The sequence below is a fragment of the Cytobacillus sp. FSL W8-0315 genome (assembly GCF_038002905.1).
Taxonomy (GTDB): domain Bacteria; phylum Bacillota; class Bacilli; order Bacillales; family Cytobacillaceae; genus Cytobacillus; species Cytobacillus pseudoceanisediminis.
The window spans coordinates 3,341,561-3,397,722 of the sequence record NZ_JBBOOC010000001.1; the positions used below are offsets into that span (position 1 = coordinate 3,341,561).

General features: G+C 40.1%; 63 protein-coding genes and 2 riboswitches (1 of these 65 cut by a window edge). Of the genes, 43 read left to right on the forward strand and 20 right to left on the reverse strand.

All coding sequences use genetic code 11. The features are described from left to right. The 3 genes from MKY20_RS17035 to MKY20_RS17045 all read left to right on the forward strand — a co-directional run. On the forward strand, nt 1–36 hold the end of the coding sequence (locus MKY20_RS17035) for a methyl-accepting chemotaxis protein (RefSeq protein ID WP_251174544.1). Its footprint begins 1,218 nt before the window's first position; only the last 36 of its 1,254 coding nucleotides appear in the window; its start codon lies off the left edge, out of view; the stop codon is at nt 34–36. 58 nt (nt 37–94) lie between these two features. Beyond that, the gene (locus tag MKY20_RS17040) at nt 95–493 is read left to right on the forward strand and encodes a nuclease-related domain-containing protein (RefSeq protein ID WP_341002069.1); all 399 of its coding nucleotides are present in this window, start codon (nt 95–97) and stop codon (nt 491–493) included. 243 nt (nt 494–736) lie between these two features. Next, entirely contained in the window at nt 737–1,048 is a 312-nt protein-coding gene (locus MKY20_RS17045; protein ID WP_341002070.1) for a hypothetical protein, read from the forward strand. Between the two features lie 195 nt (nt 1,049–1,243). Here MKY20_RS17045 and MKY20_RS17050 read toward each other — a convergent pair whose 3' ends face one another. Together MKY20_RS17050 and MKY20_RS17055 are read right to left on the reverse strand one after the other, a co-directional pair. Next, nucleotides 1,244–2,128: a hydroxymethylglutaryl-CoA lyase gene (locus MKY20_RS17050; protein WP_019383161.1), complete on the reverse strand. Its 885-nt coding sequence runs from the start codon at nt 2,126–2,128 to the stop codon at nt 1,244–1,246. Next, a complete protein-coding gene (locus MKY20_RS17055) occupies nt 2,125–2,796 on the reverse strand; it encodes a GntR family transcriptional regulator (protein WP_009334426.1) in 672 nt (223 codons plus the stop codon). Before MKY20_RS17055 ends, MKY20_RS17050 begins: the two co-directional genes overlap by 4 nt. 220 nt (nt 2,797–3,016) lie before the next feature. Between MKY20_RS17055 and MKY20_RS17060 the strand changes: the two genes are divergently transcribed. The 8 genes from MKY20_RS17060 (at nt 3,017) to MKY20_RS17095 (ending at nt 11,436) form a co-directional block, all read left to right on the forward strand. Beyond that, entirely contained in the window at nt 3,017–4,219 is a 1,203-nt protein-coding gene (locus MKY20_RS17060; RefSeq protein WP_009334427.1) for a CaiB/BaiF CoA transferase family protein, read from the forward strand. 12 nt (nt 4,220–4,231) lie between these two features. Beyond that, complete coding sequence (gene leuC / locus MKY20_RS17065; protein WP_251267215.1) at nt 4,232–5,659, forward strand: 3-isopropylmalate dehydratase large subunit; 1,428 nt, start codon at nt 4,232–4,234, stop codon at nt 5,657–5,659. Further along, on the forward strand, nt 5,656–6,261 hold the full coding sequence (gene leuD, locus MKY20_RS17070) for a 3-isopropylmalate dehydratase small subunit (RefSeq protein ID WP_341002076.1): 606 nt from the start codon (nt 5,656–5,658) through the stop codon (nt 6,259–6,261). The genes leuC and leuD overlap by 4 nt, the downstream gene beginning before the upstream one ends. A 26-nt stretch (nt 6,262–6,287) precedes the next feature. Next, nucleotides 6,288–6,548 carry a hypothetical protein gene (locus MKY20_RS17075; RefSeq protein WP_019383158.1) on the forward strand — a complete coding sequence of 87 codons (261 nt, stop codon included), beginning with the start codon at nt 6,288–6,290 and terminating at the stop codon, nt 6,546–6,548. Then, entirely contained in the window at nt 6,545–8,053 is a 1,509-nt protein-coding gene (locus MKY20_RS17080; RefSeq protein WP_009334431.1) for a sodium:solute symporter family protein, read from the forward strand. The genes MKY20_RS17075 and MKY20_RS17080 overlap by 4 nt, the downstream gene beginning before the upstream one ends. 24 nt (nt 8,054–8,077) lie before the next feature. Next, nucleotides 8,078–9,325, forward strand: coding sequence for an MFS transporter (locus MKY20_RS17085; RefSeq protein WP_009334432.1), 1,248 nt, complete (start codon nt 8,078–8,080; stop codon nt 9,323–9,325). A gap of 20 nt (nt 9,326–9,345) precedes the next feature. Next, nucleotides 9,346–9,942: a flavin reductase family protein gene (locus MKY20_RS17090; protein WP_009334433.1), complete on the forward strand. Its 597-nt coding sequence runs from the start codon at nt 9,346–9,348 to the stop codon at nt 9,940–9,942. 123 nt (nt 9,943–10,065) lie between these two features. After that, a complete protein-coding gene (locus MKY20_RS17095; protein WP_009334434.1) occupies nt 10,066–11,436 on the forward strand; it encodes an aldehyde dehydrogenase in 1,371 nt (456 codons plus the stop codon). A 263-nt stretch (nt 11,437–11,699) separates the two neighbouring features. On the opposite strand, the gene MKY20_RS17100 is transcribed toward MKY20_RS17095, so the two are convergent. Next, on the reverse strand, nt 11,700–11,879 hold the full coding sequence (locus MKY20_RS17100) for a type II toxin-antitoxin system SpoIISB family antitoxin (protein ID WP_009334435.1): 180 nt from the start codon (nt 11,877–11,879) through the stop codon (nt 11,700–11,702). Next, complete coding sequence (locus tag MKY20_RS17105; protein ID WP_009334436.1) at nt 11,860–12,624, reverse strand: type II toxin-antitoxin system SpoIISA family toxin; 765 nt, start codon at nt 12,622–12,624, stop codon at nt 11,860–11,862. Before MKY20_RS17105 ends, MKY20_RS17100 begins: the two co-directional genes overlap by 20 nt. 393 nt (nt 12,625–13,017) lie before the next feature. On the opposite strand from MKY20_RS17105, the gene MKY20_RS17110 reads away from it, so the two are divergent. Beyond that, nucleotides 13,018–13,722, forward strand: coding sequence for a CsxC family protein (locus tag MKY20_RS17110; RefSeq protein ID WP_009334437.1), 705 nt, complete (start codon nt 13,018–13,020; stop codon nt 13,720–13,722). A gap of 377 nt (nt 13,723–14,099) precedes the next feature. Here the strand turns inward: MKY20_RS17110 and MKY20_RS17115 are convergent, their stop codons facing one another. After that, nucleotides 14,100–14,321 (reverse strand): hypothetical protein, encoded by a 222-nt coding sequence (locus tag MKY20_RS17115; protein WP_019381059.1) that lies wholly within the window; start codon nt 14,319–14,321, stop codon nt 14,100–14,102. A 114-nt stretch (nt 14,322–14,435) separates the two neighbouring features. On the opposite strand from MKY20_RS17115, the gene MKY20_RS17120 reads away from it, so the two are divergent. Continuing rightward, complete coding sequence (locus MKY20_RS17120) at nt 14,436–15,158, forward strand: CsxC family protein (RefSeq protein WP_009334438.1); 723 nt, start codon at nt 14,436–14,438, stop codon at nt 15,156–15,158. Between the two features lie 132 nt (nt 15,159–15,290). Here MKY20_RS17120 and MKY20_RS17125 read toward each other — a convergent pair whose 3' ends face one another. After that, nucleotides 15,291–17,357: a hypothetical protein gene (locus MKY20_RS17125; RefSeq protein WP_341002085.1), complete on the reverse strand. Its 2,067-nt coding sequence runs from the start codon at nt 17,355–17,357 to the stop codon at nt 15,291–15,293. A 192-nt stretch (nt 17,358–17,549) separates the two neighbouring features. Next, on the reverse strand, nt 17,550–18,326 hold the full coding sequence (locus MKY20_RS17130) for a CsxC family protein (protein ID WP_019381057.1): 777 nt from the start codon (nt 18,324–18,326) through the stop codon (nt 17,550–17,552). 333 nt (nt 18,327–18,659) lie between these two features. Between MKY20_RS17130 and MKY20_RS17135 the strand changes: the two genes are divergently transcribed. Then, entirely contained in the window at nt 18,660–19,847 is a 1,188-nt protein-coding gene (locus tag MKY20_RS17135) for a ParM/StbA family protein (RefSeq protein WP_019381056.1), read from the forward strand. An 11-nt stretch (nt 19,848–19,858) separates the two neighbouring features. Further along, a complete protein-coding gene (locus MKY20_RS17140; RefSeq protein ID WP_019381055.1) occupies nt 19,859–20,224 on the forward strand; it encodes a hypothetical protein in 366 nt (121 codons plus the stop codon). Between the two features lie 125 nt (nt 20,225–20,349). On the opposite strand, the gene MKY20_RS17145 is transcribed toward MKY20_RS17140, so the two are convergent. Then, nucleotides 20,350–20,955 carry a CotY/CotZ family spore coat protein gene (locus tag MKY20_RS17145; protein WP_009334444.1) on the reverse strand — a complete coding sequence of 202 codons (606 nt, stop codon included), beginning with the start codon at nt 20,953–20,955 and terminating at the stop codon, nt 20,350–20,352. Nucleotides 20,956–21,219: 264 nt separating this feature from the next. Between MKY20_RS17145 and MKY20_RS17150 the strand changes: the two genes are divergently transcribed. Further along, nucleotides 21,220–22,593 carry an N-acetylmuramoyl-L-alanine amidase gene (locus MKY20_RS17150; protein WP_284521977.1) on the forward strand — a complete coding sequence of 458 codons (1,374 nt, stop codon included), beginning with the start codon at nt 21,220–21,222 and terminating at the stop codon, nt 22,591–22,593. Between the two features lie 44 nt (nt 22,594–22,637). Here the strand turns inward: MKY20_RS17150 and trhA are convergent, their stop codons facing one another. Then, entirely contained in the window at nt 22,638–23,285 is a 648-nt protein-coding gene (gene trhA, locus MKY20_RS17155) for a PAQR family membrane homeostasis protein TrhA (protein WP_258753454.1), read from the reverse strand. 143 nt (nt 23,286–23,428) lie between these two features. On the opposite strand from trhA, the gene MKY20_RS17160 reads away from it, so the two are divergent. After that, nucleotides 23,429–23,995: a DUF1836 domain-containing protein gene (locus tag MKY20_RS17160; RefSeq protein WP_341002095.1), complete on the forward strand. Its 567-nt coding sequence runs from the start codon at nt 23,429–23,431 to the stop codon at nt 23,993–23,995. A 621-nt stretch (nt 23,996–24,616) separates the two neighbouring features. Here the strand turns inward: MKY20_RS17160 and MKY20_RS17165 are convergent. Next, nucleotides 24,617–25,447, reverse strand: a complete 831-nt coding sequence (locus tag MKY20_RS17165) for an undecaprenyl-diphosphate phosphatase (RefSeq protein WP_217024726.1) — start codon at nt 25,445–25,447, stop codon at nt 24,617–24,619. Nucleotides 25,448–25,783: 336 nt separating this feature from the next. Between MKY20_RS17165 and MKY20_RS17170 the strand changes: the two genes are divergently transcribed. The 5 genes from MKY20_RS17170 (at nt 25,784) to MKY20_RS17190 (ending at nt 30,478) form a co-directional block, all read left to right on the forward strand. Continuing rightward, nucleotides 25,784–26,845: a multicopper oxidase domain-containing protein gene (locus tag MKY20_RS17170; RefSeq protein WP_252246446.1), complete on the forward strand. Its 1,062-nt coding sequence runs from the start codon at nt 25,784–25,786 to the stop codon at nt 26,843–26,845. Nucleotides 26,846–26,976: 131 nt separating this feature from the next. Then, complete coding sequence (locus MKY20_RS17175; protein WP_341002104.1) at nt 26,977–28,329, forward strand: right-handed parallel beta-helix repeat-containing protein; 1,353 nt, start codon at nt 26,977–26,979, stop codon at nt 28,327–28,329. Beyond that, complete coding sequence (locus MKY20_RS17180; RefSeq protein WP_217024734.1) at nt 28,319–28,792, forward strand: nitrous oxide reductase accessory protein NosL; 474 nt, start codon at nt 28,319–28,321, stop codon at nt 28,790–28,792. The genes MKY20_RS17175 and MKY20_RS17180 overlap by 11 nt, the downstream gene beginning before the upstream one ends. A gap of 35 nt (nt 28,793–28,827) precedes the next feature. Next, complete coding sequence (locus tag MKY20_RS17185; protein ID WP_251264491.1) at nt 28,828–29,781, forward strand: ABC transporter permease; 954 nt, start codon at nt 28,828–28,830, stop codon at nt 29,779–29,781. Nucleotide 29,782: 1 nt separating this feature from the next. Beyond that, nucleotides 29,783–30,478, forward strand: coding sequence for an ABC transporter ATP-binding protein (locus tag MKY20_RS17190; protein WP_217024738.1), 696 nt, complete (start codon nt 29,783–29,785; stop codon nt 30,476–30,478). A gap of 48 nt (nt 30,479–30,526) precedes the next feature. On the opposite strand, the gene MKY20_RS17195 is transcribed toward MKY20_RS17190, so the two are convergent. After that, nucleotides 30,527–31,771, reverse strand: coding sequence for a TolB family protein (locus MKY20_RS17195; protein ID WP_217024740.1), 1,245 nt, complete (start codon nt 31,769–31,771; stop codon nt 30,527–30,529). A 232-nt stretch (nt 31,772–32,003) separates the two neighbouring features. Between MKY20_RS17195 and MKY20_RS17200 the strand changes: the two genes are divergently transcribed. The 4 genes from MKY20_RS17200 to MKY20_RS17215 all read left to right on the forward strand — a co-directional run bounded on the left by MKY20_RS17200 (nt 32,004) and on the right by MKY20_RS17215 (nt 35,118). Further along, on the forward strand, nt 32,004–33,233 hold the full coding sequence (locus tag MKY20_RS17200) for a CNNM domain-containing protein (protein ID WP_251174556.1): 1,230 nt from the start codon (nt 32,004–32,006) through the stop codon (nt 33,231–33,233). Between the two features lie 189 nt (nt 33,234–33,422). Continuing rightward, nucleotides 33,423–33,572, forward strand: a complete 150-nt coding sequence (locus MKY20_RS17205) for a hypothetical protein (protein ID WP_009334457.1) — start codon at nt 33,423–33,425, stop codon at nt 33,570–33,572. Between the two features lie 188 nt (nt 33,573–33,760). After that, entirely contained in the window at nt 33,761–34,396 is a 636-nt protein-coding gene (locus MKY20_RS17210) for an FMN-dependent NADH-azoreductase (protein ID WP_009334459.1), read from the forward strand. A 122-nt stretch (nt 34,397–34,518) separates the two neighbouring features. Further along, the gene (locus MKY20_RS17215; protein WP_217024747.1) at nt 34,519–35,118 is read left to right on the forward strand and encodes a YdcF family protein; all 600 of its coding nucleotides are present in this window, start codon (nt 34,519–34,521) and stop codon (nt 35,116–35,118) included. Nucleotides 35,119–35,299: 181 nt separating this feature from the next. On the opposite strand, the gene MKY20_RS17220 is transcribed toward MKY20_RS17215, so the two are convergent. After that, the gene (locus MKY20_RS17220; protein WP_019379782.1) at nt 35,300–35,728 is read right to left on the reverse strand and encodes a cell wall hydrolase; all 429 of its coding nucleotides are present in this window, start codon (nt 35,726–35,728) and stop codon (nt 35,300–35,302) included. 166 nt (nt 35,729–35,894) lie between these two features. After that, the gene (locus MKY20_RS17225) at nt 35,895–37,037 is read right to left on the reverse strand and encodes a CAP domain-containing protein (protein WP_284521985.1); all 1,143 of its coding nucleotides are present in this window, start codon (nt 37,035–37,037) and stop codon (nt 35,895–35,897) included. A 235-nt stretch (nt 37,038–37,272) separates the two neighbouring features. Between MKY20_RS17225 and speD the strand changes: the two genes are divergently transcribed. Then, nucleotides 37,273–38,097, forward strand: a complete 825-nt coding sequence (gene speD / locus MKY20_RS17230) for an adenosylmethionine decarboxylase (RefSeq protein WP_341003387.1) — start codon at nt 37,273–37,275, stop codon at nt 38,095–38,097. Between the two features lie 158 nt (nt 38,098–38,255). On the opposite strand, the gene MKY20_RS17235 is transcribed toward speD, so the two are convergent. Then, the gene (locus MKY20_RS17235) at nt 38,256–39,191 is read right to left on the reverse strand and encodes a MerR family transcriptional regulator (protein WP_251174559.1); all 936 of its coding nucleotides are present in this window, start codon (nt 39,189–39,191) and stop codon (nt 38,256–38,258) included. A 449-nt stretch (nt 39,192–39,640) separates the two neighbouring features. Between MKY20_RS17235 and MKY20_RS17240 the strand changes: the two genes are divergently transcribed. Then, the gene (locus MKY20_RS17240) at nt 39,641–40,240 is read left to right on the forward strand and encodes a C39 family peptidase (protein WP_341002123.1); all 600 of its coding nucleotides are present in this window, start codon (nt 39,641–39,643) and stop codon (nt 40,238–40,240) included. A gap of 43 nt (nt 40,241–40,283) precedes the next feature. Here MKY20_RS17240 and MKY20_RS17245 read toward each other — a convergent pair whose 3' ends face one another. Beyond that, a complete protein-coding gene (locus MKY20_RS17245; RefSeq protein ID WP_341002125.1) occupies nt 40,284–41,345 on the reverse strand; it encodes an AbrB family transcriptional regulator in 1,062 nt (353 codons plus the stop codon). A 141-nt stretch (nt 41,346–41,486) separates the two neighbouring features. Between MKY20_RS17245 and MKY20_RS17250 the strand changes: the two genes are divergently transcribed. Continuing rightward, entirely contained in the window at nt 41,487–41,777 is a 291-nt protein-coding gene (locus tag MKY20_RS17250; protein ID WP_009334472.1) for a hypothetical protein, read from the forward strand. Between the two features lie 42 nt (nt 41,778–41,819). Here the strand turns inward: MKY20_RS17250 and MKY20_RS17255 are convergent, their stop codons facing one another. Both MKY20_RS17255 and MKY20_RS17260 read right to left on the reverse strand, forming a co-directional pair. Further along, nucleotides 41,820–42,899, reverse strand: coding sequence for a hypothetical protein (locus MKY20_RS17255; protein ID WP_252246441.1), 1,080 nt, complete (start codon nt 42,897–42,899; stop codon nt 41,820–41,822). Beyond that, on the reverse strand, nt 42,892–43,458 hold the full coding sequence (locus MKY20_RS17260) for a sigma-70 family RNA polymerase sigma factor (RefSeq protein WP_009334474.1): 567 nt from the start codon (nt 43,456–43,458) through the stop codon (nt 42,892–42,894). The genes MKY20_RS17255 and MKY20_RS17260 overlap by 8 nt, the downstream gene beginning before the upstream one ends. A 378-nt stretch (nt 43,459–43,836) precedes the next feature. Here MKY20_RS17260 and MKY20_RS17265 point away from each other — a divergent pair, with 378 nt between their 5' ends. Further along, nucleotides 43,837–44,586, forward strand: coding sequence for a Cof-type HAD-IIB family hydrolase (locus tag MKY20_RS17265; RefSeq protein WP_217024763.1), 750 nt, complete (start codon nt 43,837–43,839; stop codon nt 44,584–44,586). A gap of 33 nt (nt 44,587–44,619) precedes the next feature. Here the strand turns inward: MKY20_RS17265 and MKY20_RS17270 are convergent, their stop codons facing one another. Continuing rightward, nucleotides 44,620–45,081 carry an OsmC family protein gene (locus MKY20_RS17270; RefSeq protein ID WP_009334476.1) on the reverse strand — a complete coding sequence of 154 codons (462 nt, stop codon included), beginning with the start codon at nt 45,079–45,081 and terminating at the stop codon, nt 44,620–44,622. A 116-nt stretch (nt 45,082–45,197) separates the two neighbouring features. Beyond that, nucleotides 45,198–45,308: riboswitch (TPP riboswitch) on the forward strand. A gap of 103 nt (nt 45,309–45,411) precedes the next feature. On the opposite strand from MKY20_RS17270, the gene MKY20_RS17275 reads away from it, so the two are divergent. The 12 genes from MKY20_RS17275 (at nt 45,412) to MKY20_RS17330 (ending at nt 53,790) form a co-directional block, all read left to right on the forward strand. After that, entirely contained in the window at nt 45,412–46,173 is a 762-nt protein-coding gene (locus MKY20_RS17275) for a 3-oxoacyl-ACP reductase (RefSeq protein WP_217024768.1), read from the forward strand. A 13-nt stretch (nt 46,174–46,186) separates the two neighbouring features. After that, a complete protein-coding gene (gene thiM / locus MKY20_RS17280; RefSeq protein WP_019379792.1) occupies nt 46,187–47,014 on the forward strand; it encodes a hydroxyethylthiazole kinase in 828 nt (275 codons plus the stop codon). After that, nucleotides 47,011–47,835: a bifunctional hydroxymethylpyrimidine kinase/phosphomethylpyrimidine kinase gene (thiD, locus tag MKY20_RS17285; RefSeq protein ID WP_019379793.1), complete on the forward strand. Its 825-nt coding sequence runs from the start codon at nt 47,011–47,013 to the stop codon at nt 47,833–47,835. Before thiM ends, thiD begins: the two co-directional genes overlap by 4 nt. Beyond that, the gene (gene thiE / locus MKY20_RS17290) at nt 47,825–48,493 is read left to right on the forward strand and encodes a thiamine phosphate synthase (RefSeq protein WP_251174565.1); all 669 of its coding nucleotides are present in this window, start codon (nt 47,825–47,827) and stop codon (nt 48,491–48,493) included. The genes thiD and thiE overlap by 11 nt, the downstream gene beginning before the upstream one ends. A 101-nt stretch (nt 48,494–48,594) precedes the next feature. Next, the gene (locus MKY20_RS17295; protein WP_019379795.1) at nt 48,595–48,909 is read left to right on the forward strand and encodes a hypothetical protein; all 315 of its coding nucleotides are present in this window, start codon (nt 48,595–48,597) and stop codon (nt 48,907–48,909) included. Between the two features lie 146 nt (nt 48,910–49,055). Further along, nucleotides 49,056–49,811, forward strand: a complete 756-nt coding sequence (gene xth / locus MKY20_RS17300) for an exodeoxyribonuclease III (RefSeq protein WP_217024781.1) — start codon at nt 49,056–49,058, stop codon at nt 49,809–49,811. Between the two features lie 85 nt (nt 49,812–49,896). After that, complete coding sequence (locus MKY20_RS17305; protein ID WP_217031096.1) at nt 49,897–50,175, forward strand: hypothetical protein; 279 nt, start codon at nt 49,897–49,899, stop codon at nt 50,173–50,175. A gap of 66 nt (nt 50,176–50,241) precedes the next feature. Beyond that, nucleotides 50,242–50,341: riboswitch (guanidine-I (ykkC/yxkD leader) on the forward strand. A 73-nt stretch (nt 50,342–50,414) separates the two neighbouring features. After that, nucleotides 50,415–50,747, forward strand: coding sequence for a DMT family transporter (locus MKY20_RS17310; protein WP_009334485.1), 333 nt, complete (start codon nt 50,415–50,417; stop codon nt 50,745–50,747). Further along, the gene (locus MKY20_RS17315; RefSeq protein WP_009334486.1) at nt 50,744–51,058 is read left to right on the forward strand and encodes a DMT family transporter; all 315 of its coding nucleotides are present in this window, start codon (nt 50,744–50,746) and stop codon (nt 51,056–51,058) included. Before MKY20_RS17310 ends, MKY20_RS17315 begins: the two co-directional genes overlap by 4 nt. A gap of 39 nt (nt 51,059–51,097) precedes the next feature. Then, complete coding sequence (locus MKY20_RS17320; protein ID WP_341002145.1) at nt 51,098–52,168, forward strand: undecaprenyldiphospho-muramoylpentapeptide beta-N-acetylglucosaminyltransferase; 1,071 nt, start codon at nt 51,098–51,100, stop codon at nt 52,166–52,168. 362 nt (nt 52,169–52,530) lie between these two features. Next, on the forward strand, nt 52,531–53,379 hold the full coding sequence (locus MKY20_RS17325) for a hypothetical protein (RefSeq protein WP_341002148.1): 849 nt from the start codon (nt 52,531–52,533) through the stop codon (nt 53,377–53,379). Continuing rightward, entirely contained in the window at nt 53,380–53,790 is a 411-nt protein-coding gene (locus tag MKY20_RS17330; protein ID WP_009334489.1) for an HIT family protein, read from the forward strand. 32 nt (nt 53,791–53,822) lie between these two features. Here the strand turns inward: MKY20_RS17330 and MKY20_RS17335 are convergent, their stop codons facing one another. Beyond that, nucleotides 53,823–54,836 carry an AI-2E family transporter gene (locus MKY20_RS17335; protein WP_009334490.1) on the reverse strand — a complete coding sequence of 338 codons (1,014 nt, stop codon included), beginning with the start codon at nt 54,834–54,836 and terminating at the stop codon, nt 53,823–53,825. 37 nt (nt 54,837–54,873) lie between these two features. After that, nucleotides 54,874–55,179, reverse strand: a complete 306-nt coding sequence (locus MKY20_RS17340) for a hypothetical protein (RefSeq protein WP_019379801.1) — start codon at nt 55,177–55,179, stop codon at nt 54,874–54,876. A 116-nt stretch (nt 55,180–55,295) separates the two neighbouring features. Here MKY20_RS17340 and MKY20_RS17345 point away from each other — a divergent pair, with 116 nt between their 5' ends. Continuing rightward, complete coding sequence (locus MKY20_RS17345; RefSeq protein ID WP_019379802.1) at nt 55,296–56,141, forward strand: SDR family oxidoreductase; 846 nt, start codon at nt 55,296–55,298, stop codon at nt 56,139–56,141. The last annotated feature ends 21 nt before the right edge of the window (nt 56,142–56,162 follow it).

Genomic DNA, 56,162 nt, shown 5'->3' on the forward strand with positions numbered 1-56,162 from the left:
GATTTGAAAGGGTTGATCAGCAGATTTAAGTTATAGAGTTTAGGTCAAAAACCTAAACTCTTTTTATTATTATTGTTTAAAGGAGAAGTTTTATTTGATCGAAAAAGAAAGGAGGGTACCAGAAATCATTATGCAGCTTCATGCACTTTTAAGGCGTATTCCAGAAATGGTACATGGGAGGGAGAAAGCTGCATCTGAATTAAACAAGCCCAAAGCAGGATTTATAGGTGAACAAAAGCTGGATTATTATTTAGATTTTCTGGATGAAAAGAAATATAGAATCTTTCATGGGCTGCGTCTTTCAAATAGAAAACAATTTTTTCATATGGATACTTTACTCCTTACAAAAAGATTTGCCATGATCCTTAAGGTAAAAAACTGGAACGGAACCTTCATCCTTGAACCCAATTTCCACCAGCTCATCCGAATCCATAACGAAAAGGAGGAAGCTTTCCACGACCCGATTTCCAAAGCTGAACACCAAAGCCGGTAATTAAAAAAGAGGCTGGCTGCAAATGGTTTCCCGGATATCCCGATAGAATTTGACGTCTTTATCAGCAGTCCTTCCACCATCAAAAAATCACCTTCTAAACAAACCTCCAGTAAAGTTCTTCATGCACACCGACTATTAAGTAAACTTACCTCTATTGAAAAATCATATTCTATTGAGAGATTAAATGAAAAACAAATAAAAAAATTAGCCATACACTATTGAAAAAACATGTCAGAGCATGAAATGGATGTAATGAAATTTATAAAAATAAATCCAGATACAATTCTTACTGGTGTGCACTGTCCTCAATGTGGCTCACTGCCAATGATTTATCATTGGGGATTGTGGAGATGTCCAGTATGTAAAACCACTGCGGATACGGCACATCATCAAGCTGTAGAGGATTATATTTATCTGATTAAACCGTCAATTACAAATGCTGAATTTCGCAAGTTTCCCCATTTAACATCCGTTTTTTCTGCCTCAAGATTACTTGACCAGATGAATCTTCAGCATGGCGGTGAAAAGAAGAATAGGTATTATATAAAACCTTGATTGGAGACCTCTAATTGTGAACTCTGCAAATAAAAGCTTTAAACTTGCAAATAAACTTAAAAATTTGCAAATAAAAACACCAAACTAACAAACAAACCTAAAATTCAGCAAACAAATCAGTAAAACTTGCAAACAAAACTTTCAGCCGCCATCTTAGACCAAAAAAACCACCCGCAAAGATGGCTTTTCCCGCAATTAAGCTATTCCCGCCTTCATCAACATCCCATCAAGCGGCCGTTCCATCACTGTTTCCATCCACTTTGCTGTTTCCAGTACTGAAGGAAGGTCTGTCCCTGTATTAACACCCATTCCGTGGAACATATTGATCATATCTTCTGTACAAACATTTCCGACTGCTTTTGGGGCAAATGGACATCCGCCAAGCCCGGCAATGGAGGAATCAAAGCGGCGGACACCTGCCTGATATCCCGCCAAAACATTTGCCAGTCCCAAACCGCGTGTATTATGGAAATGGAGGCCAAGCGAAAGGTCCTTTCCAAAGGCATCAAAAAATGACTCTGCTATTTTTTGGACCTGGATGGGATTAGCCATACCCGTTGTATCAGCGAGGGTGATTTCCGTACAGCCGGCTTCTATAAATCTCTCTGCCACTTTCAGCACGTTTTCCAAAGGTACATCACCTTCAAAAGGGCATCCGAATGCCGTTCCCAACACCCCTGCCACACCCTTTCCTGATGCAGTTCCTTCCTTAATCACTAAAGAGAGCTCCCCAACAGCCTGCTCTACAGTCCTTTTCACATTCCGTAAATTGAATGAATCACTTGTTGTTGTAACAACATGAAGAAAATCCACATCGGTCTTGAGTGCCCGTTCAAGCCCTGAGCGGCTTAACACCAGACCGCCGAACCGGACGCCATTTCTTTTAGGAAGCGATTTCAAAACTTCCTCTGCATCAGCCATGGGAGGAACAACCTTCGGATTGACAAAAGAAACAGCTTCTATATTGCGGATGCCGGAATCAATTAATCTTGTAATCAAATCAACTTTTGTTTCCGTTGGAACAATTTTGCACTCATTTTGCAATCCATCGCGCGGACCAACTTCACAAATTTCAATCATTTTACTTCCTCCTTTAGCAGATGAATGTTTTTAATTTGTTCCAGGTGCTTCAAAACATGATCACGGCCTTGATAAATATGCTCATGCATGGCAATGCGGGCACGCTCGGGTTCCCGATTTTTGATTGCTTCCAAAATGGTTTTATGTACCTCTAGGGATTGTTTAAGCTGAAAGCTGTTATACCAATAGAAGGATCTGAACACGATTGGAACCACGACAACCTTTGAAATATGGAAATGTATATGCTCATTTTTTGAAGCAGCCACTATCGTTTCATGAAACTTCTGGTTTACCTGAACAATATCTTTCAGGCTGTCCATATCAGATTCCACATATCGGCTAATGGCTTCTTCATATAAAATATTAGCTCTTTCCATTTCCAGCAGATCATTTTCTGTCCGGTGTATCGCCGCCTGACTGGCAGCGTACCCTTCCAGAAGAGTGCGCAGGTCATAGATTTGCCGGATATCATCTTTTGTAAAATGCCTTACGCTGACACCGCGCTTTAATGGAATGACGAGGCCTTCTGCTTCAAGCTGCTTAATAGCCTCTCTAATAGGAGTGCGGCTAAGATTCATTTCTTTAGCCAATGATTCCTCAGCAAGCCGCATGCCAGGGACAAATTTCCCTTCAATAATGGCATCTCTAATAAATTCGTATGCATCCATATCAACACCTCAATTGTATTGTATACAAACAGAAGTATTATTACAACAAATATTCTGAATATTTATTATAAAACATGATTATATAAGGCTTTTTAATGAAATTTCAGAAAAATAATAAAATTTACATTGACTTATTGTATACAAACAATTAAATTTGTATACAAGATTAAGAAAATTAAAACTTAACAGTGCATTCAAGAAATATCAGGGAGGGAAATCCATGTCAGAAAAACAGCTTCCACTGGAAGATATCAGAGTCATCGAGCTGGGCACGCTTTTAGCAGGACCATTCTCCGGACGGCTTCTAGGTGACTTCGGTGCTGAAATTATTAAAGTCGAGCCTCCGGGTAAATCAGATCCCATGAGAAATTGGGGAAAATCAAAAGATGGAATAGGGCTTTGGTGGCCTATTCAATCGCGGAATAAAAAATCGATTTCGTTAAATCTCAGGGAGGAAGAAGGACAGCAGGTTTTAAGGGAGCTTATTAAAGAAGCCGATGTTGTCATTGAGAATTTCCGCCCGGGGACAATGGAAAAATGGAATCTATCCTATGAAGCACTTTCCGAAATCAACCCTAAATTAATCATGGTACGGACTTCGGGCTATGGACAGACAGGACCCTATAAGCATCGAGCAGGATTTGGCAGCGTCGGTGAAGCAATGGGCGGGCTCAGAAATGTAACCGGTTTCCCTGACAGGCCGCCATCAAGAATTGGTGTATCAATGGGTGATACGCTGGCTGCACTTTTTGCTACAATTGGCTGTCTTGTTGCATTACACGAGAGGGAGCGCTCCGGAAAGGGACAGGTTGTCGATACGGCCCTCTATGAATCTGTATTCTCCGTAATGGAAAGCATTATTCCGGATTATCTTTTAGCAGGATACATAAGGGAAAGGATGGGCAATATCCTGCCAGGTGTAGCTCCCTCCAACATTTACTTCACGCAGGACAAAACTTACATCGTTATAGGAGCCAATGCAGATGGAGTGTTCCGCAGGTTATGCGAGGCCATGGAGCAGCCGGAATTGGCAGATGACACAAGATTCGCGACCCACCATGCAAGAGGAGAAAACATGAAGCTTCTTGATTCCATGATCGAGGAATGGACAAAGACTCTCCCTGCTAAAGAAGCGCTTAAAATTCTTGAAGATAAGGGCGTTCCATCAGGGCTCATTTATACAGCTAAAGATATTCTGGAAGATCCGCATTATAAGGAACGCGACATGATTATTAAAGTAGATCATCCGCAGCTGGGAGAATTCCCGATGCCTGGCATTGTGCCAAAATTAAGCAGGACACCAGGGGAAGTGAAGCATGCCGGCCCGGAAGAAATGGGCAAGCATAATCATGAAATATACACTGGCCTTCTTGGGTTCGATGAAGAGAGATTAGAAGAATTGAAGAAAAATAATATCATTTAGGAGGGCTTCAAAATGGGGCGGACCTTATATGGGAAAATCTGGGAAAAACATGTAGTCGTGGATGAACAGGATCAGCCTTCCCTTTTGTACATTGATCTTCATTTAGTGCATGAGGTCACATCACCACAGGCATTTGAAGGCTTAAGAATTAAGAATCGCAAAGTGAGAAGGCCGGATCTGACTGTGGCTACCATGGATCACAGCATCCCAACAACCGACCGTTCTCTTCCTTTTAAAGACCAAATCGCCAAAAAGCAAGTTGACGCTCTGGCAAACAACTGCAGGGAGTTTGGCATACAGCTTTTTGACCTGGATAGCCGAAATCAGGGTATTGTACACGTCATTGCCCCGGAGCTTGGCTTAACACAGCCCGGGATGACCATTGTCTGCGGTGACAGCCATACCTCTACACATGGAGCTTTCGGGGCACTTGCCTTTGGCATTGGCACAAGTGAAGTAGAACATGTCCTTGCCACTCAGACATTAAAGCAATTTAAATCCAAAACATTAGCCATAAATATACATGGTACTTTGCCGCAAGGAACTACTGCCAAAGATCTTATACTTTCAATCATTGGAAAGTATGGCCACGATTTTGCTACTGGCTATGTTGTGGAGTATCGCGGTGAAGCGATTCGTAATTTAACAATGGAAGAGCGAATGACCATTTGCAATATGAGCATTGAAATGGGAGCAAGGGCAGGACTGATTCAGCCTGACGAAAAAACCTTCAATTATTTGAAAGGGAAACAAGCAGTTCCTGATGGAATGGAGTGGGAAGAGGCTCTTGCAGAATGGAAGAAATATTATACTGACGAAGATGCCGAATTTGATCTGACTGCTGACTTTAATGCAGATGAAATAATCCCGCAGGTTACCTGGGGGACAAATCCAGGCCAGGTGGCAGGTATTACAGAAGTTATACCGCTAATGGAAGATCTGCCTGCAGATCAAATAGGACCAGCTAAAAAAGCATTAAAGTACATGGGCCTTCAGCCAGGAACACCCATTACAGAAATAGGAATCAATAAAGTCTTTATCGGCTCCTGTACAAACAGCCGAATAGAAGATCTTCGAAAAGCGGCAAAAATCGTAAACGGTTACAAAGTTGCTGAACAGGTGGAAGCGCTAGTTGTTCCTGGTTCACAGCTTGTAAAAATGCAGGCAGAAGCTGAAGGTCTAGATCAAATTTTTATCAGCGCCGGTTTTCAATGGAGAGAAGCAGGATGCAGCATGTGCCTCGGTATGAATGAGGATTTGGTTCTTCCGGAAGAACGCTGTGCATCGACCTCCAACCGGAATTTTGAAGGCAGGCAGGGAAGAAATGCGAGGACCCATTTGGTCAGTCCTGAAATGGCTGCTGCTGCAGCGATTGCCGGCCGGTTTATTGATGTAAGGGAGTGGCCTGTTAAATATAGCAAGGAGGTCAGTGTACAATGAAGTCTTTTACCAGATTTACAGGCATAGTTGCTCCGCTTGATACTGCAAATGTTGATACAGATGCCATCATTCCAAAACAGTTTTTAAAAAGAATCGAAAGAACTGGGTTTGGCGAATTCCTCTTCTACGAATGGCGATACGAAGATGGCAGGGAAAAACCGGATTTCATTCTAAATCGGGAACCTTACCGGAATGCACCGATTCTGCTGGCAAGGAAAAACTTTGGCTGCGGCTCATCCAGAGAGCACGCACCCTGGGCGATTGCAGAATATGGGATTAGAGTGATCCTGGCATCATCATTCGCAGATATTTTCTATAATAATTGTTTTAAAAATGGCATCCTGCCAATAGTCTTGCCTGAAAAGGATATTGAAGTTTTGTTTCAAAAAAGCAATGAATCACCTGGTTATCAGCTGAGCGTAGATTTAGAGAATCAAAGAATTGAGGACTCCTTCGGGTACATGGTCGAATTCGATATCGTTTCTTATCGAAAAGATCAGCTGTTAAAGGGGCTGGACGAAATCGGGGCAACGCTTCAATCAGCTGAATTAATTGACTCCTATGAATCGGCACATAATATTTTCTATAAGCTGGAGGTTTAAAATTTCAGCAAAAGGGAGGAAGCCATATGGAAAACAGAACGATAAAAGAACCTATTCGAAAAAAATGGATTTGGATAGTCCTCGCCATCATTACACTTGGAGTAGTACCCTGGTATTTTCCGGATGCAGCAGCTGAGCCCTATATTCTAGGGTTTCCGTTATGGGCATTTATTTCGACAGCTTTTTCCATTATCATGTGCGGATATTTAAGCTGGCTTTGTGTGAATGAGTGGAATATCGTAGAGGAACAGGAAGAAGCCGAAAAAGCAAAGGGGGATAAATCATGAATGATTTAGCTTTTGCAGGCACAGATGGGATCATTATTTTATCAGCCTTTGCCATAATCATGCTGTTAATTGGATACTTATCGGGCAGAGGTGAGAAGAACCTTCATCACAGTCTTTCAGGGTACTATCTTGCCGGAAGGAATCTCGGTTTTATCGCACTCTTTTTCACCTTATATGCGACGCAATATAGCGGGAATACCATTGTCGGATATGCCCCAACAGCATATAGGACAGGTTTCTCGTGGATTCAGTCCATTTCATTTATGACAATCATTATCGGAATCTATTTACTGTTTGCACCAAGATTATATGTCATTGCAAAGAAAAGAAACTTTGTTACACCTACTGACTGGATCGATCACCGCTTCAAATCGAAAGCAGTCACATTGCTTAGTATTTTTCTTATGCTTTGGGGGCTTGGAAACTATCTTTTAGAACAGCTTGTAGCAATCGGCCAGGCTGTATCAGGGATGACAGGCGGAACAATCCCATACCAAATAGCTGTTATCGTCTTTGTAGCTGTTATGCTTGCCTATGAGTGGATGGGCGGAATGAAGGCAGTTGCTTTTACGGATGTTATGCAAGGTATTGTTCTTATGATCGGAATCATTGTCTTCCTCATCGGCGGCTTGTATCTCGTCGGAGGCAATTTTTCTGATGTTACAAGGTATGTAGCAGATCTGGAGCCTGCAAAAACGGCAGTCCCTCCAATGGAAGTGAATATCAACTGGCTGAGTATGCTCCTGCTTGTTGGACTGGGAGCAAGTATTTATCCGCATGCTGTTCAAAGAATATATTCTGCGCAAAGCGAGAAAACCCTGAAGAAATCATTTGCCCGCATGGCATGGATGCCGCCAATTACAACTGGGCTTGTATTTATGGTAGGCATTATTGGAATTATGCTTTTTCCTGGACTGGATAAGACTGGGTCTGAACAGCTCGTAGGACTGATGGCCAATGAGATCGCTGCCATTAATCCATTTTATTACTGGATTATGATCATCTTCTTTGGCGGGATTGTTGCTGCCATTATTTCTACAGCCGACTCAGTTTTGCTCAGCTTTTCATCCATGCTCTCAAATGACGTATATGGAAAATTCATCAATCCTAAAGCAACTGAACATAAGAAGGTCATGGTCGGAAAAGTGTGCGGAATCATTGCCATCATCTTTCTTCTGTGGATTGCCTGGAATCCACCGGGAACGCTATATGAAATTTTCGTCCTAAAATTCGAATTGCTTGTTCAGGTTTTCCCGGCTTTTGTACTGGGCTTATATTGGCAGCGTTTATCAGGAAAGGCTGTCTTCTGGGGGATGCTGGCAGGCGCTATATTAGCAGGATTGCTTACTCTTACAGGCTATAAAACCATCTATGGAATTCACGGCGGCGTCATTGGATTAGGATTGAACTTCTTTATCTGTATTGCAGGTTCTCTATTAGGTCCTGCTGTTTCAAAGAGCAAAGTTCTGGAGGAAGATTTGTCTGCACTCAATTTAAAGGCATAAAAGCCAAAAAAGAGATGATAAATTATGAGTAATTCACTGGCAGAAAAGCAATTTGCCATCAATGAAAATCCATGGAAAATGCTATTATTTCTTCTGCTGGCACAGCTGATGGTAGCATTTGTTGGCAGAAGCATTGGACCCTTGGGAGTTTTAATCGGGGAGGATCTTTCCCTGACCAAGTCGCAAATCGGCATGCTCCCGGCGGCTCTCTTTTTGGGCCAGGCGATCATTTCAGTTCCAGCCGGCTTTCTGACTGACCTTGCAGGATCCCGTAAATTATTGGTCCTGGCGTCGGCCTTAATGGGGTTAGGCTTTCTGTTCATGACATTGCTTCATGATTTCTGGCTTGTCCTGTTATTAATTGTTATCGGCGGAATTGGGTATGGATCCATGCACCCGATCACAAATAGAGGCATCATTTATTGGTTCCCGCTCAAACAGCGGGGCACAGCAATGGGAATAAAACAAACTGGCATCACAGCAGGATCAGCTCTGGCCAGTTTGATACTGCTTCCGCTTAGTGTAACTTTTGGCTGGAGATTTGTACTTCTTACGGCTTGCCTTCTATTATTGGCGGGCGGCTTCGTCTCCTATCATTTTTACCGGGATCCGCCTGAATTGGAGCAAGCGAAAGGCAGCAGCATGAGTTTGCTCCAATTTTACAAATCAATGTTTAAAATGTTTAAAAATAAAGCTTTGATGCTGATAAGCTTTAGTGCTCTCGGTTTGAATGGCACACAAATGTGCTTAAATACGTATATTGTTTTATTTGCCTATGAACAGCTGAATATTTCCATCTTTTTATCAGGTATTCTCCTGGTTATATCTGAAATATCCGGAACTATTGGCAGGGTTGCCTGGGGAATCATTAGCGACAGGCTATTTGAAGGAAAGCGTGTTGTGATCCTAATGATCATTACCATAATGACCGCTTTGGCCAGTACGTCAGCTGCGGTCATTACTTCAGCCCCTTTTTGGGTAATGGCTCCCATTACAGCTCTCTTTGGATTTGCAGCTTCAGGCTTCAATGGAATCTGGATGAATCTTGCAAGTGAATTGGTGCCGAAAGAACAAGCTGGCATCTCAAGCGGGATCAGTATCACTCTAGGGTCAGCCGGGGCCATTATCATTCCGCCATTATTTGGTTTAATCGTGGATCAGACGGGGCAATTTTCTTCCGGGTGGTTTTTAATCACAGGTATGATGTTTATAGTTTTTACTTTACTGACAACATTAATGATTATGAATAAAAAGAATAACTTTGTTATTTAAAAATGGAAGGAGTGATCCGAATGGAATTTAATCCCTCGGAACTTGGAGAAAAAGAAGTGTACAAATTATTAACCGGATCTGTCGTCCCAAGGCCGATTGCCTGGGTTTCCACAGTATCTGAGGATGGCAGCCAGAATCTCGCACCTTTCAGTTTTTTCAGTGTTGCTTCAAGAAATCCTCCTATGCTCTGTTTTTCTATTGGTCCCGGGGTTGGCGAGAGGGAAGGTACAGAAAAAGATACATTGGTCAATATCCGGGCGACAAAAGAGTTTGTCATCAATGTAGTTCCCGCGCCATTAGGAAACCAAATGCAAAAAAGTGCAGAGAATCTCCCGAGTAATGCTGATGAGTTTGAAACAGCAGGGCTTTCCGCTGCTGAAAGTCATTTAGTCGCCCCTAAGAGGGTAAAAGAAGCACCAATCCATATGGAATGCAAACTCGAACAAATTATTAAGCTGGGAAGCGATCACCTTATTATTGGGAGAATGGTACATTATCATATTGACGATGATTACTACCTCGGTAATTATAAAGTGAATTTAGAAAAACTGCAGCCTCTTGGAAGGCTGGCAGGAAACTATAGTGAAAGCAGTGAATTCTTCAAGCTGCCGAGATAAATTTTCAAAAGCCGGACCTTATGGCCGGCATTTTTTTTGCAATGGGAGTATACCTATTTATGTATTTCCTCCAGCCAAGATGATAATATAACCTTAAAACATAGCCCCATCTGGAGGTATTCCATGGAAAACTACGCGGATCTCATTCAAAAACAAAGAAATTTCTTCACCCAGGGTAAAACAAAGGATGTCACATTCCGAATGGAAGCGCTCGGCAAGCTTCGTTCGGTCATTAAGCAGCATGAGCAGGAATTGATGGATGCGTTAAAGGCGGATCTCAATAAAAGTGAGTTCGATGCGTACTTGACTGAGATTGGAATCCTCCTGGAGGAAATCCGTTTTACCTTGAAACATTTAAAAAAATGGGCCAAACCCAGAAAAGTGAAGTCATCGATTGCACAATTCGGTTCGAAAAGCTGCATATATCCTGAACCATATGGAGTTGCGCTAATCATAGCTCCTTGGAATTATCCTTTCCAGCTGGCGATTGCACCCCTGATCGGAGCGATAGCCGCAGGGAATTGCGCCATCCTGAAGCCATCGGAATTGACCCCGCAGACTTCGGCATTGCTTTCAAAAATGATCAGCAATCATTTCCCTCAAGAATTTATTTCAGTTGTTGAAGGCGGCGCAGCAACAAGCACAGCCCTATTAAATGAAAAGGTCGATTATATTTTCTTCACAGGCAGTGTCCCTGTCGGAAAAATCATCATGGAAGCAGCATCCAGGCACCTTACTCCTGTTACCCTTGAATTGGGAGGGAAGAGCCCGTGCATCGTGCATGAAGATGCCAACTTGAAACTTGCTGCGAAGAGAATTGCCTGGGGAAAATATATTAATGCCGGCCAAACTTGTGTGGCTCCGGATTATATTTATGTTCACAGCAGAATTAAAGATGAATTCCTGAAAGAATTAAAACAATCTATTCAGGAGCTTTATGGAAAGAACCCGATTGCATCCGGCCAATTCACGAGAATCGTCAGTGAGAAGCACTTCAGCCGTCTCACCAAATTTTTAACCGATGGCACCACTGTTCACGGGGGAAGGCATGATTGGAGCTCTCTCACCATAGAACCAACTGTACTTGGGGATATTACATGGGCTGATGAGGTCATGCAGGATGAAATATTTGGACCAATTCTGCCGGTGCTGGAATATGATGACTTGTCCGGAATGATTTCAGAGGTTACAGCACGCCCGAAACCTTTAGCGCTATATATCTTCACTGAAAGTGAGGATGTCCAAAACCAGATTCTAAGCAGCATTTCCTTTGGAGGGGGATGCATTAATGATACCGTTTATCATCTTAGTTCACCGTATCTGCCTTTCGGGGGAGTAGGGGAGAGCGGGATTGGAGCTTATCATGGCAAGGGAAGCTTTGATGTGTTCTCACATGAAAAAAGCATACTGAAGCAAACCACCAAATTCGATTTGCCATTCCGATATCCGACTACAAAAGATGCATTGAAAAAAGTGAAGCTTTTTATAAAATAACCGTCTTATTTTGCAAGGCGGTTTTTTTATGCATTATTTTTCGGAGGTTTGAGCCCCTTGTTTAAATCCTGTATGGCGGCCTCTGTTTTTTTTGAGAGGTTTTTGGTATATGGTGAAACCGAGAATGTAGGGAAGTTAATATTTTTCACTTTCTTGGTCAGTTTTTTCATTGGAATCAGCCCTTTTTATCTTTATTATATGTCCCCTTCAATTGAACATGAATAGGGCGCGGAAGAAATTTCCTTCCACGCCATATAGTATGCTCAAGCCTTTGTTTTGGTATAAACGCTTATTAATCTTTTGTTCTTTTTTAATATCCGTTCGGTGTGGGGACTTACTTCAAATCCCGGAAGGCTGATCCGGGATTTTTTTTTGAGCGTTTTCATAGTGTTTTTAGAATGTATCTCATGATTCTCCGTTTTTTTATCCGCTGGATCCTTCATGGTCTTCGTCCTCCTGTTCGGCAGGGAGCATTAGATCGTATATTGAAATGAGTGAAGTGAAAAGCAAGTAGTCGAATTCTGTAACAAATTGATCGGAGGTAAGTTTAATTACATAGTCATCTTCAAGAATGGAAAAAGGAATCAGCGCCAGCTTTTCTTCAGCATCATAATACACTTCTCTGCGGTCCAGACGGCTATGAATCAAAGCTTTATCAGTGTAGTGCTCAAGCAGATAGTCCTTTTCTTCCTCTGTTGTGTATTTGCATAAGGATATCTTCATATCCACTTTTTCCGCAAAGTCCGCCAGAAGTTTTTCAATGCCGGCGAGATATGCTTCCTTGTTTCCATAATAAATCTCAATGGGCTCATTTTTCAATAAATACTGAAACGATTTTAGCTTATTCATGTGTGAATTCAGCAAATCACTGTTTTCTTCGAGCAATTCCCTTGTGTCAGTAGCCAACTCGTTATTTCCAACTCTTTTCAGATAGGAACCCAGAAAAACAAAGGCATCAACCAGAGCAAATATAACCGCGACAATGAGGTAGTTCTGCCAATCAGTAAAAATGGAATCTGGTTTGTTCGTCCAATAAACTACTGCACCAAGTACATAAATGATATACCAGGTTTTCCGAATGACGGGCATTCTTTCTTTTACTTTCTTTTCCCACAACCAGACAGAAATAACATAAAAACCGAGACAAGCGACAATAATCCAAACTGCAACCTTGAAGAATATCAGCAAAAAAATCGCCTCGTCCACTCAATATTTAGTTAGAATATTCGCATATTTATTCTTGAATCCATTATACCAGAAAATATGCCAATAATTTGAATTTAAAAAAAGGAATAAGAAAAAACATGATAAAATACCTAACTGGCGTCAGGCGAGATTGCATTAGTGCAGGTATAACTTCTTTTATTTGGAGAATATGATCTTTAATTACGAAAAGTAATCTTCTCCGCATTTGCTTATTTTTTTATAGAACGACAAATTGATTAATTATCCTACTATACTTGTCCATTCCAAGTCATCATTCATACATATATATATAGTAAGTCAAATGAAAGCAGACTTATGGAATCATTTAAAGCTTGTTTGTATTTGGCTGAATAATCTTTATAAGGAGTGTAAAATATGAGAAAAAACCATGGTTGTAGCAGTGGCAAAGGCCATTCTTCAAGAAAATGTCCACCAATGCCAGCATGCGATACAGCTAAATCACATGATCATTTTTGCGAAGTTTCAGGTGACGTAGTAGCAGGTACAGAAGTGGATGTTGTTATCGGACAAGTCCCTATTCAAGCTCTTACTGAATCCGAAATTCATCTTCCTGATTATGCCTCAGATATTAAAGTAATCAGAAAAAACATCTTTCTTACTCAATGCGAAGCGATTCCTTTTCGCCCTGCAGAGGGTACAACAACAACTGACGTAAAATTGTTTGTAGAAGGATATATTCATAAAAATATCCAATATGTTGAAGACTGTGACGGATATGTTAAAGACTATATGGTAAATGTTCCATTCAAGTGTTTCACTCGTGTAACTTTGCCTGTTGCTATTCCGATTCCTGCTTTAAGTTCAAAGAATAGTGATGCCAGAGAAATTAGAGAATTGGCCAAAGACGGTATGGGCGCTAACCGCTGTACTTTTGGTTCCAATACTTTTGAATTCTTGAATGAGCCTATTCGCTGTAAATTGGTAAGCTGGAATTTAACTGAAGCTAACTTTTTAAGTAACTTTGATAAATGGGGAAGATTCAACAAAATTACTGAAAAAGATGATATTAATCTTGTACTCAGATTATCGCAGACTCAATTTACTGCAAATGGGGCTTAATTGCAGAGGTTGGTCATAAACTTATAAAGAAAAAGGCACCGATTTCCGGTGTCTTTTTTCTTTGAAGGACTGCGGGATATATCTGGTAATTGCTAACTAATGATTAGCTAAAAAAAGGGAAACGGTCTTTTTTGGAGTTACCCCCATTTTAAATAGCTTCCGGTGATAATCAACTGTTAAGTCAGCTTTCCACAATTATTCTCAAGCCCTCATCTTTCGATAAATCTCCATACCTGAGTAACCAGGATCGTTTTCAATTTACAAGTAATATCATACAAAGGTTGCTGATAGTATTCTATACCTAATCGAGTTATTTTCACATAATGGAAGCGGCAATTCAGGGTCACAAATCGCATCCAGCTTGATGGACTCTCTATTTAAGATTGCTCTTCTAATGCTTTACGCCGTTTATCCTCATGGAACATAATATTAATAGAGAAGGGAAGGAGAAAGATATGGCGGCGTGTGTGGAAATGGACATATGTTTGACGCTCGATTGTTAGGAGTGAAATAAGATGTGAAAAATCAGCCTTCTCCGCATATGCTGTTTTTATTGCAAAAATGATAAATTGATTATTTGACCTAATGAACTTGTCCATTCAAATCCATTACTCCTTACATATATAAGTAGTAAGTCAGAAGATATTAAGCTTTCTGAAACAGAACAGAGCTTAATTGAATTTGACTAAATAAAATGATAAGGAGTTTATAATATGAAAAAAAATAATAGTTGCGGCTGTGGCAAAGGGCATTCTCATGGTAAATGTCCAGATATGCCAGTTTGCGATACAGCTAAATCACATGATCACTTTTGCGAAGTTTCAGGTGCGGTAGTAGCAGGTACAGAAGTAGATGTTGTAATCGGACAAGTCCCTATTCAAGCTCTTACTGAATCCGATATTCATCTTCCGGATTATGCATCAGAGATTAAAGTGATCAGAAAAAATATTTTCCTTACTCAATGTGAAGCCATTCCTCTTCGCCCTGCAGAGGGTACAACAACAACTGACGTAAAATTGTTTATAGAAGGATATATTCATAAAAATATCCAATATGTTGAAGACTGTGACGGATATGTTAAAGACTATATGGTAAATGTTCCATTCAAGTGTTTCACTCGTGTAACTTTGCCTGTTGCTATTCCGATTCCTGCTTTAAGTTCAAAGAATAGTGATGCCAGAGAAATCAGGGAACTTGCAAAAGATGGTATGGGAGCTGACAGATGCACCTTTGGTTCCAATACGTTTGAGTTCCTGAATGAACCAATTCGCTGCAAATTAGTCAGCTGGAATTTAACAGAAGGCAACTTCTTAGCGAACTTTGATAAATGGGGTAAATTTAACAAATTTACTGAAAAAGATGACATTAACCTTGTAATCAGATTATCGCAGACTCAATTCACTGCAGCTCCCGCCCCAGTTACAGAGGAAGAGTAATAACTTAAAAGGAGAAAAGGTACCGATTACAGGTGCCTTTTTTCTATGAAAAGCAGACAGGGTAATCAGTTAACATGAATTGCTAAGAATGAGGCTGAAAAAAGGAAAGGGTCTCTTTTGAGATACCCTCTTTTAAATTTGTATAAATTGCTTCTGAAAAAAATCGACTGATAAAATAGCTTTACCCAGTATTTCTATACCCGCATCTCCCGATATATCTCCGTGCCAGAGAATATGGATTTTATTCAGGTTACATGTGATTTCCTCGGAAAATTGCTGAAAGTACTCTATATGGTAATCGTGTGCATTTCCATGTTGAAATATGAACTCATTTATACGCGAAGGAAGCGGTAATTCTGGAGTGCAAATCCAATCCAGCTTGATGGATTCATCTATTGAGAGTGGTATCCTGATGCTTTTCAACTGTTTATCAGCAGCGAACATAATATCAGCTATGAGTATCCCTTTAACAAAAACCGTTTGTGAGGGAAGAAGAACCTTACAGCTCAATGATTCTACTGACCATTCCATTTTAGTTATATGCTTTGCATGTATGTTCATTGGAAAGCAATCAAAGATTTGAACCTCCATATCTGTTTTGCCAATTAAAACAGGAAGTTTAACAATAACCCCTTTCCGGAAAGATTCTTTAGTAGATCGCGTGTTTTCTTCTATAATGCTGCTGGAAGAGGACTCCTCCAAATGATCATAGAGCCCATCACTGAATCGATTTGTACTTTCGCATTCGGCTGAAAATTCATTTTTGCTTACTTCTTCACTCCCAGATTCTGATGGGAGTAAAGTGGGTTCGGCCTTTTCAGAATTGGGAATTTCATTTGAAATAACATCTTGAAGCATAGCCGAAAAGTGTTCAAGCAAAGATGATACTTTATTATATTTCACTTCCTCTCTGTCATAAGGTGATTCGGATTCTCCGCATTCACTGGATGAGAAAAACTCCTCATTTAATAATTCAAGAAACTTATGATTACTATCAGATGACTCCTCCAATAAAGCCAAAAACCTCTCCTGTAGTGGTATTGTGTCTGCGCACTTCTCATCAAGTAAGCTACAGGCTTTTTTCAGAAGGAGGGAGAATTCTCCTTCATAACTGGATGACTCTTCACTGAAATTTCCTTGCCATTTAGGGTTAAGTGAATCTTCTAAAGTTGGATGTGAATCATCTGGTTCAAGTGAATCAACTTCAATTTTATGGCGGTCATAGTCCATGTTTTTATGATTATAGGAGGAAGATTCGCTATGGTTATAAGAGGCATCTAAAAGCAGCGCAAATGCTTCATCTTGACGGTAAGGAATGTTAACTGACTCATTATCCGAAGAAGAAGACTCTTCCAGCATCGCTGCAAAGTCCTCCTCAAAGAAATTCGCGGGTTCTGATAAAATATTGCCGTTTTTAGCAAGAGTACTTACTTCAAGTTTCCCATCTTCTGATTTAAATTTTTCCATTTCAAAGCCGAATGAGAGATCACCCGTGGATTCAGCTTTCTGGAGAGTCTCTGAGGATTCTAGCATACTGATAAATTCCTGAGTCAGGTCCGTGTCTTCTATTAGAGCATTATCATTTGGTAAATTTTCATGGTTTAATGATGATTTGCTTTCGTTTTCAGATTGTATCAATTCCTGATGAAAACGCATGATTGTTTCTTCAGCTTGAACTGCCTCAGAAGATGATATATTACCTTTTCTTTGAGTGGATTTTATATCGGTAAGAAAAATATTATGGTTAGTATACGTACTTGGTAAAGAAGGGGTCCAGCTCAGCATAGGTGAAAAGGGCGTCAGCATTTCATTTAGGTATTTAGGCAGTTTTAATTTTTTTTTCTTGACCATCCTTGCTTCTTCTTTGGCAGGTACAATATTCTCCCGTAAAGTCCCCTTATCAGATGTTTTTTCAGGCAGTATATTAGTTTGGCTTATTTGGCGGGCTTCCACTGCAGGAGGCGGTAAAATTAATGGAAATGATTTTGGTTTTTTTTCGGAAATAGACGTACCATATCCTTTTTGGTTTTCTTCAAAGTCCATTTCTTTTATAGGTTTTTCTAAATTTGGGCTTTTTGATTTATTTCTTGAAAGAAAGATTAACTGCTGATCCGACAAATTTTCTGATTCTGTATCAATACGAAAAATTCGGTTATATGCACTTCTCATATCACTCATCTTCTTAGGAAGGTGCTGCAAATTAAGAGCATCCTCACCAGTCCCCTCCTTACCATGAATCTAGAAAGCTTTATCAATTTTAATTAGGTTTATCAGTATACACTTATGGGCAGATGTCCGGGAGTCTTGTTAACACTGAGAGATTGTGGCAACTCCCGCGACGTTTTTAGAAATTAATGGCTTCTTCATGGGATTAACCGTACTAATATATTTTTAATCGCAGTCGTAACAGTCATCGTGATCATTCGTAGTTGAAGAAACTCGTATTTGCTGTTTTTGAAGGACTTTTATGACTAATTCTAAAACCATTTTTTCTTCCAATTTTGTGAAGACACCTTCACCAATCGGTGAGCAGTTAGGCAGAGGACGGCGATCTATCGCCTCATCCCATTCAATTATTCTGCTTGAAATCAGTTCACAGAAGGGCAATTTGTTGTAGTGCTGCATGCTCTCCTGATGAAATTTGGAAAGGTCATTCGATTGAAGCTCATCTTTTTCAGGAAACCCGCAGTGCATTGGCTTTGATACATGAAAATCGAAATTGTATCGCTTGTTTATTTCCGGCATGATTGGGCAGGTAAGGAATTTCTTTATTTCAGTAACGCATTGAAAAGGCACATCGACTGTATAAGAATGTATATCAGATGCTACACTTTTATCAGAATGCATTTCAATTTCTGGACAAGGGGCAGCATATTGAATATTTTTTCGAACGAATCCTTTGACAAATAACTGGTTTGCAGGGAGTAATAGCCTGCATTGTGTCAACTTTACTGATTTTTTTATATCTTTAATTTCTAATACAGGTTCCGGAAACTTTATAATGGCATTTACGTTTAGGTGGAGTGAAAGTTCAGCTAGCACTACAGGAACCTCAGCTGTGATTTTTCCAATACTTACATGAGGATGATGGAAGGTACTCTCACACTCACAGTTTTGAGCAGAAATCTGGCATTCCGCTATATCTCGATCTTTTTGTTCTTCTGACATTTGGGCTCCTCCTGAAATCATGATAATCCCATCCTATGCATGATAATCGTCTATGTTTGGGCGTTTACCTATAAAAATCGGAAGAACTGAAAATACGAAAAATGGGTATTTAGATTTTGTTATATATGGATGAGGCAAATGAGGATAAAGTGAAATCTTTTTCAGCGTTTTTTTTACACTGCTATTTAGTTCAGCTCAGCCATTTGAGTCCTTCAAATCCTCTGTTCCCTGCAATAAAGCTCTTACTGACTGTAAAACGAGATAAAAACTAAATAGTACGGGCACAATTGGACTTCTATCACGCATAAGATTCAAAAGGAGGAGTGAGGAGAAATGGATAGACACAATTTTCTTGCTGTAGATATCGGAAACAGCTGGTATAAGGCATTAGCTTCTGAAAATGGTATTCTGTCAGAATATCAAGTTCCAAATGCTATTGCTCTTTTTGATGAAGAATTTTACGAAAAGCCATACGATGATGATGATATAGTGTTTGAAGATAATTTAATTGTGGAGGTAAAGAGCCAGGCCGTTGTGGATAGAAGGGAAATTTTCTATATCGGAAAAGCAGCGGCTAAACAGCGGGACGTGAGCCTGACTGCATTCAATAACCAGAAAGTTGATGAAGATAGAACCTATTTGCTGCTGTTCGGCCTGGCAGGCTATCATGCAGTTCTTCAGCATCCGGAAGAAACAGAAATCACTTATTCTATTGATCAATTAGCTGTTTCTCTTCCGACAACACAGTATAAAGAAAGAAAAACCCGCCTAAAAGACAAACTGGCTGGAACACATACGATCATCTTTCATAAAGTTCCCGGGCTTTCTGAGCCTAAGGAGTTAACCGTTAAAGTTATAATCAATGATGTCATTGTCGGTGCAGAAGGTGCTTGTGCCTATTTGGGATTAACAAGAGATCAGGAAACTTTGGGAATCAAGGATGAAGAACTTGTTAAAGAATCACAAAAAGGGATTATCATCGGAGACCTTGGGGGAGACTCTGTCGACTTTGTCGGAATAAAAAATAATAAGCCTGTCGCATCTGTAGAGGGCGAGCCTTTCGGGATCAATCAGTTTCTTGATCACATCATTCAAAGGGTGAGTAAAAAGGAAATGTACCGATTTGACTCCCGTGCCGAACTGGAGGAAAAGTTGGCAGAAGGACCCGCAGGGTGGTATGTCGAGCCTTTTGCAGGGGTCAGAAAGGATATCAGCAAATACATTTTGCCGCAGCTGAAGTCAATGGCAATTAAATACCTGGAGCATTTTGATCGGGTGAGGAGCAGTTCATCAGAGATTAAAGGAGCTGTCCGTTATATTGCTGTTGGAGGAGCAGCCAAACTCGCCCAAAAGCAAATTCAGGAAGCTGCAGCAAAATGGTCGGATAGAGGAAGGCCAATTGAATTAACGTTTCCTGAAAATATGGAGAAATTAAATGTCCTTGGTCTTATGATTCTGGCAAAAATGAATCAGCTAAAAAGAGATAAAGGAAGTAATCATATTATGACAACCAAAGGTTAAGGATGATGGAAATGTTCAGAACCTATACCGACTATGTTAATAAGACCGCATTAACAATCCCAGATCAGTTCATTGATGTCAAAACTGGGGCATCTGTAAAAGTCTCAAAGAAGATACAGGATCAAGTCGACTATCATTCCAATAATAATACGCTGATCCATTTAGTTTTATCAGCTTTAAACAGCTATCTCCATCCCAAAAATATGAACAGCGACATCATACTCGCAGAAATTAATGAAATTAAGAAAATGATGCAATCAGGCTATGTTCCAGTCCAGACGCCAGCATATAAAGAGAAGAAGGCTCTTCATGAGTCAATTTCAGATGAGGTTGATATAAAAGAAGTAGAGGATGTGCTGGAGGCTTTTGGAGGCTAATCTGCTTAATGCAAAAAAGGTGCGCCATGCCAGAATGGTGCACCTTTTTTACTGGGCTATTCATAGTGTTAGGAATCGGCGAATCATTTAGCAAAGCCCATAATACAAGCAGGAATAGTAAAGTTCTATAAGCGGATGGCAGGCAGACAGGTTACAGCACAAAAACAGGAAAGATCCACATTTATGCATATACCTGTAGGAATGAGATCTTCTACGTTTTCACAATCGATTTGGCTGCAAGGTGAACAAAAATCTTTTGTATGTGATTTAAACGGGTCTTTAGAAGATTTACATTGCTTGAAAGTCAACAATTCCAATACAGCACATTTGCCATCAAATTCTTTAATTCTAAAAATGAATGATGTTATACAAGCAAATTTCTTTTCCTTGGAATGATGAGTGAATGTGGTCACACCTGTAGCTTTAAATGGTTCACAGCTCCCGCAATATAAAAGGAATGGAATTGTATTCTTTTTTGGTTTCTTTTGTCCTCCCATGAGGTCATCAATGGATTCCCGGCAGGAACTTCTGCATTCATCATCTAACCCTGCTTTTTTCTGGGCTTTAAAAATGGCCTCCAAAACCTCTTCAACACAATTTTCATAGAAATTTTTCCGGTGTTTACCTTCGTCCCAGTCTGGTTTTATATGACATTCACAGTCGCAATCATGCTCATGGCAAAAATCATGCCTCTCAAACTCTTTATTGTTTTTCTTCCCGCACAAACCCATGATTTTTCACTCCCCGAAAAATTAGTTCCACCATTAGCATACGGCTGCACCTAAGTTTTTGAATGAGAATGTCGCCTATTAAAAGACAATTTTTTATGATTCCTGCTATGGAAATCAATATTGCTTGGTCATGCGTACAAGCCATTTCTGCTTTTAAACATACACTATTACATGCAAGTACTTGCTGTGTTAAATTGATTTATAATGAACTGGGAAGCTCCAAACTTTGAAATATAAGAATTCAATAATAAAGGAGTGAGGACCATGAAGCTTTATTTAGACCCTGGACACGGAGGTACTGATCCAGGAGCACAGGGAAACGGAATAAGAGAGAAAGATATTGCGCTTGATATCGCAAAAAATATAAAAAATATCTTATTGGCCGGCTATCAGAATATAGAAGTTAGAATGAGCCGTGAAAATGATACAACTAAGAGTTTGAGCCAAAGGACATCTGAAGCTAATAGCTGGGGGGCTGATTTTTACCTCTCCATACACTGTAATGCCGCGAATGGTGCAGCGAGGGGCTATGAAGATTTTATTCATAACAGCCTTGGCAGCACTTCCCAGACAGCCAGCTATCAGAATATTATCCATGCTGAAGTCACTAAACTGAATAAGCTCATCGATAGAGGTAAGAAGAAAGCTGACTTTCATGTACTGCGTGAATCAGCCATGCCAGCCCTTTTAACAGAAAATGGGTTTATTGATAATTCTGCAGATGCCGCTTTAATGAAAGATCCGCTGTGGAGACAAAGGGTGGCACAGGGACATGTTAATGGAATTGCAAAAGCCTTTAGCCTTAAAGCGAAACCGGCAGTCCCGCCGCAGCCGCCAAAGCCAGTCGATCCCAGTAATCTATACAGAGTGATTGCCGGTTCATTTACAAATAGAAAAAATGCTGAGGAAAGGTCTGCCGCTCTAAAAAATAAAAGCATTGAAACGGTTATAGCCACTGCTGAAATTTCAGGCACGGTCTGGTACAGGGTACAGGCCGGTGCTTTCAGTACGAAGGAAAATGCAGAAAAACAACTGGAAACAGTAAAAAAAGCGGGAATAACAGATGCCTATATACTGTCAGACGCTCCGCCGGCAGTGCCTTCTGAACCCAAAGGCTATTCCATTCTGGGAGTAACGCATTTGTCACCAGAGCATATGAATCAATATGCAAAACAGGTAAACCCGAATGCTGCCAATTTAGGTTCATTCTATTCGGCTATTGGGGAATATTATGGTATCAGAGGGGATATAGCTTTTGCACAGGCCATGCATGAAACCAACTTTCTCCGATTCACTGGTGATGTTAAACCTGGCCAGAATAATTATGCAGGAATCGGCGCAACAGGGAATGGTGCGGCAGGAGCAAGCTTTTCCACACAGGAAGAAGGCGTTTTAGCACATATTCAGCATTTATATGCCTATGCTTCTACACAGCCGCTACCTCCTAAATATCCACTGGCGGATCCGCGTTTCAGCCTTGTGAAAAGAGGTTCGGCAAAGCTATGGCAGGAACTGAATGGCAAATGGGCTGTGCCTGGAACCAATTATGCTCAATCTATCCTGAACATCTACAAAAACATGGTTAGATTTTCTGATCAGAAATTAGAAGCTGTTGTGAAGGATGTAGAAGGCAGCTAATCAAAAAAAGCGGACATGAGGGTGTCCGCTTTTTTAACTATCTGTCAGATCACATACATGAACACACAAAGAAAGTGTGCCATGCTTCCCATCATAATGAAAATATGAAAAATCTCATGAAAACCCAAATGTTTGAACTCCAGGAACTTTGGTTTAATCGCATAAATCACTCCGCCTATCGTGTATAGGATGCCTCCCAGCAAAAGAAGCATTACACCATTACTGCTTAAAGACTCAGAAAGCGGCGAAAAGGCAAAAACAATAATCCATCCCATTGCAATGTATAAGGCTGTTGATAGCCAGCGGGGAGATCTGAACCAGATCATTTTAAACAGAATCCCCGATAAAGCAACAGCAGAAACAATGGAAAATAGAACCCAGCCGGTCACACCATTTAAAGTAATAAGGCAAAAAGGTGTATAGGAACCTGCAATCAATACATAAATCATGGAATGATCCAGCTTTCTTAAAAAGGCAATGACTTTATCTTTAGCTATCACCATATGATAGGTAGCTGAGGCTGAATAGAGCAGCATCAAACTGATTCCAAAAATAGCAACAGCAGTAATGGCAAGCGGTGAAGATGTCGTCAGTGAGGCTTTGATAACCATGGCAAGCAATCCGGCAAAGGATAAAATGGCTCCTGCTAAATGGGTCAATCCATTTATGGGCTCCCGGATGTATGAATTCATAATATCTCCTCCTAATGTTCTTTTATGTAGTTTTAATAACTACTTAATATAATATATACAAAACGTCATCTAGTCAATATTTACAACTTATGCTTTTTTAAGTAGAATTTATATAATAACAGGTGAGGATTTGAGGGATAAATATGGAAATGGGTAAACTCATTGCGGATAATCAAATTCAATTGGAAGATATCCCGCAGATAGATTTATATATGGATCAGGTGATCCAGCTATTTGAAAATACTTTTGGCAGCTCGACGAGAAACGAAGAGGAAAAAGTGCTAACTAAGACAATGATAAATAACTATGCAAAAGGGAAATTGTTTTTTTCTGTCAAAAATAAAAAATATTCAAAGGAGCATCTTATTTTAATTGCTTTCATTTATCAGCTTAAAGGGGCTCTATCCATAAACGATATTAAAAGCCTATTAAATGGCGTCAACACCCGAACAGCAGAAGGAAAGATGGATCTGGACCATTTTTATCAGCTATACCTCGATTTAACTAAACTTAATGTTGATGCATTTGTGAATGATCTGGAAAATCAGGCATCCAGGGCAGCAGAGGAAGCAAAAGAGCTTAATGAAGATCAGCCAGCTGAGCTTGAAAAAGTCCTGCTGGCAACATCACTGGTTCACATGAGCAACTTGTACCGAAAAGCAGCTGAACGCATTGTAGACGATGTAAAAAATGAAGCGGATCAAAAATAGGAAGGCGGGAAACTCCATTAAGAAAAGCGAAAAACGAAAACCAGGGCTGCTGCGTGAGATTTTGAATGAATTCCTGGATTCCATTGTGATCTCAATATTTATTCGGATCGTACTGTGGATTCCGAGGGTAATTTTCAACTTCCTTAAAAATTTGTTTTAAAAATAAGCAATTGGTTCGGACAGGAGAAAACGACATGACGCTCATAGAGTCCGTACCTGCCACAACTTCATGTGCCAGAGTCCGAACCTGCCACAACTTCGGACAGAAAAAGGGAAAATCTATGTGCCAAAGTCCGAACCTGCCTTGACCTCGGACAGAAAAAGGAGAAAACCCCTTGCCAGAGTCCGAACCCGCTACGACTTCGGACAGAAAAAGGAAAAATCCCTGTGCCAGAGTCCGAACCTGCCACGACTTCGGACAGAAAAAGGGAAAATCCCTGTGCCAGAGTCCGAACCTGCCACGACTTCGGACAGTAAAAGGAGAAACTCCCGGGCCAGAGTCCGAACCTGCCACGACTTCGGACAGAAAAGTAGTCAACCCCGGGCCAGAGTCCAAACCACTCCCGTCTTCGTCCTATAAACCAAAACAAAACCCGGGCTGTAAAGGCCCGGGTTCATTTTTTAAAAGAATATGAAATATATAACCCCTGCCAGTACAATTCTGTAAATGGCAAAAGGAATAAGTTTAACTTTATTGATCATTTTCAAAAAGAAGCGGATTGAAATCAAGGCAAAAACAAATGCACTGATGAAGCCTGCAATAAAGAAAGGAAGCGCATCGACTGAAAAGTACTCAAGATTTTTTATTAAGGATAGAAAGCTCGCGCCAGCCATGATGGGCACAGCCATGATAAAAGTAAAATCAGCTGCAGCACGGTGTGACAGGCCGAGCAGCACGCCGCCTGAAATGGTTGAACCTGAACGTGAGAACCCGGGCCAAAGTGAGAAGCACTGAATCAATCCAATAGATAGAGCCTGTTTATAGGTGATTTGATCAACTGAAACTGTTTTCGGGTCTTTGCCTCCAAAAATATCAGCAAAAATCATCAGAAATGCACCAATTACCAAGCCAATCAGTACTGTCTCAGTTGAAAACAGGTGTTCATCAATATAATCCTCAAATAAAACGCCAAGAATCCCGGCAGGAATTAATCCGACAATCACTTGAGACAATTTCAGACGGCTCTGTTTTTCTTCAGAGTTTTTGCTCCTTCCCCCAAGACCGAGCATTTCCATGAACCGTTCCTTAAAAATAATTACAACCGCTAAAATGGAACCGAGCTGAATGACAACTTTAAAAGTATTAGCTTCATATTTTGACAAAAACTCTTTTGTATTGAGCCACATATCATCCACAATAATCATATGTCCAGTAGATGACACTGGAGCAAACTCCGTCATTCCTTCAACAAATCCCAAAATAATCGCTTTTAAAATCATAATAAAATCCATCTTTTAATTAATTCTCCTTCTATTCTATCTGATTCAACTAAACTCCATTTAATGATTATAAACCATTTAAGATAGATAGGAACAATTTTTTACAAAGTAATATAGATGTAAAGTGTCCATTAATTAGCTGAGACGCACTTATGGAGCCGGCATGATTGAAACACCTGGCGATTAAAGTAATAACTCTTCTATCCTTTTAAACAATAGAAAAGTGATCACTAATTCACAAACTCTTCACAGAATTTCAAAGTCTTGTGAGAAAAATCACCAAAATCGGTCCATATTTACCATATGATAAAAGCAGATAAACCAATCGATTATAAGGAGGAAATCAAGATGAAAAAAGGAGTAAAATATCTGCTTACTTCGGCTATAGGCATAGGGTTAATATCGGGATGCAGCCAGGGGGCATCACCGGAAAGTTCCCTTCAGCCTGAGGAAAAGGTTCTGGCAGCAGTAACAGCTCAGCCCGAGGCAATCGCACCGCATAAAGACTTAAATCAGGAGCCCATTCCATTGAAAATTGATAGAGTCGGGCCAAAAGAAGTAAATGTAGAAATGACTTCCCAAATCACGGATATTGAAATCGACAAAGGAAAATTCTATAAAGCATGGACGTTTAATGGTGAAGCGCCAGGTCCTGTAGTTGTCGTTAATGAAGGGGACACAATCAATTTCACCTTAAAAAACATGGATCCGGCAATACCGCACAGCATGGACTTTCACGCTGTACACGCAGCTCCTTCAAAAGACTTCTCCAACGTTCAGCCAGATGAAACGGGAACATTCAGTTATCCTGCAAATAAACCAGGAGTGTTTATGTATCATTGCGGAACTTCACCGGTATTATCACATATAGCAAATGGAATGCACGGAACTATAATTGTAAAGCCTAAAGACGGCTATCCGACTGATAAAGAGATTGATAGAGAATATACAATTATTCAAAACGAGTGGTATAAGTACAACGATCTGGAGGATTTTACAAACGGCGTTCCCAGTCATGTGGTTTTCTCCACAAAAGCTTTAAAAAAAGGAGACCCTAATACTAATGGGGATACGTTCACACTTAAGGATAATCCGCTTCTGGCTAAAGTAGGGGATAAGGTGAGGATATATATAAATAATGTAGGGCCAAATGAAGTTAGCTCTTTCCATGTGGTGGGTACTGTGTTCGATGATGTTTACATTGATGGCAACCCTTATAACCGCTATAAAGGTCTCCAAACGGTCATGCTCCCGGCAAGCGGCGGTGCAGTAGTGGAATTTACAGTTACCAAGGCAGGCAGCTATCCAATTGTTACTCATCAGTTTAACCATGCACAAAAAGGAGCCGTCGCCATCCTGAAGGTAACTGAGACCGGAGAAGACGACGGTAAGGCTACAATGAGCCATTAAATATAAATAAAAACTCAACTTAAAATAAATTATACAAGATACAAATTAAAAATGGAATCCTTTTTCCGGCGGTCTATTTAGAATTAATAGGCGGCGGCCAGAAATCATATTTCCGGGCAGGTGAGCGCTGAGTGTATAAAAAAATCGGATGGATCCTATTATTTTTAAGTTTGATCCTTGCCGGAAAAGCTTCCGCTCAGGAAATGACAGCAGCTTCATCAAAAGAGCTGAAAGCGGCCTTGTCAGACCCACAGGTATCAGTCATAAAATTACAATCCGGAATATATGAAGGAAACATACTTATAGAGAGAAAGGTTCACATAATTGGGGATAAAGGAACAAGAATATTGGGAACAGAAAAAGGCCATGTGCTGACGATTGCAGCAGATGATGTCATTGTGGAAAATCTGGAAGTGGAGGGAAGCGGATCACAGAATGCTGGAATATATGTGAAAGGAGACCGTGCCTATCTCCATCATATTGCCCTAAGAAATGTATTTCACGGCATCTATGCAAGGAATTCCTATGGACACAGGTTTGAAAATAACCTCATTACCAGCTTCCATGGCAGGAATCGGCACAAAGGCTTTGGCATTTATTTAGTTGAAGCACCCAATACTGCAGTAAAGGAGAATTACTTCTATCACACACAGGATGGTGTTTATGTGTCCTATTCAGATTTTTGTGAAGTCACAGGGAACATCATGTTTAAAGCACGGTATGGCGTTCACACGATGGATTCGCGAAATATATTAATAGCTGACAATCAGGTAACCGAAAGTATCAACGGCCTTATGATCATGCAAAGCTATGAAGTTTTTATACTTGAAAACTACTTCTTTAAAAATACAGAGATTGACGGAGCAGGAATTTTTATTTATGACACATTCGATTCCAAAATATCCTCCAATATTGTAAAAGGCAATTTCAGAGGGATTATTCTTGAACATGCAAAAAGAAACAGACTTGAATTTAACAATGTTCTGAGAAATGATACCGGACTTGAAATTGGGAAGAATTCAAATGATAATACCATTTATTTAAATAATTTTTCAGGGAATACAAGACAAGTCATCTCGGAAAAAGATAACAGGAATCTATTCAGTAAAAACAATTATGGAAACTATTTTGATGATCATCATTTATTAAATTTGGATAATGACCATAAAGTGGACTTTGCCTATAAAAGCGGAGATGTATTTTATCAGATGGCAGATGATGAGCCTTTATTGCAGGTCTTTTATCAAAGTCCATCCGTAGAGCTATGGAATATGATTGAACAATACACCCCAATTCCATCACAAGCATTTATCATAGATGAATCGCCGCTTGCTGAACCTGTGCCTGTGAAACAGAAAAAATTCATTTCAGAAAAAAATCATATCAATCATAGCCGTGAATTTCCTATAATCCTATTCTTTTTCCTGATCACTTTGGCAAGTTTGCTTATATTTAATTTTGGGAGGAAGCACAATGAAATATAGAACTATTCTCCTAATGGCGATTCTGGTGATATTGTTAAGTGCCTGCTCATCATCAGCGACGGAACCGACAGAAATTAAACAGAATCGTGATAGCTGCGATAACTGCAATATGGGTATTGCAGAGCTGGAGTCAGCAGCACAGCTCATTTTGAAAAGCGGGGAGCCTGTTTTGTTCGATGACATTGGCTGCATGACTCAATATATACAGACTGAGAATCCTGAATATGATGCTGCCTTTGTGCATGATTATCTCAGCAGGGAATGGATATCGTTTGAAACAAGCTCTTTTATACAGAACGGCCATATAGAAAGTCCCATGAGCTATGGAATTGCAGCCTTTGAATCATTAGAAAAAGCCGAGGAATTTCAGAAAAAAAACGGAGGTACAGCGTATTCGAAAGATGAGATTCTAAAAGCAGATATTAAGAGCTTTAAAGGAGAAGGAATGAAACACAGCCATTAAAGCTTAATTTTCCCTCAGCATGAGGAGGAAACGATATGAATCCCAAACTATTGTATTCTATGACTAAATATGAGCTTCGGCTACTGTTAAGAAGCAGGTGGCTTTTAAATTTTATGATTCTTTTTTTCTTTCTGGCAGGCCTTCTTTACTTGTATGGTCTTCAATCTGTCAAATCAGAACCCGCTGAAGTTTCATATGGACTGGAAGGTGTGAATACCAATATCGAAACCATGGGTGTTAACCCGGAATATTACGGCCTCAAAGAAATAAAGCCGGAAGAGGGGGATACGGCCGATTTTAGCCAGTCTGCCTACAATCGTTCAATTGCCATGCTGATGAATCTTTCTCTTTGGATGCTGCCCATTATATGTATGATCCTTGGCGGCAGTTCCATTATTGCCGATAAAGAAAATGGAAGATTATCCTTATACAGAACCTATCATGAATCTTCAGGATATTACCTGATCAGCAAATTCCTTTCTTTGGTTCTCTCATTATTCTTTGTGATAGGCCTATCATATGGTCTCTTCGGCTTCATTTACTCTTTGGCGGGCAGTTCCTTTGCAGCACATATTTTTCAAGTATTTTTATTGGTTAATATGTTTTTAATCCTTGTATTCTCAGCAGTATCTTTACTGATAGGAGCAATTTCCAAATCAAGGATGCAAGGACTGTCAGCAGCAATCATTTTCTGGATCATTATGGTGTTTGTATATGAATTCATCATCTTTTCAGTCACCGGGTGGATTCCTTATTCATTGAAGCAAATCAGTCTATTCTTTTTAATCCTTCTAAACCCTGTGGAATCCGTTCGCGTCTGGTCGATTTCAAAACTGAATTCCGAATATGTATTTGGTCCGGAATACTTAATGATCGAGAAGTGGGGAGCAAATGGATCTCTCACACTTGCCCTGACATTATCCATTATCCTCATTATTTTTATAACTTTCATAACATCAGCCCGGCTTTTAACGAAGAGAGGTGTGTAAAATGATTTTGGAATTGAAGGATTTATCCAAATCATATAAAAAAAAGACAGCATTGGCACCGTTGAATCTCCACATTGAAAAGGGGGAATGTATTGTTTTGTGCGGAGGGAATGGAGCCGGAAAAAGTACGATGATTAAAATGCTTACAGGCGTTGATAGTCCTACCAAAGGAGGTGTCGTATTCCATTCGAAACAGCAAAAAACATTTGCTTACATGCCTGACCAATTGATTTTCCCATCTGAACTTACACCTTACGAAATCCTTGATTATTACAGGCGATTTCTAAATAAAAACAAGGAATCCATCAAATGGGTATTACAAAAAACAGGCCTGTGGAGCGAACGGAACCAAAAAGCTGGAGGATTCTCAAAAGGGATGTCCCAGCGGCTTAATCTTGCTCAGTGTCTGCTTGCGGAAACGGACATTTATATCCTCGATGAACCGACAGACGGATTGGACCCCTATTGGGTAATTCAGCTAAAAAAAATAATAAAGGAACTGAAAGAGCAGAATAAAACAATCATTGTCAGCAGTCATATTATGAGAGACGCCATTGAGATCGCAGACAAGGTAATCATTTTATTTAATGGGAAGTTAAAATTCTATGGAGCACTTAAACAGGTGTATAAGGAATACGGATGCACCTCATTGGAGGAAATATTCCTTTTCATTCACAAGAATGAACAGCTATCATGATAAGTCCAAAAGGCGATTCCAATTAGGAACCGCTTTTTGGCCAGCTTTTTATTTTACATAAAACGAATATTGTTCAACATCCTTTGCCCACACCTTCGCATTTTTACCGTTGAGATCTGCAATCCATAAATCTCCTTTTTGCTGGGCAAGCTTTTTTCGGACCCATATTAATTTACGGGCATCCTTAATATAAAGAGGTTCATAATCCCCAATTGTTTTTTTGGGATAGGTAATTCTGGTTTGCTGGGTCTTGTTTAGCTGAATCAAACAAAGTGTTGGTTCGGGCCGCCTCTGAGGATCATTGGACCATTCACTTTCATCCACCCGTGATGCAACCAGCCTCTCATTATCCACCCAGGTAAAGCCCATTTCCGCAGATTTTGCTGGTGTAAGGTTCATGGTTTTAAAAGCAGGCAATTCAGTCACCTTCAATTTTTTGTTTTTAAAGCCCATCACAATTCTGCCCCCGCCAGCAATATAGCCCAATAAATTTCTGCCGGGTGCCCATTTAGGGACGTCCAAATGAAGGATCATCTCATCAAGAACTTCAAAATTTTTTCCATTTGCAGAGATGACACAGACCATATCACTGTCCATGGACCATGATGCAGTTGGATTAACAATGAATGAGATCCATTTTCCATCTGGTGAAAATTTAAATGTGGTTGCATTAATGGACATAATGGAAGCTTTGCCGTTGCCAATTTCCTTAGGAATCGTGAAAAGAGGTTCAACGTAATCGGTCAAATTTAGCTTTTCAAGATCGTTCGGCAGCTGAACCTTATATAGGATGGGACTTGTCCAGCCATCAGGCCTTAAGACAGCGCTTGAAGACACAATAAAGCCTTTTCCGTCAGGATACCAATTAAAATCATCTACTCCTAAAGCTACGTTATGGAATTCTTTCAAATCTGAAATATTTAAAACACTGTTGCTGGTAAAAGCAATCTTATTATCGGACGGTGCCCATTTAGCATTCCCGCCACCTTGAAAGATCTTTATATGCTTTTTTGCCTTTACATTGTATACCCATATCTCAGTGCTTTTTTCAATCGAAGGCAGTTCTTTCGCTTCCTTTTCATATAAAAGCCATTGTCCGTCATAGGACCACTTTGGCGTATGATTGAACTTAGCAGGGTCAGCTGTAATCTGTTCTTCGATATTTCCTGTTTTTAACCACAAATAGCCATTGCGTATAAAAGCTGCCTGCACATTATTTTCTCCCGTATCTCCCCATGCAGCTGACGGAATAATAAACAGGAAGCACCAAAGAATCAAAAAAACCTTGCGCATATCTTATCCTTCTTCCTTTAGGTGATTTGCTCAAAGTATATTATGGGCAAAGAGACTTATTTTATTGAAATAGGTTCAGCCTATTCGAAAATGCTTATTATTTTCGATAAGCTTTCATTTACCTTATAATGAATGGATAATTATTCAATTTTGCAAGGCACAGTTTTTGCGTGTGCAAATTGGGTAAAAACAATTACAAATGAATGTATATAAAAAATGGAGGAAACCAAATTTGTTTATTGCTATTATGTTTTTTATGTTTATGTCTTTTTTCCTGTCAGGAAGTGAAACGGCACTGACTGCCGTTAACAAAATGAAATTAAAATCCAGAGCTGATAACAACGATAAGAAATCGCAAAGAATATTAGAGGTTGTCTCGAAACCTGATGAGATGATTACTTCAATTTTAATCGGCAATAATATTGCAAATATCATGCTGCCTACACTGGTTACCATCATTGCGCTTGATTACGGATTTAACGTGGGTGTGGCAACAGGTATTTTGACTGTAGCACTTATCTTATTTGCAGAAGTTCTGCCAAAATCAGTTGCTGCAAGCTTTGCCGATAAAATTGCCTATCTAGTGTTTCCTGTAATTCGAGTCCTCATGATTATCTTAAAGCCGGTCACTTTTTTAATATCCAAATTCACTAGAGGCATCATTAAATTCCTTTCTAAAAATCAGGCAGATTCTGTTTCTGTATCAAAAGAAGAGCTCATTACCATGGTTGATATCGCTACAAGCGAAGGGACCTTCCATGAAGAAGAAACACAACGAATTAAAGGGGTCATTGATTTTTATAACTTAGATGTCAGCGACGCACTGAAAACCCCTCGAATGGAAATTGAAGGAATTCCTTATGACGCGACAATAGAAGAGGCAAAGGATATTGTAATGAATAACCGTTTTACAAGGTATCCAGTATATAAAGACAATATGGATAATATTGTCGGAGTATTTCATTCAAAAATATTGCTCGCCTGGTCCAGTCAGCCTGAAAAAACATTGAAAGATTTTACTGACCTGGAGCCCTTGTTTGTATATGAATTTCATAGCATAGACAAGGTCTTCAAAATGATGATGAAAGAAAGGAAGCACCTCGCAATCGTTCTTGATGAATATGGCGGAACAAAAGGGATCATCTCACATGAAGATATTCTTGAAGCCATGCTGGGGCAGGAAATAGAGGATGAAACGGATGAAGGCAGCGAAATCCTTATTGATGAATTAACTGAAAACCATATTATTGTACACGCAAAACTCTCAATCCGCAGAATTAATGAAGCTTTTAAAACAAAAATCCCTGAAGATGAGGATATCCTTGCCGGATTCTTATTGAAAGAAATAGGTCATTTTCCTGCAGAAGGGGAAACGCTGGATTATCATCACCTGCATTTTGAAATAAAATCAATTGAAGACAACAGGCTTAAACTGGTGGAAATCCAGAAAAAGACGCCCTGATGAAATTTGAGCATTATTTCCTTTTGGAAATAATGCTTTTTTATATTTTAAGAAATCAGAATAAAAATGGATGTTCAATGGGGACAATAGAACCAGGAAAATAAAAATATAATTTTTATATTTTTCTGACAAAATAGGTCCTTTTCAGTATATAATAAATTAAAACAAACTATTAGGAGTGATCTTCGCATGGAAAATAAGCCATTCCATTATGATGGAAGTGTGCAAATCAATTATGAAAAAGATGATAAAGCAAGTTTAAGCATTCCTTTTGAACTGACAGACGAAATGAGAAAAAATATCGGAACCAATCCATACTCAACTGAAGAACAAGAATAATGGGAGGACCCGTAGTGGGTCTTTTTTATTTTTGATGGATAAGCATGAGCAGATAATTTGAATTTCTTTTTTATTTTGAATATGATTATCTCGGATTAAGAATAAAAATGTTCATACTGCAGATGAATACATACTTTATTTCTGATTCAAACTAAAATGTCAACTCAAAATGGAAAGGTGATTGAATTATGGCTCAAGTTTTGTATATTACAGCACACCCTCATGACGATAAGGTGTCATATAGTATGGCAGCAGGAAAGGCTTTTATTGATTCCTACAAGGAAGCCAATCCAAATGATGAAGTAGTTCATATTGATTTATACAAGGAAAATATCCCGCAAATTGATGTGGATGTATTCAGCGGATGGGGTAAACTTCAGTCCGGCAAAGGTTTTGAGGAACTATCAGAAGATGAAAAGGCGAAAGTCGGCCGCTTATCTGAATTAAGCGAACAATTCGTTGCAGCCGATAAATATGTTTTCGTTACACCGCTTTGGAACTTCTCGTTCCCTCCAGTAATGAAAGCGTATCTTGATTCTGTAGCAGTAGCCGGCAAAGCTTTTAAGTATACGGCAGAAGGTCCAATTGGATTATTGTCTGATAAAAAAGCGATTCACATCCAGGCTCGCGGAGGCATTTATTCCGAAGGACCTGCAGCAGAGATGGAAATGGGTCACCGCTATTTGACAGTATTAATGCAATTCTTCGGTGTCCCTTCATTTGAAGGACTTTTTGTGGAAGGGCACAACGCAATGCCTGATAAAGCCGAAGAAATCAAAGCAGATGCTATTGCACGTGCAAAAGACAAAGCGAAAACATTCTAAACTAAAAGCAGCGGATTCCGCTGCTTTTTATTTTTTTCTAGGCATGTGTATGAAGAGCTCTTGTCCGTGATGAATAGTATAATAAAGGTAAATATTAGCTAGGGTGAAAGGGAGGGAGATGTGTGAAAATCTCAGAATTCAGCCCCAGTCATTTAAGTGAAAATGATATATCCAGGCTTCTGTACTATGGCATTGAGGATAATCTTCAAAAAGGGGATTTGATCTTTGTGCCAGGAAGCAGCAAGGCAGCAGAATATCGTCTTCCTGAAGCCATCAGACTTTATCAAAAAGGCAGGGCAAATAAATTACTTTTCTCCGGCGGTGTAAAGTGGTCTGGACATGAATTGACTGAAGCAGAAATGCTAATGAAAAAAGCAATAGGTTTCGGAATTCCTCCAAAAGACCTTTTCATTGAAAATATCTCTCTTCATACAAAAGAAAATGTACTTGCCTCGATGCTGGTTATGGATCGGATGTGCGGGCTGGAGAATATCTCCAATATTATCATTGTGACTGCTCCTTTTCATATGAGAAGGCTGCACATGACATTGTTGACGTATATGCCGAAGTGGATTCACTATTCTCTTGTATGTTCTGATGATGGTGCAACAGGGAAGGAACAATGGATGCAGGATCCTTATGGGAGAAAAAGAGCATTTGATGAAGCCCGGAAAATAATTGACTACGTGAAAAAGGGCATTCTAATGGATTTGGAAATCTAATCTCCCGGACTAACCCCCGCCAAAATCAAGTAGCAGTGATAATTTTTAAACGTCGATAACATACTAGCACCTTGCCCACCCCCTCGAGGAGGCCCCCAGGATGGGGGTCATGCTGATGTTGCCACAGGACGTGGCGTTCTTAGTCTGCGATCCTTTAGTGGGCAAGGCGCTTCCGCTTTTCTTAAAAAGTATTGTAAATGTTCTCGCATTCTTCCGCTGTTGGCTCATAAAAGCAATGAAGCTTGAATCTTCCTACTAAAGGCTGATTATACCATGTAGCTGGACAATCCCCAGGTGGCCTGAAATACCATAGAGCAAATTTGGCGGGCCAAATCCGTTCCCCTCTTACTGCCCTCCGTGCGAGTCTTCTTTCCACTTCTCTTGGCCTCTGATAAAAATAGCCTTTCTGGACAGCTTCAAAAGCATGCGGCTGATAAATCATTTCAGGTATAGTACGAATTCCAATGAAATCCGAACAATTGCCCCTGACTCTGTTAATTCCCACATTACCCACCATTAACATGCCCTGCTGGCCTTCCCCTTCTGCTTCAGCCCGAAGGAGGCGGGCCAGCAAATCTATATCTTGTTCACGTGCCTTCACAACTGCCATCTGTATCACCCTCGTCTCCCTAATTTTATATAGGCTGATATATGGTATGCACTCAAGGGGGGAAAGGTTAAATGCGGGATTTTGCCATAAGGCTGAGGAACATAATAATTTAGAGGGGAACAACTATAACAGACACGAAAAAAAGCTCCTGCAGAAGCGGGAGCTTTTATTTTGCATAAAAGTTTTCTGTATAATAAGGCTGTGACTTTGAATTAAAAGCAACGCCAACACCTAAAAATTCATAATCGGCACGCAGAATATTTTTGCGGTGGCCAAGTGAGTTCATTAATCCTTCATGAGCAAAGATACTGCTGAATTGACCGGAAGCAAGGTTTTCCCCGGCGACCATAAATGAAACTTCATCCGCCTGCATTCTGTCAAAAGGGGATAGGCCCTGCAGGTTGGTATGATCAAAATAATTGTTCTGCGCCATGTCGCTGCTGTGCTTTCGCGCCGTTTCCTTAACAGTATCATCCCATTCCATAACGGGAACTCCGTGATTTACTCTCTCGGCATTTGTAATATCGAAAAGCTGATATTCAAATCCTTCCTTTAGAGAGCTGCTGGCATTGGCATAAAAGGAATCTTTTTGCTCTTCAAGTGCTTTACTGATTATTTGTATTGAAGTTACCGTATTGTCACGATGCTTATCATAGAATATGGTTACATAATTCCCATCCAATTCGTATAGATCATAATCCCGATTCTCTTCGAGCTGATAGATAACAAATCCCTTTCTCATTTTGTCCAGCGGTTCTCCAAGCTGCTCCCTAACTGAAGACTTTGGCGTTCCATAGGCAATCTCTTTTGATGAAGAAATCAAATCCTGATTTGTATAGATGCCGGCAGCTTTCTCTTGCTTGTCATAAGCGACCATTACAAAATTTTGATATTGATCATGATAAGCATGCCAGTCTGTTCCAAATTCATTTGCAGAGGAACGTTTCGAGGAGCCAAGCTTGCTCTCGATTTCAGACTTGTCATCGCCTATTTCTATATTATGAATAGAAAAGGTTTGCTCTTCTGGGGCTTCTAAAACCGGCTTTTCGGCTTTATCCTCTGGTGTATGATTTTTATCGCCGGTATATTGCCTGATTGTAAGAAGGAATTCATCTGCCCAGTTTTGTGCCTCTTCCATCACACCGTTTATTATAGCCAGCACTTCTTCACTGTCTTTAAAAAGCTGAATATCAGATTTTATGTTATCAATTACAGTTCCTGAACTAGATTCATCTGCCAATTTCCCTTCAGGCTGTGAAAAGGCGAAACCGATAAATAACAGGATAAAAATAAATAAAAACTTCCTCAATAAATCTCCTCCCATATACCTTTCAACCCCTATCAAAGGTATGCCCATTCATTATAAGATTTAAAAATGCGGAATTGCAAAATATTGATGCCTTCCTTATTTTTCTACCCTGTTTACCATATTCTCTAACTCTTTTGGCTGCGTGATTAGATATTTTCCGTTTTTAAAAGGATAGTTTGGGTAACATAATTATAAAAATGAACAGATGCATAGCTGCTGCAAAGGGGGAAGCATGTTGAAATTAACACCGGAACAAAGAATTGAACTCCATGGTTTTAATAATTTGACGAAATCACTAAGCTTTAATATGTATGATGTCTGTTATACAAAGACGAGGGAAGAGCGTGAAGCCTATATAGATTATATTGATGAGCAATACAGTGCGGAGCGGCTTACAAAAATATTAAAAAATGTTTCCGACATCATTGGTGCCCATGTCTTAAATGTGGCACAGCAGGATTATGTCCCACAAGGTGCAAGTGTGACCGTCCTGGTATCTGAAGGACCGGTAGTGGAAGTCCCGGATGAATCCTATGATGAATCTCCTGGCCCGCTGCCTGATAATGTAGTCATGCAGCTGGATAAAAGCCATATTACCGTCCATACCTATCCTGAATATCATCCGGACGAAGGAATCAGCACATTCAGGGCCGATATTGATGTATCCACATGCGGTGAAATCTCCCCGCTAAAAGCCCTTAATTACCTCATCCATTCCTTTGATACGGACATCATGACAATCGACTACAGAGTCAGGGGATTTACACGGGACACGGACGGAAGAAAACTTTATATCGACCATGAAATCAGTTCAATCCAAAATTATATTCCTGAAGAAGTAAAAGAAGATTTTGATATGATCGATGTGAATATTTATCAGGCACATACCTTTCACACAAAGTGTAAAATAAGGGATTTTGACTTAGATAATTATTTATTCGGATACACGAAGGAAAAGCTTGATCCTAAGGAAGCTGAAGAGATCACTGAGCGGCTTACAACGGAGATGGACGAAATTTTTTACGGGAAAAATATTAACCCCGGATCTTTATCAGAGTGATCCTGAAGGCTCTCAGTTAATCGGCCTCTATTAAACCAAAACCAAATAGTACCAGATGGCGGGGAACATTAAAAGAACCAGGAGAAGTTTATATTCTCCTGGTTCTTTTAATAAATGTACATACATTAACGGCACAAACTTAAAAATAATTACATAATCTATTTCCAGAACTCCCACCATTTTTTCTCGGGTTCCTGTGCTGCAGCCGCGCTTCGGAAGGAGACGATCATATCCTGAAAAATCTCTTCCCGCTGCTTTACTTCATGCCAGTATTGTTCCCGTTCTTTATTAATGGTATCGATATAAATTTCTCTGTCTGTGTTTAACGTTTCTATCAGCGAGCTGATTTCGGTGCTGGTCACCTCAGCTGAAGATGAAATGTAATGAATCATGGTTTTGAACTCTTCAGAAGACGCTTCCGAGGATTCTGCCAGCTTGTTTGTCAAATGGTGAATTTGATCAGAAGTACGCTTCGTACTTTTCGCCACCCTTTTTGAAAGGGTTCCGAACGCTTCGGAAGTATTCTCAGAAGACTGCTCAATCCTTGCGCCAAGTGATTCAATTTCCGCTTTGGTTTTTTCTCCTGATTTATAGATCGAATCCGACAGGCTTTTAACAGTATGCAATGATCCTTTGCTAATTTCTTTCTTCACTTCGTCTAAAACTTCCTTTCGAACACCGCTGCGAATTTCATTTCTGACATCTGCAATTAAACTGTCCCTGAAACCATCCATCAATGCCATGAACTGTTCGGCGTCCATGACAGCCTGTTGCTCTGTATGTAATGATCTTTCCTGATTGACTGCCGCCAAGGATGTTTCATTTGCTTCAATACCAGTTTCAGAAGCAAAGTCCATATGTTTTTGCATTAATTCGCGGATCATATCCTTGCTTAAATTTTTATCGCGCATCTGCTTTACCTTTTCAAGCAATGCGATTTCATGGTCTGTATAAAAGCGGGCTCCCTGTTTTGAACGGGGAATAAGCAGAAGTCCGCTTAAATCCTTTTCCCATTGCCTTAATGTTCCAGGAGGCACATTCAGCATTTTCGAAACCTCTTTGATTGTATAAGCTTTCATATATTGCGTATCCATATTACTCAGCCCTTTCATAAAAAATAGATTCTGAAACATTCGGATGCCAGTTCCGAAACAACTTCTAACTAACTATTCAGCATGATATCCCGTGTTTTCCTGCCGCTTGACAAAAGCTATCAAAAGAAGACGATATTCATCAGAAAAAAGCAAAAAGGAGCCATTCTGACAAAAAACATGAAGAATTTGACAGCCAGCAAGTTATTTGTCATATACGGACGTGTATGTCACAATGAAAGCTGTGTTTAGCAAACTAGAATATTGAAAAACTGCAAGTGTTTAAAGGGAGTAGGTAAAGTGGCTAATAGAATTATTGCTTTGTCTGTTGCTACAGGGGTTGGTTTGACGCTGACCTTTGGAAGCATAAAGATGGGTAGCAGTGAACCTTCAAAAAAAATGAAATACACTATAGTGCATTTCCGCATGCGGAGGCAAACCATGTACCGATTGTGAAGCAGGAAATTCAGAAAAAATCCGTTCTCCTGAATGTGCCATTGTACAATCAAATGGATAGTCCCCGTCTGTATAATGGATGTGAGATTACTAGTTTAGCAATGATTATAAATTATGAAGGCATTCAAGTATCTAAAAATAAATTAGCACAGGAAATTAACCGGGTGCCGCTTAGATATAGCGGAGGTGAATACGGGAATCCAAATGAAGGCTTTGTCGGCAACATGGAGGATGGACCAGGATTAGGCGTTTATCAGGGGCCAATTTTCGAACTGGCGAAAAAGTATTTTCCTGAACGTGCTGAGAATCTGACTGGCAAGCCCTTTAAAGTGCTGCTCGAAAAAATTGCAGAAGGTTCGCCGGTCTGGATTATAACAACTGCAAGCCTATCACCCGCAGCATCCTTCGAAACCTGGAATACACCGGGCGGACCAGTTGATGTGACATTCCAGATGCATAGTGTTGCAATTACCGGATATGACGAGGAATATATCTATATTAACGACCCGTATGGCACAAAAAATAAAAAGGTGCCCAAACAGCAGTTTATTGAAGCCTGGGAGCTGATGGGTTCACAGGCCATTGTCATTAACTAGAATAATAGCAAAAGAAGGGGCTGCCGCTTGCAGTCCCTTCTTTTTAGCTTGAGGATGCTAATTTCTTAAACTTTACAAAGATCCATTTTAAAAATGGAGGTACTACAAAGAATATAAAAAACAGCCGAAATAGTTGATAGCCTGTTACTATGGCTAAGTCTGCGCCGGTTTCATGGGCGATTATGGCCATTTGGTCCATGCCTCCGGGTGCAAGACTCAAAAAGCTGGTGGCAGGGGAAAGGTGAAAAAAGTGCATAATCATAAAACTAAGCAGCACCGAACCCGTAATGAGAAGCAGGCCGCTTAAGGCAGCCAGTGAAATGGTTTTAAATTTATTTGCCAGCTTTTCAGGCTTCATCATCATGCCGATGTGAGCCCCGATTAATAGCTGTGATAAATCCAAAACAAGTGGCGGGAGTTCGGGTCCGTTTATACCGGAAATGACAAGGGCCGCTGTTCCCATAATCGGAACAAGAAGGTACGGGGTAGGGAGCTTCAGGCGTTTGCTTAGGATAATGCCGGTAAAAGAAACGAAGACAAAGAGTAAAATACCAGGGAATAAATCACCCCATAAAGGTTCTGCAGCTTCAAAACCGGGACCGACAGAGACATTCAGCCAAGGTCCGAATACTAGGATAGGGACGATGAAGATAATCATGGTCAGCCGTGCGACCTGCATAAAGGTAACAACCGTGATATCGATTCCTTTGACTTCCTCTGCCAGAAGAATCATTTGGGACAGACCTCCGGGAATACTGCCGATCAAAACTGTGGGATAGTCGATGCCCATTAATTTCGCAATAAGAAGTGCAGATATGGCGCTAAAGAGAACCATGCAAACGGTAATGAGCAAAATAAAAGGGAGCTTCTGCAGGATAAGCAGGACCGCTTCCTGTGTAAAAGAAAGGCCGATGCTGTATCCGACGATGATAATCCCGGCATCGCGAAATCCTGCTGGCCAATAAAACGGAATCCTGCTGAGCCGGCTCCCAATCATAACGGCAGTCAATGCACCAAGCAAAAAGGCGACCGGAATATGCAATAAAGAAAATAATACTGCACCAAATACAGCAGATAGTAAGGTGATCAATAAATTCTTATTCACAAAACAACCTTCTTTTTATTTAGTATACCTAAAGATATTTATACCATATAAAAACAATGAATGAATTACAAGTTTTATATAATCAAATGTTTTCATACAATTTATTAAAGAGAAGATCATTTTAGAGAAGGGGGACTAACCATGCCGGAAAAATTAAGCCATTTTGTTTTCATCTTATCGTTTATATGTCTCGGGTTATTTTTGATGCTGGGTTTTTCGCCTCTGTATGATATTTATCTGAATAAAATAGGCCATCGTCCATTTACGCTCCTCCTGCTCCTGACAGTCCTTGTCTTCTTCGTGAGTGTTTTTGTCTTAAAGAAAGTCCAAAACTGGCAGGCGGGCTTTCATGTATTATTTTCCATTATCCTCACCCTGTTTCTTTCATCCGTATTAGCCATCATCGTATTCTTTGGAGGCCTATTTAGGTAAATGTAAAGAGCCTGCACCATCAGAGGTACAAGCTCAGCCAATTTATTGGATTGGCATCCAGTTTACTTTCCATATTCCTTCACTGTTTTTGCTTAGGCCGAAGCCAAACCCATCCTCTTCAGATATGGAAATATAAGCTGAAGAGTCATCGATAATGACTTCTTCTAAACGGGCGTTCTTCACTCGATGCAATAATGTCTGTTTTTCTGGGATAGATGAAGACTCGTTTATAGCATCAAGGTAATGATTCAGGGAAGGAAACGGTTTTCCGATATCCTGATCATGGTTAAACAATGCATATTGAGTATAATAATCCTCAATTTCCTCTGCAAACAGATAGAGCTGGAATACTTCTGCCGGGCTTAAACCTCTTAAGATTTCATCCGTTCCTCTTAAAGAAAATTCTTTAAACACATGGTTTAATGGCTCCCGAAGGACCAGTTCCATATTATTATTTAGGGCCAGCTGAAATGGAACAGCTTCCACTTGAGGATCTTTTGGAGTTGCCACCTCTAAGACTTCAGCCTGATGAACAGAGCCTTCCCCAGCGCGATATCCACCTATAATTAAAGAAGCATTCTCTTCTGTAATTGGTTCGGTTACACCGAACACCTTTTTTAGCTTCTCCTGATCCGTCTCATTAAAAGTTATTTTTATGTTCTTGCCATCCATGAGCGGCAGTACTTTTAAGGAATCATGATCAGGCAGAAAGTATACAATTTCTTCCTGGAAATCCAGAGTGCCTGTGACCTCTGCCTTCCCAGTAAAAGCTGCAGAAAGGTGCCCGTATGAGTCCTTCTCGAAATTATTCAATTTCCAGTTGTTTAGCATAGCGCCATCTGCAAGGCCGGGATAAAAACCTTTATCTGCAATGGCGGTCTCCTGTCCATTTTGCTTGTTCAATACATCTGTCTGAATCCCGGCAATCCCGCCTATCAGTATGACAAACCCGGCAGCGGCAGCTGCAGAAAGAAGTTTTGGAACATAGTCTTTTTTTCTGGTTCTAACAGCAAAAGTGCCGATCCGGTTTCTAACTCTCTGTTTTTCCTCTTCTGTGAAAACAGATTCTTTCGTCCATGCAGCCTTCAATACTTTCTTCACTTCCTGATTCAGTTCAGCCATGCTGTTCACCTCTTTCTGAAGCAGATAGTATCTTCTTCACTTTTTCCTGTCCTCTGTACAGCCTTGTTTTAACAGTAGAAATAGGGATATTAAGGGTCTCACTTATTTCTGCCAGACTGAGATCCTGGTAATAATGGAGAAGGAAGACTTCCCGGTATTTTACTGTGAGGGATTCAATCGTTTTCAGCAATTCTTGATGTTCATCCCGTTCAAGAAATGATGCTTCCGGATCTTTTTCTCTAGCCTTTTTCAGGAAAAAAACCTTTTCATTCATGACCATATTGCGGTAATGCCAGCTTTTAAGATAGTCTTTGCTTTTATTAATAGCAATTGTGAAAATCCATGTTTTAAAAGAAGATCTTTGCTGGAAACTTTCCAGCTTTTCATAAACAGTAATAAAGGTATCCTGTGTTAAATCACTGGCCGCATTCCAATCATTCACATAGCTGTATATCAATCTTTTCAAAACGGTACCATACTCATCCATGATCATTTCAAGAACGAGAGCACGGTCTACTTGATCAGCAATTGACCGCTTTACATACTCATCAGAGCTCACATGACTGCCTCCTTGCTAAAATGCCAGCTGCCTATTCCGGCTGCCTTTTGTTTGACTGACAGTTAGACGACAGATGCAAGAAAATCGCTTCAACTTTTTGGCATTTATTAAGCTTATTCAAAAAAAGCGGAGACCATTTAGGAGGCTCCTATATAAATAAATCTACATCAATGCATAGGTTAAGAACAGTAGGAGCAAAAATAATATGGGAGGCATTCATCAACACCTCATTTATTGAGTAATTCCAGCCTTTACATTTAGATTGGGAATAATAATCCCTATATTGAAAAAATGATTCTGCCCAAGTGCTTTGTTTTTGATGGGAGGATTGTTTATTTATATAATGGCTATATTGTGCAAGAAAGAAGGGAGATTATTATGTCACAATCAAATATTGCTCCACAGATCAAATTAATCGCTCTTGATATGGATGGAACCTTGTTGAATTCCAGAGGGGAAATTCCTGATGAAAACCGTAAGGCCATACGAGAGGCAAAGGAAAAAGGAATTGAAGTTATTTTGAGCACTGGAAGATCCAGGCTTACGGCAGGCGACCATTCCGATTCTTTGGAATTGAACTCCTACTTGATCACAGTCAACGGCAGTGAAATATTTGGCCCTGATGGTGAATCAATCTCAAGGACTCCAGTTGATTCAAAAATAATGGAGTGGATGTGGAACCTATCCCAGTCACATAAGACTAATTTCTGGGCAACAAGCTGCGAACGGGTTTGGACGAATGAAATGCCTGAAAATATTCATGACCATGAATGGCTTAAATTTGGATTTGATATATCAGATGATGAAATCAGGGAACTCATTCATAAAGAGCTTCAAACAAAAGGGGATCTGGAGATTACAAATTCCAGCTTAACTAATATTGAGGTAAATGCTCTTGGAATCAATAAAGCTAAAGGTATCCAGAAGGTAACAGAGCTTCTTGGCATTTCGATGGAAAATGTAATGGCGATGGGTGACAGCTTAAATGATATTGCCATGATCGAGGAATCAGGCTGGGGTGTAGCAATGGGAAATGCGCAGGATATTGTGAAAGAAACAGCGAATGCTATTACGGGAACTAATGATGAAGCTGGTGTTGCACAGGCAATCCGAAAGTGGGCTCTTTAAAGAATAAAAACCGGCAATCATGCCGGTTTTTGGTTATTTCGAAGGATTTTTGGCAGTTAGAATCGTTTCTTCTAATTCTACCTCTACATTACCTTTAATCGCCCTGGAAATCATACAGGATGCTTCAGCTTTTTGCGCCAGCTTGCGCGCAAGTGAATGATCCTTTTCAGTCGCATCCGCCTGTAACAAAATAACAGGGCGATGAATAATTTTCTTGTATGTAATCACACCTTTAGTTACATCTACAATACCGGTTGATTCCATCGTAAGGTTTTCTTTCTCGAGTTTACTTCGTTCCATCATAGCTGCCAGGGTAATAATATAACAAGTTGCCGCTGCCCCCAGCAGCATTTCATCCGGATTTGTTCCGATTCCGGGTCCTTCCATTTCTGGCGGAATGGAAACCTTTGTTTTAAGCCCGCCTGTTTCAATTTCTCCAACATCATTCCGAAGTCCTGGCCAATATGCTTTTAATTGGAATTGGTGTTCAGCCATTCTTTAATTCCTCCAAGTTATGTATTTCTATTTACACCTTAAAGAGGAACAGGCAGAATTGCAAGACTTTACAGATTTAACGTTTCAGGCTAAGATGAAAACAGCCAACTTAATAGTTTTACTGCTAGGGGTGCCCGATGCGCGGGCTGAGAAAGAAACCGGACTGTTTTTTACCCTTCGGACCTGATCTGGATCATACCAGCGTAGGAAAGTAGTAATTGCGGGGAACGACTAATTCTCTTAGATTATTCAGCCAGGTCCAATTGCGGATCTGGTTTTTATTTTGTTCTCTAAAACAGATGAATTGGCTATCAATAAGGAGGATTTTCTATGAATCTTAACGATCAGATTGTCATTATTACAGGCAGCAGCAGAGGGCTGGGCAAAGAAACCGCAAAAGCATTCGCGAGAGAAGGAGCGAAAGTTGTCATTAACTATTTCCATAGCGAGGAAAAAGCCCATGCTCTGCAGAAGGAAATTGGCGAAAAAGCCATTGCCATTCGTGCTGATATTCGGGACAGTGTTCAAGTGAACTCCATGTTTCAAGAGACGAAGGAACACTTTGGAGCTCCCATTACAACTATAGTCAATAATGCACTGGTAAACTTTCAATTTGACCCTATTTCGAAAAAAGATGCAGAAACAATTAAATGGGACGATTACAAAAGCCAGCTGGAAGGTGCAATTCTGGGAGCATTGAACACAGTTCAGGCAGGTCTTGAAGATATGAAAAAACTGGAGTTTGGCAGGGTAATCTCGGTCGGCACCAATCTATTCCAGCATCCAGTTGTACCCTATCATGACTATACGACCAGCAAAGCTGCTTTATTAGGCTTCACCAGAAATATGGCGAATGAGCTGGGCCAATATGGAATTACGGCAAATATGGTATCGGGAGGTTTGTTAAAAACGACAGATGCCAGTGCTTCGACCTCTAAGGAAGTCTTTAAAATTATCGAAAACTCGACTGCATTAAGAAAAGTCACAGATCCTCAAGAAGTGGCTGATGCGATAGTCTTCTTCGCTTCTCCATGGGCAAGGGCAGTTACTGGACAAAATCTGGTTGTAGATGGCGGATTAGTTATGAATTAAAGGAGGATATTAGATGAACATTCAGGAGTTTAGCAGTCTATTGGAAAAAGTAAGAGTGTCAAACCCTCTTGTACATAACATTACAAATGTGGTGGTAACAAACTTTACTGCAAATGGCCTGCTGGCAATTGGGGCATCACCAGTAATGGCATATGCACATGAAGAGGCAGCTGAAATGGCTAAAATAGCTGGTGCATTGGTTCTCAATATGGGAACACTGACAGAAAAAGAAGTAAAAAGTATGCTCATAGCGGGTAAATCAGCAAATCAGCATGGGGTTCCAGTCATTTTCGACCCGGTTGGTGTCGGCGCCACGGCTTATCGCACAGATACAGCTAAAAGAATATTAGAAGAGTTAGATATTACCATCATAAGAGGGAATGCTGCAGAAATTGCCAACGCGGCAGGACAGAAATGGAGTATAAAGGGCGTAGATGCAATTGAAGCAGCAGGTAACACTTCAGAGCTTGCTAAGTCGGCAGCAAAAGAACTTGGTGCAGTAACCGTTATTACAGGAAAACAGGATATCGTTTCAGATGGAAAATCCACTTTTGCCATTAACAATGGCCATCCTCTTCTAACGAAAGTAACGGGTGCCGGATGTCTTCTTACTTCAATAATAGGAGCTTTCGCTGCTATTGAAAAGGATCCTGTAAAAGCGGCAGTAACTTCATTGGTCGTTTATGGCTCTGCAGCCGAAATCGCAGCAGAAAAATCGGATGGCAAAGGACCAGGCACTTTCCAAATAGAGTTTTTGAATAGCTTATATAACATTTCAGCTGCAGATGTTGAATCATATGGCTCTTTTGAAAAACGACCAGTTAGGAGGCAATATAAATGAAAGTGAACAAAGCTTTAACCATAGCGGGTTCTGATAGCGGCGGCGGCGCGGGCATTCAAGCTGACTTAAAAACATTTCAGGAACTCGGTGTTTTCGGCATGTCTGCTTTAACTGCGGTAACGGCTCAAAACACCAAGGGTGTTCAAGGAGTTTATCCAATGACAGCAGAGGCAGTTTCTGCTCAAATTCAGTCGATAGGAGAAGACCTCAGACCTGACGCTGTGAAGACAGGAATGCTTTTTAGTGCAGATATAATCGAGAGTGTTTCCAATGAAATTGTGAGATACGGCTGGAAAAATGTCGTCATAGATCCAGTAATGATAGCAAAGGGAGGAGCAAGTCTTCTTCAGAATGAAGCGATATTAGCGATGAAAAAGCATCTTATCCCTCTCTCTCTGGTGATTACCCCGAATATTCCAGAAGCAGAGGTTTTAACGGACATAAGAATTCGTTCACTAGAGGATAAAAGAGAAGCAGCAAAAAAACTGCATCACCTTGGAGCGAAAAATGTCATCATAAAAGGCGGCCATGATGAAGCAAAAGACATAGCAGCAGACCTTCTTTTTGACGGAGAAAGTTTTTCGGAATTTAAAAGCAGCAGAATACAAACAGCCAACACACATGGAACAGGCTGCACTTACTCGGCTGCCATCACCGCTGGCCTCGCTGACGGTCTTACCGTGCCAGAGGCTGTTGATCGGGCAAAAAAATTCATCCAGGCAGCAATTGAAAATGATTTAGGAATTGGCAGCGGTCATGGACCTACCAATCACTGGGCGTTCAATAAAAGGAAGAAGGAGGCTGAAGTATATGGCTGTTAATCCGCAGGCAATGAGAAGCTTATTAAAAGTATACTTCATAATGGGCAGCACAAATTGCTGCCAGAATCCTGAAAATGTCCTTCAAGCAGCCATCAAGGGAGGCATTACGTTATTTCAATTCCGTGAAAAAGGAGCAGGATGCCTTCATGGTAAAGAAAAGGAATCGCTCGCAAAAAAGCTTCAAGCAATCTGCAAACAGAGCAATATCCCTTTTATTGTCAATGATGATATTGAATTGGCAGTTAAAATAAATGCAGATGGTGTCCATATAGGCCAGGACGATGAAGCAGCCGATGTGGTCCGCAGGAAAATTGGCAGCAAAATCCTGGGAGTCTCAGTGCACAGCATGCAGGAAGCGGAAACAGCGATCCGTCAAGGCGCAGATTACATTGGCATAGGGCCTATTTATCCGACATCCACAAAGGCAGATGCCAAAGCAGTACAGGGACTTACTTTTTTGACAGAATTAAGATCTGCCGACATCCAAATTCCTGTTGTAGGAATAGGCGGAATTACTTCTGAAAATGCATCTCCCCTAATTGAGGCAGGAGCAGACGGTGTTTCTGTCATTTCTGCAATCAGCCAGGCGGATTCACCAGAAAAAGCAGCCGCCAAGTTATATGATTCAGTAAATAGAATAATGAGAAATGCCCATTGATTTGGGCATTTTTTATTGTATGCATGTTTGAAATTCTAAGGTTTATCCCAATCTATTGAGGATAGCTCACTAACAAACAATAGAAACAGAGGGATGAACAATTGAAAAAGTGGATGGAATCAGGCCTCTATGTTCAAGTGGCAGCTTTCATGCTGGTCGTCTATTATGGCTTCATTTCAGGTCTTGTGGCTGAGGAAACTCATATCGCAGAATTCGAAGGTAGAATAGAGGAAAAATATCGGCAGACCTCGGTTGATAATTACTTGAGCAACTTCAGCACGCATGAAGAATATTGGATTCGGCTGGATAATGGCAAAGCCTTTGAGCTGACGGCATCATTATATGAAAGTATTAAGCGGGGTGAAAAGGTCAAATTAGTGCAAATGAATGCCGGTACCATGATATTCAGGCAATAGAGCACCGCTAATTAAAGTATGCTGCATTTGCCAGTAATTTTTGTTGTTTGCCATTCCCGTTACAGTACTTTAACTGTGCAAGTATTGAATATCCGTGGTAATGTTGTATTCAGACAGATTTTTTAACATAAGGAGATATAATAGCAATGAAACTCGTTTCATGGAATGTGAATGGCATAAGGGCATGTGTGAAAAAAGGATTCATGGATTACTTCAAAGAAGTGGATGCAGACATATTTTGCATTCAGGAATCCAAACTGCAGGAAGGACAGATCGAGCTCATACTGGAAGGCTATCACCAATACTGGAATTATGCGATAAAAAAAGGATATTCCGGTACAGCTGTATTTACAAAAAAAGAGCCGCTCTCTGTTCGCTATGGATTGGGCGATGACGAAACAGAACCTGAAGGCAGGATTCTCACGCTTGAGTATGAAGGCTTTTATCTTGTTAATGTCTATACTCCGAATTCACAGCGTGACCTGGCCCGGCTTCCATACCGTCTTGAGTGGGAAGAGCGGATCCGGGAGTATTTACTTGGCCTGGATCAGATTAAGCCTGTGATCATGTGCGGGGACTTAAACGTGGCTCATTTCGATATAGATTTAAAAAATGCAAAATCCAACAGGGGCAACTCAGGCTTTACTGATGAAGAACGTGGAAAAATGACAAGACTGCTTGGATCCGGGTTTGTTGATGCATTCCGCTATAAATATCCCGAAGCGGAAGGAGCATATACCTGGTGGTCCTACATGGCCAAGGTAAGAGAGCGGAATATCGGCTGGCGGATTGATTATTTTATTGTGTCCGAAAAGCTAAAAGAAAGAATACTAGATTCACAGATCCACTGCGACATTATGGGCAGCGATCATTGCCCGGTAGCGCTTAAATTGGAAATCTAAAGCGAAACCCCTGCCAGTTGCAGGGGTATTGTTTTAGTAAAAAAGGCAATAATTGAATTAACATTAATCATAAAGGATGGGGTAAATGAACAAAACAGAGATGCTGAAGCTTTTTGTTCTTATTGAAAGAATATATCCGCCTTTTCGGATCAAAAACGAAATCGTTAATTATTATTTTAATTATTGCCAGCAATTCGACTATGAGATGGCTCTGAGCTGCATAATAGGTCATATAAGAAAAAGCCCCTATCCGCCATCACTCAGTCATATTGCATCGAGATGCTCATTGCATTCTTTATCAGCTGAAATATCAGACAGCCGGAATTGGGAAAAAGAATATGTCCTTGCTAATCATGTGTCTTGATATCTATTTCCATTCATTATTATGGAAAAGGGGCTTTTATTTTGTTATAATGCCAGTAAATCTAATAAAAAGGTTTTCTAGGGTTCCGCAGCAGCTGCTGGCCTGGTCCGAGAGAAAACTCATAGCTATAAAAGCTATGCCACGGAAGGATAAAAGCCTGGGAGATACTGTTCATCAGATATCTTCCGGGCTTTTTTCTTTTTTCCGGGAATAATATTCGTAAAAAAGGGGCTGATTTCATGCAGTGGCTGAAGGTATTTATAGCCGCATTTTTTGAAGTGTTTTGGGTGATTGGGTTAAAGCATGCGGATGATCCATTATCATGGGCAGGGACCATCCTATGCATAGCAGTCAGTTTTTATTTGATGATAATGGCTGGCAAAGTCCTGCCTGTGGGAACGGTATATGCGGTCTTTGTGGGCTTGGGCACTGCTGGTACAGTTTTATCTGAAATTGTATTTTTCGGAGAGCCTTTAAAATTATCTAAAATAATTCTTGTTCTTATTTTGTTATTAGGTGTTTTAGGCTTAAAGCTGGTGACAAACGAAGATAAAGGAGCTGAAGCTTCATGAGCTGGGTGTTTCTTATTCTGGCTGGGCTTTTTGAAATGACAGGTGTCACCATGATTAACAGCTGGCACAAAAAAAGGAATTGGCAATCATTTTTCCTGCTAATTGGCGGTTTTGGCGCCAGCTTCATATTTCTTGCGCTGGCCATGAAAGAACTGCCGATGGGGACAGCCTATGCGGTCTGGACTGGAATTGGTGCCGCTGGAGGAGCCATTCTTGGCATGATTCTGTACGGAGAGCCCAAAGATGTAAAACGGATATTTTTTATTGCAATGGTATTAAGTGCTGCAATCGGACTTAAACTTGTATCTTAGATGTATAATGTAATTAAAATTGGTTTAGGCAGGTAGGAAATGAAAAAAAATACAATTGTTTTTACAGGGGGCGGCTCTGCCGGCCATGTGACTCCAAATATCGCCATAATAAATGAACTTTCCCAAGGGGAATGGGATATTCACTATATCGGCTCAATAAAGGGAATCGAAAAAGAATTGATTTCTGAAATGAACATACCTTATTACGGAATTAACAGCGGAAAACTCCGCCGCTACATGGATAAAGAAAATATAAAAGATCTTTTTCGTGTATTAAAAGGGATTATCGAAGCACGAAAGCTGCTTAAAAAGCTGAAGCCAAAGCTTGTATTTTCAAAAGGCGGATTTGTATCGGTCCCTGTTATAATTGCGGCAAGCTCATTAAAAATACCAATATATATTCATGAAAGTGACCTGACTCCAGGACTTGCAAACAAAATTTCTCAGCGGTTTGCAGACAGGATTTTTACTTCATTCGATGAAGCTGCGTCGCATTTTCCTGCAAGAAAGACTACGGCTATAGGATCTCCGATCAGAAGGGAAATCTTCTCCGGTGAAAAGGAGAGGGGAAGGGCGCTTCTAGGGTTTACGGATGAAAGGCCAATCTTGACTGTAATGGGCGGCAGTCTGGGGGCTAAGAAAATGAATGAAACGATCCGGGAATCCCTTCAGGAGCTGACTTCTATATACCAAATTGTTCATCTATGCGGCAAAGGTCAAAAGGATGAGAGTTTAATAAACATTAAAGGCTACAGACAATTTGAGTACATCAGCAACGAGCTTGCTGATATCCTCACTGCTACAGATACAGTCGTCACCAGAGGAGGATCCAATGCCATTTTTGAATTCCTTGCTTTGAAGCTTCCTATGCTCATCATCCCGATAACCAAAAAACAAAGCAGGGGGGACCAAATACAAAATGCAGAATCCTTCTTAAAAAAAGGATTCTCCCTTACATTGGAAGAGGAGAAATTAACAAAAGAAAGCCTTCTTGAATCCCTGGATAAACTTGAAAAAAGACGAGGACAAATCATCAATAACATGCAAGCCTCGCCAATGAGCGATGCACTAACGGTTTTGATAAAGGAAATTAACAAACACCGCAGATAATTTTGAGTGCAGGCTTTTATATGATCTTGGCGACGGAAATTCAGTGGCTCACGAACATATGGGCGTCCATAGAACCTTCATGAAGACGAAAATTCAGTGGCTCACCTTAAAAAGGTCTCAATGAAGTGTTCATAAAAAAACAAAATTTAGTGCCACACAAAAAAAGGTCGACATAGTCCGTTTATGGCGACAAAAACTGGTGGGCTCACCAAAAAGCTATTAATATCCAAGGCAATTTCCCATAAAAAAATTCAGCAATAAAATAAACCTCTTCCAAACGACAAACAGTTAATAATGCTGTTTGTTTTTCTTTTTATGCATTACAATAGAATGCGAATTCTAAATATTGTGAAGGTGATTCGATGGATACAAAATTAATTTTAATCGAGGGTCTGCCTGGTTCAGGCAAATCTACTACTGCAAGATTGGTTCATGAAATTTTGATGCAAAACGGTATTGAGTCAGAGCTGTACTGCGAAGGGGATCTGAATCATCCGGCAGATTATGAGAGCGTCGCCTATTTTGAAAATGACCAGTGGCATCGATTACTGGAAGAATATAGTGCATTCAGAGACCAAATTATCGAAAATTGCATTCCGGAAGACAATAGCTATTTATTGCCTTATAAAAAGCTTGTACCTGACATTCCAGACACATTTTATGAGAAAGTATCTAAAAAGGATATCTATGAGCTTCCTTTGGATCAAAATATGAAACTTATAATCAATAATTGGGAACGATTTTCAACGCGAGCTGCCAGCGGCAAAAAAGTACATATTTTTGAATGCTGTTTTATACAGAATCCTGTTACAGTCGGTATGATTAAATATGGAGCTCCGCTTACAAAGGTTCGGAATTATGTATTGGCATTGGAAAATTCCGTGAAAAAGCTGAATCCGATATTAATTTATATCAGTCAGGATAACCTTGACTACTCTTTCAGGAAAGCGATAAAAGAACGGCCGCAATCCTGGTCTGAAGGTTTTATCCATTATTATACCGATCAAGGATATGGAAAGAAAAATCATTTAAGCGGGGAAGATGGCACTTTAAAGGTTCTTAAAGCCAGGAGGCAGGCAGAAGAGGAAATCTTGAAGAAGCTGTCCATTCGAAAGGCTGTAATCAATAACTCTGCATTTGATGAGCATTCACATAAAGCCGCTTTGGAGAAGTTGTTGATAAATCACCCCGCAAAGAAAGGAAAAAATTAAATGCCGCATCAGGATCATTGTCCTTTTTGCAGTCCGCACAAGGACCCTCTTCAAAATATCATTTTTGAAAACAGCACTTGTTATTTTCTTCAGCACGATAAAGAACAGGACGTATTGGAGGGCTGTGGGGTCATAGTGCCAAAAGCGCACCATTCCGATGCTTTTCACCTGACAGCGGAAGAATGGAATGATACATATGTACTTTTGCAAAAAGCTAAGGATTATTTAGATAAAAAGTATGCACCAGATGGATATACGCTTGGCTGGAATGTGGGCGATGCTTCAAATCAATCCATTCTTCACAGCCATCTGCACGTCATTCCCAGATATAATGATGAACCACACGCAGGAAAAGGGCTCAGGCATTGGCTGAAGCAGCCCGATAATAAAAGGGGGATTCTGAAAAGATGAAAAAACACACAGCGGGACTGTGTGTTTTTAAATTACTGAATTTTCGGCGGATTGCTCTTGACTTCAAGAACATCCAGCATAAATACAAACACTGGTATACCGACGATTAATCCCCAAACACCGAAGAAATGTTCAGAGAAAATCAGGACAATAAAGGTATAAAAGACCGGCAAATCCGTTTTGGAAGACATAAGCTTCGGATTTAAAATATACGCTTCAATGGCGTGGATCACCATAATGACCAGTACTATATAAAATACTTGGATGAATCCGCCGAGAGAATAGGCGATTGTACAGAGCGGGACAAGCGAAATAATGACACCTGCTACAGGAATTAATCCCAGCAGGAAAATCAGAATTGACAATCCCATCAGCTGTGGAAAGTCCATGATCCATAGAGCAAGTGTTGTCAGGATGCAATTGACTGTGGCAATGACAAACTGCGCCTCGATTACTTTCCCGAATGTTTGCACAAATTTACTTCCAAAATACTCGATTTCATTATAAAAGTCAGCGATTTTGCTGTGCTTAAATTTCAAGGTGAATTCAATCAGTTTCGGTTTTTCAAGCAGGAAAAACAAGCTAAGGATTAGAGACAGCAATACCTGTACGGCAATATGACTAATATCGGAAAAATATTGAAGCAGGAACGCAAAGCCCTGTTCAAGATATTTCGTAATTTCATTTGTTTCGAGCATTTGAACAATATATGTAATTACGATATTGTCATGTTTTTGGGTGTAAAAGCTTTCAACCTGTTTAAACAGCTGTGATATTTCAGATACAATTAAAGGGAGGTACTTGATAATCCCTATAGAAAGCAGGCCGATAATTCCCATATAAAGGGTTATGACCGTCAGTTTCCTATTCAGTTTAAATCTCGAGAGGACAAGCTTCACAAGCCTATCCATCAAAAATGAAAATATAAATGTAATCAGAATTAAATTAATCATGCTCCTCAGCAGGTAAAGAGCCAGGACAATAATTCCAAAAATAATGAATCGTTTGATGCTGTTATTATTTAAAAATGATTTTATCGTTTCCAATTTCATTCCTCCACACTTTTTAAGTTTCTTTAAAATTTCATGAAATGCGGAGATAGTTACTCTGGAACATATATGGGATCATGTATTCATTGCTTCTGTGAATTGCATGGGAGTTTAGCGCCTGAAAATGGATCCGGTATTCTTTATAATAGGTCAGCTTCGCCGTAAATTTTACTGCAGCTGCTAATGTGCTGCTCAATGCAGGGCTTTTAAGGGCAGGTGAATCAATAACAATGGCATTTCCCTTCAAATGCACATTTAAATCAATCGGCTCCTGGCTTTGCTGCAATGATGAAGACAAACCGGATACAAGCAGGAAAATGCTGAAAAATATGTGTGCCACCTTGTTCATCCTCTTATTATCAATATATTTACTATTTTATAATACTTTTTCATTTAATTATATATCTATTTACAGTCGAATTGGAAAAAATCATTACGAAGAAAGGATGATGATAGTTGGATAGGAAATATGCTGCCGTTACAGGCTGTTCCAGCGGGTTTGGAACCTTGATGGCCATTGAGCTGGCTAAGAATGATTTTCAAGTTATTGCAACAATGAGAAATACGAATAAAAGCAAATTATTAATGGAGAAAGCTAGACGAGAGGGAGTTCATGAACAGATATCCATTCACGAATTGGATGTCACCTCGTCCTCATCCATAGAAGTTTTTAAAAACCTGATCCTTCAATTGCCTTCAATTGATGTTTTAATCAATAATGCAGGCTATGCAGGAGCAGGATTTGCGGAAGAAATACCGCTGGAGGAGTATAGAAATCAATTTGAGACAAACGTTTTTGGAACGTTTGCAGTAACACAAGCGGTTCTGCCATTTATGCGAAAACAAAGAACAGGAACCATCTTAAATGTAAGTTCCATCAGCGGAAGAATCGGGTTTCCAGGCTTATCGCCATATGCCGCATCAAAATTTGCTGTAGAAGGGTGGAGTGAATCACTTAGACTTGAAATGAAACCGTTTGGCGTAAATGTTGTCCTGATTGAGCCAGGATCTTTCAGGACTGGCATCTGGACAACAGGGAAAAAGATAGCGGAACCATCCTTGAAAAAAGATTCACCTTATTATCCATATATGACAAAAATTCAAAATTACCTTGAACAAGGCGAGCCCTTTTATGAAGATCCGCTAATCGTAGCGAAAAAAGCAGTGAGCATTCTCAGGGAAAAAGAACCTTCACTCAGGTACCCGGTAGGAAAGGGTGTACGCACAAGAATACGCCTGAAAAACGTACTGAACTGGAAAAGCTGGGAGAAAATCATAATAAAAACTCTTTACAAAAAATAGAAGTTTTTTTCAAAGTTTGTT

Excerpts from the sequence above, each read along its gene's own strand:
- MKY20_RS17325 (WP_341002148.1), top strand. The coding sequence starts at position 52,531 with ATGGATACAAAATTAATTTTAATCGAGGGTCTGCCTGGTTCAGGCAAA.
- MKY20_RS17270 (WP_009334476.1), bottom strand. The coding sequence starts at position 45,081 with ATGGCTGAACACCAATTCCAATTAAAAGCATATTGGCCAGGACTTCGG.
- MKY20_RS17130 (WP_019381057.1), bottom strand. The coding sequence starts at position 18,326 with ATGTCAGAAGAACAAAAAGATCGAGATATAGCGGAATGCCAGATTTCT.
- MKY20_RS17055 (WP_009334426.1), bottom strand. The coding sequence starts at position 2,796 with ATGGATGCATACGAATTTATTAGAGATGCCATTATTGAAGGGAAATTT.
- thiE (WP_251174565.1), top strand. The coding sequence starts at position 47,825 with ATGGCTGTTAATCCGCAGGCAATGAGAAGCTTATTAAAAGTATACTTC.
- leuC (WP_251267215.1), top strand. The coding sequence starts at position 4,232 with ATGGGGCGGACCTTATATGGGAAAATCTGGGAAAAACATGTAGTCGTG.
- MKY20_RS17320 (WP_341002145.1), top strand. The coding sequence starts at position 51,098 with ATGAAAAAAAATACAATTGTTTTTACAGGGGGCGGCTCTGCCGGCCAT.
- MKY20_RS17160 (WP_341002095.1), top strand. The coding sequence starts at position 23,429 with ATGGAAATGGGTAAACTCATTGCGGATAATCAAATTCAATTGGAAGAT.
- MKY20_RS17110 (WP_009334437.1), top strand. The coding sequence starts at position 13,018 with ATGAGAAAAAACCATGGTTGTAGCAGTGGCAAAGGCCATTCTTCAAGA.
- MKY20_RS17100 (WP_009334435.1), bottom strand. The coding sequence starts at position 11,879 with ATGAAGGATCCAGCGGATAAAAAAACGGAGAATCATGAGATACATTCT.
- trhA (WP_258753454.1), bottom strand. The coding sequence starts at position 23,285 with ATGAATTCATACATCCGGGAGCCCATAAATGGATTGACCCATTTAGCA.
- MKY20_RS17330 (WP_009334489.1), top strand. The coding sequence starts at position 53,380 with ATGCCGCATCAGGATCATTGTCCTTTTTGCAGTCCGCACAAGGACCCT.
- thiD (WP_019379793.1), top strand. The coding sequence starts at position 47,011 with ATGAAAGTGAACAAAGCTTTAACCATAGCGGGTTCTGATAGCGGCGGC.
- MKY20_RS17165 (WP_217024726.1), bottom strand. The coding sequence starts at position 25,447 with ATGGATTTTATTATGATTTTAAAAGCGATTATTTTGGGATTTGTTGAA.
- thiM (WP_019379792.1), top strand. The coding sequence starts at position 46,187 with ATGAACATTCAGGAGTTTAGCAGTCTATTGGAAAAAGTAAGAGTGTCA.
- MKY20_RS17045 (WP_341002070.1), top strand. The coding sequence starts at position 737 with ATGGATGTAATGAAATTTATAAAAATAAATCCAGATACAATTCTTACT.
- MKY20_RS17310 (WP_009334485.1), top strand. The coding sequence starts at position 50,415 with ATGCAGTGGCTGAAGGTATTTATAGCCGCATTTTTTGAAGTGTTTTGG.
- MKY20_RS17170 (WP_252246446.1), top strand. The coding sequence starts at position 25,784 with ATGAAAAAAGGAGTAAAATATCTGCTTACTTCGGCTATAGGCATAGGG.
- MKY20_RS17145 (WP_009334444.1), bottom strand. The coding sequence starts at position 20,955 with ATGGGTTTGTGCGGGAAGAAAAACAATAAAGAGTTTGAGAGGCATGAT.
- MKY20_RS17050 (WP_019383161.1), bottom strand. The coding sequence starts at position 2,128 with ATGATTGAAATTTGTGAAGTTGGTCCGCGCGATGGATTGCAAAATGAG.
- MKY20_RS17220 (WP_019379782.1), bottom strand. The coding sequence starts at position 35,728 with ATGGCAGTTGTGAAGGCACGTGAACAAGATATAGATTTGCTGGCCCGC.
- MKY20_RS17275 (WP_217024768.1), top strand. The coding sequence starts at position 45,412 with ATGAATCTTAACGATCAGATTGTCATTATTACAGGCAGCAGCAGAGGG.
- MKY20_RS17140 (WP_019381055.1), top strand. The coding sequence starts at position 19,859 with ATGTTCAGAACCTATACCGACTATGTTAATAAGACCGCATTAACAATC.
- MKY20_RS17315 (WP_009334486.1), top strand. The coding sequence starts at position 50,744 with ATGAGCTGGGTGTTTCTTATTCTGGCTGGGCTTTTTGAAATGACAGGT.
- MKY20_RS17060 (WP_009334427.1), top strand. The coding sequence starts at position 3,017 with ATGTCAGAAAAACAGCTTCCACTGGAAGATATCAGAGTCATCGAGCTG.
- MKY20_RS17085 (WP_009334432.1), top strand. The coding sequence starts at position 8,078 with ATGAGTAATTCACTGGCAGAAAAGCAATTTGCCATCAATGAAAATCCA.
- MKY20_RS17135 (WP_019381056.1), top strand. The coding sequence starts at position 18,660 with ATGGATAGACACAATTTTCTTGCTGTAGATATCGGAAACAGCTGGTAT.
- MKY20_RS17235 (WP_251174559.1), bottom strand. The coding sequence starts at position 39,191 with ATGGATACGCAATATATGAAAGCTTATACAATCAAAGAGGTTTCGAAA.
- MKY20_RS17255 (WP_252246441.1), bottom strand. The coding sequence starts at position 42,899 with ATGGCTGAACTGAATCAGGAAGTGAAGAAAGTATTGAAGGCTGCATGG.
- MKY20_RS17075 (WP_019383158.1), top strand. The coding sequence starts at position 6,288 with ATGGAAAACAGAACGATAAAAGAACCTATTCGAAAAAAATGGATTTGG.
- xth (WP_217024781.1), top strand. The coding sequence starts at position 49,056 with ATGAAACTCGTTTCATGGAATGTGAATGGCATAAGGGCATGTGTGAAA.
- MKY20_RS17250 (WP_009334472.1), top strand. The coding sequence starts at position 41,487 with ATGCCGGAAAAATTAAGCCATTTTGTTTTCATCTTATCGTTTATATGT.
- MKY20_RS17115 (WP_019381059.1), bottom strand. The coding sequence starts at position 14,321 with ATGGACAAGTTCATTAGGTCAAATAATCAATTTATCATTTTTGCAATA.
- MKY20_RS17120 (WP_009334438.1), top strand. The coding sequence starts at position 14,436 with ATGAAAAAAAATAATAGTTGCGGCTGTGGCAAAGGGCATTCTCATGGT.
- MKY20_RS17195 (WP_217024740.1), bottom strand. The coding sequence starts at position 31,771 with ATGCGCAAGGTTTTTTTGATTCTTTGGTGCTTCCTGTTTATTATTCCG.
- MKY20_RS17090 (WP_009334433.1), top strand. The coding sequence starts at position 9,346 with ATGGAATTTAATCCCTCGGAACTTGGAGAAAAAGAAGTGTACAAATTA.
- leuD (WP_341002076.1), top strand. The coding sequence starts at position 5,656 with ATGAAGTCTTTTACCAGATTTACAGGCATAGTTGCTCCGCTTGATACT.
- MKY20_RS17150 (WP_284521977.1), top strand. The coding sequence starts at position 21,220 with ATGAAGCTTTATTTAGACCCTGGACACGGAGGTACTGATCCAGGAGCA.
- MKY20_RS17190 (WP_217024738.1), top strand. The coding sequence starts at position 29,783 with ATGATTTTGGAATTGAAGGATTTATCCAAATCATATAAAAAAAAGACA.
- MKY20_RS17095 (WP_009334434.1), top strand. The coding sequence starts at position 10,066 with ATGGAAAACTACGCGGATCTCATTCAAAAACAAAGAAATTTCTTCACC.
- MKY20_RS17210 (WP_009334459.1), top strand. The coding sequence starts at position 33,761 with ATGGCTCAAGTTTTGTATATTACAGCACACCCTCATGACGATAAGGTG.
- MKY20_RS17180 (WP_217024734.1), top strand. The coding sequence starts at position 28,319 with ATGAAATATAGAACTATTCTCCTAATGGCGATTCTGGTGATATTGTTA.
- MKY20_RS17185 (WP_251264491.1), top strand. The coding sequence starts at position 28,828 with ATGAATCCCAAACTATTGTATTCTATGACTAAATATGAGCTTCGGCTA.
- MKY20_RS17080 (WP_009334431.1), top strand. The coding sequence starts at position 6,545 with ATGAATGATTTAGCTTTTGCAGGCACAGATGGGATCATTATTTTATCA.
- MKY20_RS17205 (WP_009334457.1), top strand. The coding sequence starts at position 33,423 with ATGGAAAATAAGCCATTCCATTATGATGGAAGTGTGCAAATCAATTAT.
- MKY20_RS17265 (WP_217024763.1), top strand. The coding sequence starts at position 43,837 with ATGTCACAATCAAATATTGCTCCACAGATCAAATTAATCGCTCTTGAT.
- MKY20_RS17305 (WP_217031096.1), top strand. The coding sequence starts at position 49,897 with ATGAACAAAACAGAGATGCTGAAGCTTTTTGTTCTTATTGAAAGAATA.